We start from the raw sequence: 43,086 nt of genomic DNA on the forward strand, positions 1-43,086 counted from the left end.
CCGTACGGCCTTCCGGGTGGCGCTGGCCGCGGACACCCTGTCCATCGCCGTGATGGAACTGATGGACAACGGGGTCATCCTGGTCTGGCCGTCCGCGATGGACGCCACGCTGGGCGACGCGCTGTTCTGGATCTCGCTCGCGGTCTCGTTCGCGATCGCCTTCGCGGTGACCACCCCGGTCAACAAGTGGATGATCGGCCGGGGCAAGGGGCACGCGGTGGTGCACCAGTACCACCACTGAGCGGGCCGGGATCAGAGCTCGGGGCCGTCCCCGGGCTCTTCCTGGTAGGAGTAGCGCTGTTCCTTCCAGGGGTCGCCGACGTTGTGATAGCCGCGCTCCTCCCAGAAACCGCGGCGGTCGGCGGTCATGTACTCCACGCCCCGGACCCATTTGGGCCCCTTCCAGGCGTACAGGTGGGGCACGATCAGCCGGACCGGGAAGCCGTGCTCGGCGGTGAGCAGCTCGCCGTCCTTGTGGGTGGCGAAGATCGTGCGGTCGGAGACGAAGTCCGTGAGGCGCAGGTTCGAGCTGAAGCCGTACTCCGCCCAGACCATCACATGGGTGACGTCCGGCGCCGGCGGGGCCAGGTCCACGATCGCACGGGCCGGAATGCCGCCCCACTCCGCGCCGACCATGCTGAACTTCGTCACGCAGTGGAGATCGGCCACCACCGTGGTGTACGGAAGCGCCGTGAACTCCTCGTGGGTCCAGGTGCGCTTGTCGCCGTCGGCGGTGGCGCCGAAGACCCGGAACTCCCAGCGCTCGGGCCGGAACTTCGGGACCGGCCCGTAGTGCGTGACCGGCCACCCGCGCTGGAGCCGCTGACCCGGCGGAAGCTCGGACCCTGCCGCTGCCCCAGACTCTCGCTCCACCGGATGACCCATGTATCCATCCTGACAGACCTGGGGCAGTGCCCTTGACCACCCGCTCCCAAACCGGGCAATTACTATCAACTCAGGACGTACTTACTAAGTGCGTACTTACTGGACGATCTTCCTCGCCGGTGCAATCATGCGGCGCTATCGGCCGGGTCCACCTGGAAGGAGTCCACAGCAATGCAAGGCGACCCCGAGGTCATCGAACTGCTCAACGAACAGCTGACCGCCGAGCTGACCGCGATCAACCAGTACTTCCTGCACGCCAAGCTCCAGGACCACAAGGGGTGGACGAAGCTCGCCCGGTACACGCGGGCGGAGTCGTTCGACGAGATGCGGCACGCCGAGGTCCTCACCGACCGCATCCTGCTCCTCGACGGCCTGCCCAACTACCAGCGGCTCTTCCATGTGCGGGTCGGGCAGACGGTGACCGAGATGTTCCAGGCCGACCGGCAGATCGAGGTCGAGGCCATCGACCGGCTGCGCCGGGGCATCCAGGTGATGCGCGAGAAGGACGACATCACGTCGGCGAACGTCTTCGAGGCGATCCTGGCCGACGAGGAGCACCACATCGACTACCTGGACACCCAGCTGGAGCTGGTGGACAAGCTGGGCGAGGCGCTCTATCTGTCGACCGTCGTCGAGCAGAGCCAGCCCGACTCCTCGGGCCCGGGCACGGGCGGCTTCTCCACCCACTGAGCCGGCGAGACACGAACGCTACGCGGCGTCGTCCAGCGGTACGAGGGCCGGGGCGCGCTGGTCGATCAGTTCCCGGCGGGGGCAGGCGCCACGGCCGAGCAGCGCCTGGATGCGCCGGACACAGCCGCCGCAGTCGGTGCCCGCCTTGCAGGCAGAGGCTATCTGGCGCGGGGTGCAGGCGCCGTTCTCCGCGTGCTGCTTGACCTGGTCCTCGGTGACACCGAAGCAGCTGCACACGTACACGCGGATTCACCTCCCGACGGGGTCGCTGTTTCTGCCATCCCCATTTCCGGTGAGGCAAACCTAACCTAACCCATCCCCCAGCGCCCGCAAAAGTGGCAGGGGCGCGGATCGGATGTGATCCGCGCCCCAGGACGCCGCCGACTCCGCGCCACGACGCGGTGGCTACCGGTCCCCGGTCACTGGTCCCGGTACATCTCGGCCACCAGGAACGCCAGGTCCAGCGACTGGCTGCGGTTCAGCCGCGGGTCGCAGGCCGTCTCGTAGCGCTGGTGCAGGTCGTCAACGAAGATCTCGTCGCCGCCGCCCACGCACTCGGTGACGTCGTCGCCGGTCAGTTCCACGTGGATGCCGCCCGGGTGGGTGCCGAGCGCCTTGTGGACCTCGAAGAAGCCCTTGACCTCGTCGAGCACGTCGTCGAAGCGGCGGGTCTTGTGCCCGGAAGCCGCCTCGAAGGTGTTGCCGTGCATCGGGTCGGTCACCCAGGCCACCGTCGCGCCGGACGCCGTGACCTTCTCGACCAGCTCGGGGAGCTTGTCGCGGATCTTGCCGGCGCCCATGCGGACGATGAAGGTCAGCCGGCCCGGCTCCCGCTCGGGGTCGAGGCGGTCGATGTACCGCAGCGCCTCCTCGGCCGTGGTGGTCGGGCCGAGCTTGATGCCGATCGGGTTGCGGATCCGCGAGGCGAACTCGATGTGCGCGTGGTCCAGCTGCCGGGTGCGCTCACCGATCCACACCATGTGCGCCGAGACGTCGTACAGCTTGCCGGTGCGGGAGTCGACCCGGGTCAGGGCGGACTCGTAGTCCAGCAGCAGCGCCTCGTGCGAGGAGTAGAACTCGACGGTCTTGAACTCCTCCGGGTCGGTGCCGCAGGCCCGCATGAAGTTCAGCGCGCTGTCGATCTCCCGCGCGAGCTGCTCGTAGCGCTGGCCCGACGGCGAGGTCCGCACGAAGTCCTGGTTCCAGGCGTGCACCTGGCGCAGGTCGGCGTAGCCGCCGGTGGTGAAGGCGCGCACCAGGTTCAGCGTGGAGGCCGACGCGTGGTACATGCGCTTCAGCCGCTCGGGGTCCGGGATGCGGCTGGCCTCGGTGAAGTCGAAGCCGTTGACGGAGTCGCCCCGGTACACCGGGAGCGTCACGCCGTCGCGGGTCTCGGTCGGCTTGGAGCGGGGCTTGGAGTACTGGCCCGCGATCCGGCCGACCTTCACCACGGGCACGGAGGCCGCGTAGGTGAGGACGGCGCCCATCTGGAGCAGCGTCTTGAGCTTGTTGCGGATGTGATCGGCGGACACCGCGTCGAAGGCCTCGGCGCAGTCGCCACCCTGGAGGAGGAACGCCTCTCCCTTGGCGACGGCCGCCATCCGGGCGCGCAGCTGGTCGCACTCGCCCGCGAAGACGAGCGGCGGATACGCCTCGAGGTCCGCGATCACTGCGCGCAGAGCCTCGGGGTCGGGGTACTCGGGCTGCTGCGCCGCGGGCAGGTGTCGCCAGGTGTTGCCAGCGCTCGGGCTGGTCTTAGCGTTCACGGTCACGACCCCAACATTACGGGGTGATGTCGTGGGGTCCTGCCGGTGCTCAGCTGATGAGACACCGCTTGCACCATGCGGACATGCGATAAGGTGCATCGCATGTTCGCGCTTTCGACCCAGAACTGGTGGTGGACCGCTCATCCGGCGGCCCACTGACTGCGCGTACGCAAGACTTCGCGAAGGCCGCCCGAGGGGCGGCCTTCGGTGTGTCCGGGGTCGTTCCTCACCGATATCGATCGCATCGAGACCGATCACATCGACGGAAGAGGACCCATGGACCTGGCACAGCTCCTGCACGACCCCCGCCCCTTCGCCCTGCTCCGCCGTCGCACCCCGGGCCACGACGAGCAGCTGGTGGAGGTGCTGCTCGGCCCGGTGACCAGCCGGGACCGGCTCGCCGACCTGCCCGACGAAGGCCTCGCCCTGGTCCCGTTCCGGCAGATCCGCGAACGCGGCTTCGACGTCCGCGACGACGGCACCCCGCTGCTGGTGCTGACCCCCGAGGAGACCCACACGCTGGCCCTGGACGAGGCCCTCGCCCAGCTCCCCGCGCACGACGTGCGGGTCGAGGGCGGCGGTTTCGACGTGGGCGACGCGGAGTACGCGGAGATCGTCGGGCGGGTGCTGCGCGAGGAGATCGGCCGGGGCGAGGGCGCGAACTTCGTGATCCGGCGCACCTACGAGGGCGAGATCCCCGGCTTCGGACGCGCGGACGCGCTCGCGCTGTTCCGGCGGCTGCTGGAGGGCGAGCGCGGCGCGTACTGGACGTTCGTGGTGCACACCGGGGACCGGACGCTGGTGGGGGCGAGTCCGGAGGTGCACATCCGGATGAGCGGCGGGACCGTCGTGATGAACCCGATCAGCGGGACGTACCGCTATCCCGCCGACGGGCCGACCCCCGAGCACCTGCTCGGCTTCCTCGCCGACGGCAAGGAGATCGAGGAGCTGTCGATGGTCGTCGACGAGGAGCTGAAGATGATGTGCACCGTCGGCGACATGGGCGGGGTCGTCGTCGGCCCGCGGCTGAAGGAGATGGCGCACCTCGCGCACACCGAGTACGAGCTGCGCGGGAAGTCCTCCCTGGACGTGCGGGAGGTGCTGAAGGAGACCATGTTCGCGGCGACGGTGACCGGGTCGCCGGTGCAGAACGCGTGCCGGGTGATCGAGCGGTACGAGCCCCTCGGGCGGGACGGTGCGGGGCGCGGATACTACGCCGGGGCGCTCGCCCTGCTCGGGCGGGACTCCGGGGGCGCGCAGACCCTCGACTCCCCCATCCTGATCCGCACCGCCGACATCTCCGCCGACGGCCGGCTGCGCGTCCCGGTGGGGGCGACGCTGGTGCGCGGTTCCGACCCGGCCGGCGAGGTCGCGGAGACCCACGCGAAGGCGGCGGGCGTGCTGGCCGCCCTCGGGGTACGGCCGTCCCGTCCGCGCGCGGAGCGGGAGCGGCCCCGGCTGGCCGAGGACCCGCGGGTGCGGGCCGCGCTGGACGGGCGCCGGGCCGGCCTCGCGCCGTTCTGGCTGCGGATGCAGGAACGCGCGCCGAAGCCGGCCGGCCACGCCCTCGTGGTCGACGGCGAGGACACCTTCACGGCGATGCTGGCGCACGTGCTGCGCTCGGGCGGCCTGGAGGTGACGGTACGGCGGTACGACGAGCCGGGGCTGCGGGCGGCCGTGCTCGCGCACGAGGGGCCGGTGGTGCTGGGCCCCGGTCCGGGTGACCCGCGCGACGGGGCCGACCCGAAGATGCGGTTCCTGCGGCGGCTCGCGGCCACCGTGGTCCGGGAGCACCGGCACGGGGTGCTGGGCGTCTGCCTGGGGCATGAGCTGATCGCGGCCGAGCTGGGTCTGGACCTCGTCCGCAAGGAGGTGCCGTACCAGGGGGCGCAGACGGAGATCGACCTGTTCGGGCGGCCGGAGACGGTCGGCTTCTACAACAGCTTCGTCGCGCGCTGCGACGAGGAGGCGGCCCGCGAGCTGGCGGCGCACGGCGTCGAGGTGAGCCGTGCGGCGAACGGAGAGGTGCACGCCCTGCGGGGTCCCGGCTTCGCGGGCGTGCAGTTCCACCCGGAGTCGGTGCTGACCCTGAACGGCGCGACGGTCGTACGGGAGCTGATCGGTCAGCTGCGCCGCACGACCGTGTAGCCGCCGGGGGCCGTGGCCGGCCGGAGCCGTGGTCAGCCGAAGAACACCCCGATCTCCTGGTACAGCTTCGGGTCCACCGTCTTCAGCCTGGCCGTCGCCTCGGCGAGGGGGACGCGGACGATGTCGGTGGCGCGCAGGGCGACCATCGTGCCGAAGTCGCCGTCGTGGACGCAGTCGATGGCGTGCAGGCCGAAGCGGGTGGCGAGCCAGCGGTCGAAGGCGCTCGGGGTGCCGCCGCGCTGGACGTGCCCGAGGACCGTCGTACGCGCCTCCTTCCCGGTGCGCTTCTCGATCTCCTTGGCCAGCCACTCGCCCACCCCGGACAGCCGGACGTGCCCGAAGGAGTCCAGCGACCGGTCCTTGAGCACCATGTCGCCGTCCTTCGGCACGGCGCCCTCGGCGACGACCACGATCGGCGCGTACGACGCCCGGAACCGGGAGGTCACCCAGTCGCAGACCTGCTCGATGTCGAAGCGCTGCTCCGGGACGAGGATGACGTTGGCACCGCCGGCCAGGCCCGAGTGGAGGGCGATCCAGCCGGCGTGCCGGCCCATCACCTCCACCACCAGGACCCGCATATGGGACTCGGCGGTGGTGTGCAGCCGGTCGATGGCCTCGGTGGCGATGTTGACGGCGGTGTCGAAGCCGAAGGTGTAGTCGGTGGCCGCCAGGTCGTTGTCTATCGTCTTCGGCACCCCGACGCAGGGCACCCCGTACTCGCCGGACAGCCGCGCGGCGACGCCCAGGGTGTCCTCGCCGCCGATCACGATGAGGGCCTGGACGTCCAGCTTGGCCAGGTTGTCCTTGATCCGGCGGATGCCGTCGTCGACCTTGAGGGGGTTGGTCCGCGAGGAGCCGAGGATGGTGCCGCCGCGGGGCAGGATGCCGCGCACCGCGGGGATGTCGAGGCGGACGGTGTCGCCTTCGAGAGGACCCCGCCAGCCGTCCCGGAAGCCGACGAAGTCATAGCCGTACTCCTGCACGCCCTTGCGGACGATGCCCCGGATGACGGCGTTGAGCCCGGGGCAGTCGCCGCCTCCGGTCAGTACTCCGACCCGCATGGAAATGTCCCTTCGCAGCGGTTCCCTGACACCCGGTCACGCTAATGGTGATTCAGGTCACATCGGGAGAGGCGGGAAGGGTGATTCCGGTGCATGGCCGGAAGCGGGCGGCGCCGGTCCTACTCCTCGTCGAGGCCGCGCTCTATCGCGTACCGCACCAGCTCCACCCTGTTGTGCAGCTGGAGCTTGCCGAGGGTGTTCTGCACGTGGTTCTGCACCGTGCGGTGGGAGATGACGAGGCGTTCGGCGATCTGCTTGTAGCTCAGGCCCTTCGCCACCAGCCGCAGCACCTCCGTCTCCCGGTCCGTCAGCCGGGGCGCGCCCGGCTCGTCGGCGTCCGGCGCGGGCGCGGGCTCGGCGGCCAGCCGCCGGTACTCGCCGAGGACCAGCCCGGCGAGGCCCGGCGTGAACACCGGGTCGCCGACGGCGGTACGGCGCACCGCGTCCAGCAGTTCCTCGGTGGACGCCGACTTCAGCAGATAGCCGGTCGCGCCGGACTTCACGGCCTCCAGCACGTCCGCGTGCTCACCGCTCGCCGAGAGGACGAGGACGCGCAACGCCGGGTTGTGGCCGACGAGTTCCTTGCACACCTGGACGCCGGGCTTGGCGGGCAGGTTGAGGTCCAGCACGAGGACGTCGGGGGCGGCGGCCTTGGCGCGGCGGACCGCCTGCTCGCCGTCGCCGGCGGTGGCGACCACCTCGAAGCCGGACTCGGCCAGGTCACGGGCGACCGCGTCACGCCACATCGGGTGGTCGTCCACCACCATGACCTTGATCGGGACCTGCTGTGTCATCGCCGCTCCGCCTTCTTCCCCCGCGCCCCCACGGCGCCCTTCGGTACCTTCAGTTCCACTTCCGTGCCCTGTCCGGGCACGGAGACGATCTCGGCGCTGCCGCCGAGGTCGCGCAGCCGGCCCCGGATCGACAGGGCCACCCCGAGCCGGCCCTCGCCCTCGGCCTGCGCCAGCCGGCCCTCGGGGATGCCGGGGCCGTCGTCCCGGACGGTGACGACGATCTCGTCCGGCTCGTCCTCCACCAGAATCCAGGCCCGCGCCTCGGCCCCCGCGTGCAGGCGCACGTTGTCCAGCGCGGCCCCGACCGCGGCGGCCACCTCGCGGGCCGCGGCCGACGGCAGCAGCACCGGGGCGCCGGGCTCGGCGAGGCTGACCCGGGCGCACGCGTACCGCGCGAGCAGGGCGCGCAGGTCGACCGGGCCGGCCGTGTCGTCCTCGTCGGGCTCCTCCACCGCGCGGACGACGGCGCCGGCCGCCAGGTCCTCCGAGACCCGGGACACCGGGACCAGACCGCCCGACACCAGCGTGCGCAGGGCCACCTCCTGCTCCCCGGCCAGCCGACCCAGCTCGGCCGCCTCGCCGCCGAGGGCCGCGCCCCGGCGCTTCACCATCGCCAGCACCTGGAGCACGCTGTCGTGGATGTCCCGGGCCAGCCGCTCCCGCTCCCGGGTGGCGGCCTCGATCTCCAGCGCGCGGGCGAGGGTGCGCTCGGAGGCGCGGGCCACCTCCACGACGTAGCCGATGGCGATGGAGGCGACCCAGACGAGGATCACGTTGTGCACGGTGTCCCGGGCGGGGTGGCCGCGCTCGACCAGGTTGACGGCGGCGACGGCCGTGGAGGCGACGGCCGCCCAGCGCCAGCCGCCCTTGACGGCGAAGGCCAGCACCGCGCCTGCCGTCCATATCGACGGCAGGGTGGGGCCGCCGCCCGCGATCCGCTCATGGCTGTCGGCGACCGGGGTGAGCAGGATGCCGACGAGGGCGACGGTCAGGTCGGCGGCCAGGAAGCGCCGGGTGCAGCTCGCCGCGTTGGCCACCTTGGGCAGGGTCGCGAGGGTCCACACGGCCAGGACGGCGTAGTAGGCGACGGCGACCCAGGGCCGCACGAAGTGGTCGTACGCGGTGGCGCACAGACCGATGGCGTACAGCATGGTCAGGACGCGGTAGCCGGCGAGCGCGCGCCACAGCGGCAGCTCGACCGACATCCGCATGACGCGCTCACGCTTGGGCATCTCCCCCGGTCCCCCCCGGCTCCCCCTTGTGCCCCTGTCTAGGACTGGTCCTGCTTCTTCCCGGCCCTCTCCGCCTTCTCGGCTTCCTTGGCCGCCTTCGCCGCCTCCGCGATCTGCCGCTTGGCGGCCGTGGCGTAGATGTCGACGTACTCCTGGCCGGAGAGCTTCATGATCTCGTACATGACCTCGTCGGTCAGGGCGCGCAGCACGAACCGGTCGTGCTCCATGCCCTGGTACCGGCTGAAGTCCATGGGCTTGCCGATGCGGATACCTGGCCGCATCAGCTTCGGCACGACCTTGCCCGGCGGCTGGATCTTCTCCGTGTCGATCATGGCCACGGGGATGACCGGCGCGCCGGTGGCGAGTGCCACGCGCGCGAGGCCGCCGGGCTTGCCCCGGTACAGCCGCCCGTCGGGCGAACGGGTGCCCTCCGGGTAGATACCGAACAGCTCGCCGCGCTCCAGCACTTCGATGCCGCTCTTGATCGCCGCCTCGCCGGCGCCGCGCGCCCCCGAGCGGTCCACCGGGAGCTGGCCGACGCCCTTGAAGAAGGCCGCGGTGAGCCGGCCCTTCACGCCCGGGGTGGTGAAGTACTCGGCCTTGGCGATGAAGGTGACCTTGCGGTCCAGCACCACCGGCAGGAAGAACGAGTCCGAGAAGGACAGGTGATTGCTGGCCAGGATGGCCGGGCCGGTGGCCGGAACGTTCTCCAGGCCCTCCACCCAAGGCCTGAAGGCGACCTTCAGCGGCCCCCCGATGGCGACCTTCATCGTGCCGTACAACACCCGTGTGCCTCCTGTTTCCGTCGGAAAGACCTTAACCCGGCGCACGGACAATGGACCCGACGACCCTGGTCGGTGTCAGTGCGGTCGCGTACGGTGAAGCACATGCCAGTTCTCCCCGGAGCCGAGCCGTACCGCCACGAGGGCGGGGAGGTGGGGGTTCTCCTCTGCCACGGCTTCACCGGCTCGCCCCAGTCGCTGCGCCCCTGGGCGGAGCACCACGCGGCCCACGGCCTGACCGTGTCCCTGCCGCTGCTGCCCGGCCACGGCACCCGCTGGGAGGACATGCAGCTCACGACCTGGCAGGACTGGTACGCGCAGGTGGACCGCGAACTGCGGCTGCTCGCCGAGCGCTGTTCCCGGGTGTTCGTCGCGGGCCTGTCGATGGGCGGGGCGCTGGCCCTCCGGCTGGCGGCCCGGCACGGCGGGCGGGTCGCGGGCGCGGTGGTCGTCAACCCGGCCAACAAGGTGCACGGCCTGTCGGCGTACGCCCTTCCGGTGGCCCGGCACCTGGTGCGGACGACGAAGGGCATCGCCAGCGACATCGCGAAGGAGGGCGCGGCGGAGCTGGGCTACGACCGGGTGCCGCTGCACGCGGCGCACTCGCTGCGGAGGTTCCTGCGCCGGCTGGACGGCGAGCTGCCCCAGGTCACCCAGCCGTTGCTGCTGCTGCGCAGCGCCCAGGACCATGTCGTCCCGGCGGCCGACTCGGCGCGGGTGCTGAGCCGCGTGTCGGCCGTGGACGTCACGGAGATCGTGCTGGAACAGAGCTACCACGTGGCGACGTTGGACAAGGACGCGGACCGGGTCTTCGAGGAGAGCCTCGCCTTCATCGGCCGGCTCGCACCCGGTGTCGGCAAGGAAGGGACGGCCGCAGTTGGCTGAGCACGACTCCGACCGTGAGGACCGCGAGGGCCGTGAGGAGCAGGGCGGCCAGGGCGGCCAGGAAGCCCGCGAGCCGGACGGGCAGAAGGTGCCGTTCGACGAGGACGCCGCCTGGCGGGCCATCGTCGCCGGGTACGGCGAGGAGCCGCCGGACCCGCCGGGCGCCCGGCCCTTCAAGCCGGTCGAGGATCTCGCGCTGCTGGAGAAGAACGCGGTGAAGGACCAGGAGAGCGAGCCCCGCAACGACCCGGAGGACTCGGCGGAGCGGCAGCCCGCCCGGCCGCTCGGCGGCTCGGTCTCCTTCGCGCCCGGAATCGGCCCGCGCGACCACACGGCGCCCGAGCCGTCCGACGACGACTTCGACGAGGACGACGAGGGCCACTTCGTACCGCCGGAGCCGCCCCCGCTGCCGGCCTCGGACACGACCGCCAGGTTCGCCTGGCTCGGCGTGGTCGGCGGTCCGGTGCTGATCCTGCTGGCGGTGCTGCTCGGCTGGGACATGACCTGGTGGCTGGCGACCCTCGGCATCGGCGGGTTCCTCGGCGGCTTCGCGACGCTGGTGACGCGGATGCGGACCGACGACGAGGAGGACGACGACCCGGGGCGCGGAGCGGTGGTCTGAACCGGCTCGGGCCGGGATTCCGAGGGCTCAGGCCGGGATTCTGAGGGCGGCGAGGACCGGGAGGTGGTCCGTGGCCGCCCTCAGGTCCGCCTCGCGCACGCCCGGCTGGTCCAGGGGCACCCCGCAGCCCAGCACCTCGATGCCCTTCGTCGCGAAGATCGCGTCGATGCGCTGGCGGGGATCGGTGGGCGTGGAGGTGAACTCGCCGCCCCAGGGCGCGGTCGTACGGCAGTCCTGGAGGGTCTCGGCGAGCCGGCGGAAGGTGCGGCCGCCGGGGCCCTCGTTGAGGTCGCCGCCGGCGACGGCGTGCTCGACGCCGAGTCCGGCGAGCCGGTCGAGGAGCAGGCCGCCCTGGTCGTGGCGCTCGTCCCGCTGGAGCGACAGATGGCAGCTGAGCACGCCGAGGCGGGCGGCGCCGAAGCGGACCACTGCCGTGGCGAAGCCGCGTCGGTGGAGGCCGGGGGTGAGGGGGAGGAGGACGTCCTCCGTGCGTTCGACGGTGGCACGGAGGCCGCACAGGATCGCCGGTCCCGCGGCCGTGGCGCCGCCGGTGAGGACGACCTGGCCGGAGGCCGCGGCGAGGCGCGCCAGCTTCTTGCGCCAGCGGAAGAAGCGGGGGGCCTCCTGGACGAGGACCAGGTCGGGGGCGCAGGCGGTGATCACTCTGGCGAGGGCGGCGGTGTCGTCCCGCATCGAGCGGATGTTGTAGCTCAGGACGCGGATGACCGCGGAACCGTCGGGCTGTGTCGCGGAGTTGGGGAGCAGCGCCATGTGGATCAATGTACGCCCGATGGGTCGGGGCGCGAGGTGCGGCGCATGTTGACACAGCCCCGCGCCCCTTCGGGCGCTACATGATCGGGTCGGGTTCCCGGGCCAGGTCCGCCGCGCCCACCATGCCCGCCTTGTTGCCCAGCTGGGCCGCGATCACGTCGGCCACCGGGCGCCAGTTGCCGCCGACCAGCCAGCGCTTGTAGGACTTGCGGATGGGGTCGAGGACCAGCTCGCCCTCGTCGGACAGGCCGCCGCCGACGATGAAGGCGGACGGGTCGAAGAGGGAGGCCAGGTCGGCCAGGCCGGCGCCGGCCCAGCGGGCCAGCTCGCGGTAGGAGTCGACGGCGACGGGGTCGCCCTGGCGGGCGGCCATGGAGATGTGCTTGCCCTCGATGCCCTCCGGGGTGCCGTCGCCCAGCGAGAGCAGCAGCTCGGCGTTCTCCGGGGTGGCGTTGGCGCGCTGCTTGGCGTAGCGGACGAGGGCGCGGCCGGAGGCGTACTGCTCCCAGCAGCCCTGCGAGCCGCAGCCGCACAGCAGGCCGTCCGGCACCATCCGGATGTGGCCGAACTCGGCGGCCACGCCGAAGTGGCCGCGGCGCAGCTTGTTGCCGATGATGATGCCGCCGCCGAGGCCGGTGCCGAGCGTGATGCAGATGACGTTGCGGTGGCCCTTGCCGGCGCCGAACTTGTACTCGCCCCAGGCGGCGGCGTTGGCGTCGTTCTCGACCACGACCGGGAGGCCGGTGCGCGCCTCGACCTTCTCCTTGAGCGGCTCGTTGCGCCAGTCGATGTTCGGCGCGAAGTACACCGTGGAGCGCTGCCGGTTGACGTAACCGGCCGCGCCGATACCCACGCCGACGATCTCGTGCCCGGCCCGTGCGCCCTCCACCGCCGAGGCGATGGCGTCCACGATGGCCTCGGGCGTGGTGGGGGTCGGCACCTTGAAGGTCGAGAGGATGTTGCCTTCCTCGTCGACCACGCCGGCCGCGATCTTCGTGCCGCCGATGTCGACGCCGATGGTGAGTCCCATGAATCCCTCAGTTTCGGTCGAGCCCCGCTACGGCCAACCGTACCCGAGGCCCTGCCGTGCGAGGGCTTCAGTCCAGGTCGATGCGTTCTCCCGGGCCGGTGCCCTCGCCCGGGTCGCGCGGGTCCCGCCGGTCCCGCGCCGGGTCGGGACCGGCGGTCCAGCGGTGCTCCTGGGCCTGGACGGCGGAGCGGTAGGCGGCGAGCAGCTCGCTGCCGGCCGCGGCCAGATGGTCGAAGACGTCCGGGTTGCGGTCTATGACGGGCTCGACGGCGGCCTTCGCCTGCTGGACGACCTGCCGCACCACCTGCTGGGCGGCGGGTCCGGCGAGGCCGCCGAGGAGCGGTGACTGGAGGCCGGCCAGCTTGTCGGCCACCGTGTCCACGAGCTTCTTCAGTTCCTCGGCCGCCGAGCCCGGCGGCGGGCCGTGCTCGGCGCGGCGGCGGGCCTGCTCGGCGGCGAGGTCCTCGGCGGCGGCCGTGGCCCAGGCGTCGGCGTCGGTAGCCTTCGCCGGCTCCTCCGGGGAAGGGTCGGGTGCGGGACGCTCTTCGCTCATGGCGGCTCCTGACTACGGTTCGCCTTTACGACGTTACCCGAACGGGCGTACCCGTTCACCGTCCGGCGGCGGGCCACAGATCCGGGTCGGGGGCGAACCGGACGCTCAGCTCGCCGTCGCGCAGTCCGGCGCCCGCGACGGTGCAGCGGCGCAGGGCGGAGGGCAGCGGAACGATCCGGCGGAACGGGCCCGCGCTGATCAGGAGTTCGTCGCCGCGCCGGACGAGGTCCAGCTCGTCCCGTATCGCGCCGGGCAGCGGGAGGTGCCAGACCAGCACGCCGTCCTCGGCGAGCCGGTCGGTGACGGTCCACCCGACCGGGGTGGTCGCCGGGTTGACGGCGGGCACGGCGAGGGCGGTGAGGTCGTCGGGGCCGTGCGGGTCGTGGCCGAGGTGCGGAACGGGGTGGACGTCGTACGACTCCTGCCAGTCGGCGAGCGTCTTGCGCTGCTGGGCCAGCAGCGAGGAGAGCCAGCTGTCGGGGACGGTCTCGGGCAGGGTCCGGTTGGCGATCAGGGACTCGGTGCGCAGGGCGCGCAGGGCGAGGCCGAGGGTCGCGGTGCGGACGGCGTCGGCGCCGGCCGGGCCGGGCTCGGCGACCAGGCGTACGACGGTGTTCCGGTCGGTGAGGACGGCCTCGACGGCGGCCAGTTCGACGTCCCAGCGGGCCGCCGTCTCGTACAGCCAGTCGGCGGGCATGGGCACGCCGGCGAGCCGGCCGAGGACCGGGCGCAGGGCGCGGGCGGCCTGCCGTTCGGGCGGCAGGAGGCGGCGCAGGTAGCGGCGCAGTTCCTCGGGCAGGGCGAGCAGGGCGAGGGCCTGCGGGAGGGGCGGGAGGTCGACGACGAGGAGGTCGTAGCGCTCGGACAGGGCCGCGTCCCGCAGCGCGCGCAGGAAGGACAGTTCCTCCGCGCCGGGCAGCGGGGTGACCTCCTCGGCGTCCAGGCGGGCGGCGCCGAGGATGTCGAGGACGTTGGCGGCGCGGGTCTGGAAGGCGGTGAGGTCCTGGCGGAAGCGTTCGGTGGCGTCGGGCCGCCAGGCGGTGAGGTGCGGGGTGACCTCGGTGGGGACCGGTCCTGTCGCGGTGCCCAGGGCCGTGCCGGGGGTGTCCGTGCGGTCGGCGCTCAGCAGCAGGGTGCGGTGGCCCTCGCGGGCGGCTTCGAGCGCGGTGGCGGCGGCCACGGTCGTACGACCGCTGCCGCCGGGGCCCGTGATCAGGATGGTGCGCATGACGGTGAACGGTACCGTCGTGCGCGGCAGGCAAACGGAGGTGTCTACTTCTCCCCCGACTCGACCCTCTTCTTCAGACCCGCCAGCGCCCGGTCGATGATGACCTTCTCCGCCTTGCGCTTGATCATGCCCAGCATGGGGATCTTGACGTCGACCGTGAGCTGGTAGGTGACCTCGGTGGCGCCCGCGCCGGCCGGCTTCAGGAGGTAGGAGCCGTCGAGGGAGCGGAGCATCTGGGACTTGACGAGGGTCCAGGAGACCTCGTGGCCGCCGCTCCAGGTGTAGGCGAGGGTCTGGTCGTCCTTGATGGCGCCGGCGTCCATGACGAGGCGGACCTGCTCGGCGCGGCCCTGCTCGTCGGTGGCGAGGACCTCCGCCTCCTTCACCTCACCGGTCCAGTCCGGGTAACGCGCGAAGTCGGCGATCACCGCCATGACGTCGGCCGGGGCCGCCTCGATCATGATGCTCGAACTGGTGTGTTCCGCCATCGCCGTGGCTCCTCCAGATGCGGGCCGGGTGGGAGAGGTTCGTGTGCGCCGGGCTGCGCACGTGTGTGCAGCGTGAAGGCTACCGCGCCGCCGACCTGCCGCCTTCACCGCGCCTGCCGGGCCTCACCATTCGAGTGCCCAGGGCGTGCCGGTCCCGGCGAAGTGCCCCACGTTCACGCACTCGGTGGCACCGATCCGCATCCGGCGTGCCAGCGGCTGGTGCACGTGCCCGAACAGCGCGTACCGGGGCCGGGTGCGTCGGATGGCGTCCAGCAGGGCCCGGCTGCCCCGCTCGAAGCGGCGGGCCACGGTGTCGTAGACCAGTTCGGGCACCTCCGGCGGGATGTGGGTGCACAGGACGTCGACCTCGCCGACGGCCTCGATCTTCGCCGCGTACTCCTCGTCACCGATCTCGTACGGCGTCCGCATCGGGGTGCGCAGGCCGCCGCCGACGAAGCCGAAGGTCCGTCCGCCGATCTCCACCCGCTGGCCGTCGAGGACGGTGGTGCCGGGCCGGGCGTACTCCGGCCAGAGCGCCGGCATGTCGACATTGCCGTAGGTGGCGTACGTCGGGGTGGGGAAGGCGGCGAACAGCTCGGCGTACTGCTTGCGTACGGCCTTCTCGATGGCCGTGGCCCGGTCGGTGCCGATCCCGGCCCACAGCCGGGCGCCGAACGCGCGGGCCTCCTCGAAGCGGCGGGCGGTGCGCAGCTCGACGATGCGGTCGGCGTTCTCCTCGCCGAACAGGTCCGGGAAGATCCCGCGCGAGTGATCGGCGTAGTCGAGGAAGAGGACGAGGTCGCCCAGGCAGATCAAGGCGTCGGCGCCGTCGCCGGCCCGGGCCAGGTCACGGGCGTTGCCGTGCACGTCGCTGACCACATGGACGCGGGTCCGCCGGGTGCCGGAGCGTGTGGATGCCATGGTGATCAAGCGTAGGCGTGTGCGGTGTGGGTGAACAGTGCCGGTCCGGCCTGCGGTTACTCGCCGGTCGGTTCGGCTGTGGACTACTGTGCGCGAAGGAACGCCCACGTGTGTGACGCAGCGAACATCTCGCCGGGACCCCCTGTCGTAGACGCCATACCGGCGGGTAACGTCCGGGCAGTCCAGTCGTGCTCAGGGTTTCAACATGTGAATCCTCATGTTGTTCCGGAGCACTTGCCCGAGCCTTGGACCGCACCGTCGCATCGCACAACGTCGTGGCGCCGGCGCCCTATGAGGAGCAGCAGTCTTGCGCGAGTTCAGCCTTCCGGCTCTGTACGAGGTCCCCGCGGACGGGAATCTGACCGACATCGTCCGCAGAAACGCCGCGCAGCATCCGGACGTCGCCGTCATCGCCCGCAAGGTGGGAGGTGCCTGGCAGGACGTGACCGCCCGGGAGTTCCTGGCCGAGGTGCGCACCGCGGCCAAGGGTCTCATCGCCTCCGGGGTGCAGCCGGGCGACCGGGTGGGCCTGATGTCCCGGACACGGTACGAGTGGACGCTCCTGGACTTCGCGATCTGGAGCGCGGGCGCTATCACCGTGCCGGTGTACGAGACCAGCTCGCCGGAGCAGGTGCAGTGGATCCTGTCCGACTCGGGCGCGACCGCCTGCGTCGTGGAGCTGGACCATCACGCGGCGGCCGTGGAGTCGGTGCGCGAGTCCCTGCCCGCGCTGAAACACGTCTGGCAGATCGAGGCCGGGGGCGTCGCGGAGCTGGGCCGGCTCGGGCAGGACGTGTCGGACGCGACGGTGGAGGAGCGCAGCTCGCTCGCCAGGGCCGACGACCCGGCGACCATCGTCTACACCAGCGGCACCACCGGGCGCCCCAAGGGCTGTGTCCTCACCCACCGCAGCTTCTTCGCCGAGTGCGGGAACGTCGTGGAGCGGCTGCGCCCGCTGTTCCGCACCGGCGAGTGCTCCGTCCTGCTCTTCCTGCCGCTGGCGCACGTCTTCGGCCGGCTGGTGCAGGTGGCGCCGATGATGGCGCCGATCAAGCTGGGCTGCGTCCCGGACATCAAGAACCTCACCGACGAGCTGGCCGCGTTCCGGCCGACGCTGATCCTCGGCGTGCCGCGGGTCTTCGAGAAGGTCTACAACTCGGCACGGGCCAAGGCGCAGGCGGACGGCAAGGGCGCGATCTTCGACAAGGCGGCGGACACCGCGATCGCCTACAGCAAGGCGCTGGAAAGCCCGTCGGGACCGTCGTTCGGTCTGAAGGTCAAGCACAAGGTCTTCGACAAGCTGGTCTACAGCAAGCTGCGCGCGGTGCTCGGCGGCCGGGGCGAGTACGCCATCTCCGGCGGTGCCCCGCTGGGCGAACGGCTTGGGCACTTCTTCCGGGGCATCGGCTTCACGGTGCTGGAGGGCTACGGCCTGACCGAGTCCTGCGCGGCGACCGCGTTCAACCCGTGGGACCGGCAGAAGATCGGCACGGTCGGGCAGCCGCTGCCCGGCTCGGTGGTGCGGATCGCGGACGACGGCGAGGTGCTGCTGCACGGCGAGCACCTGTTCAAGGAGTACTGGAACAACCCCGGCGCGACGGCGGAGGCGCTGGCCGACGGCTGGTTCCACACCGGTGACATCGGCACCCTCGACGAGGACGGCTATCTGAGGATCACCGGCCGGAAGAAGGAGATCATCGTCACGGCCGGCGGCAAGAACGTGGCCCCGGCGGTGATCGAGGACCGTATCCGGGCGCACGCGCTGGTCGCGGAGTGCATGGTGGTGGGCGACGGGCGGCCGTTCGTGGGCGCGCTGGTCACCGTCGACGAGGAGTTCCTGGGCCGCTGGTGTGCCGAGCACGGCAAGCCGGCGGGCTCCACCGCGGCGTCGCTGAAGGACGACCCGGATCTGCTCGCGGCGATCCAGGCGGCCGTGGACGACGGCAACGCCGCGGTGTCGAAGGCGGAATCGGTGCGGAAGTTCCGCATTCTGTCCTCCCAGTTCACGGAGGAGTCGGGCCACCTCACCCCGTCGCTGAAGCTCAAGCGGAACGTGGTGGCGAAGGACTACTCGGACGAGATCGAGGCGATCTACGCCAAGTGAACGGCGGCGATCCCCGCCACGTGATCCCAGCGGTGCCTCATGGCGCGGTGTCCTCGGCGAGGACCCGCGCCATGGTGCGTTCGGCGAGGGCCGTGATGGTGACGAAGGGGTTCACGCCGATCGACCCGGGGACGAGCGAGCCGTCGGTGACGTACAGCCGTGGGCATCCCTTCACCCGCCCGTAGGCGTCGGTGGCCCTGCCCAGCACGCAGCCGCCGAGCGGGTGGTAGGTGAAGTCGTCGGCGAAGACCTTGTTGCCCGAGCCGAACAGGTCGTACCGGTAGATCGTGGCGTTGGCCGCGTTGATCCGGTCGAACAGCTTCTTGGCCATGCCGACGGAGACGGCGCTCTGGGCGGCGGTCCAGCCGAGCCGCACCGCGCCGGAGGCGGCGTCGTACGAGAACGTCGCCCGCTCGGGGTTCCTGGTGATCGCGAGGTACAGGCTGATCCAGTGCTCGAAGCCCATGGGCAGCGGGGCGATCTCCGCGAAGACCGGGTTGTCGGGATTGGCCCAGTCGTCGATGCCCAGGACGGGCATGGTGGCCTGGTCGGCGCCGACGGTGTCCCACATGTGGTTGGCGCGGCCGAGCATGGTGTTGCCGTTGGTGCCCCAGCCGGCGCCCACGGCCGGGTCGAGGTCGGGCAGGGTACCGGTGTCCCGGGCGCGGACGAGGAGTTCGGTGGTGCCGAGGCTGCCGCCGCCGAGGAACAGGTACGCGCAGCCGTACTGTCTCGTCTCCAGGACCGCGCCGGTGCCGTCGATCCGGTCGGCGGTCACGACGTACGATCCGTCGCTCGCCCTGGTGACCGACGTGACCTTCTCCAGGGTGTGGATCGTGACGTTGCCGGTGCCGAGGGCGGCGGCCAGGTAGGTCTGGTCGAGGCTGCGCTTGCCGTGGTTGTTGCCGTAGACGACCTCGCCGGCGAGCGCGGACTTCACGGCCGTACCGGCGGCCTCGCGCTGCATGTAGCCGAAGTCGTAGACGTTCGGCACGAACGTGGTCTTCAGCCCGGCGTTGGCGGCGGCCTTCCGGGAGGTCCGGGCGAACCGGTACCACTCGGTCGACTCGAACCAGGCCGGGTCGACGGAGTTGACGCCGAGCATGGCGCGGGCGCGCGGGAACCAGGTGCCGTACATCTCGTCGGCGTCCACGGCCGGGAACTGCTCGGCGAAGTAGGACCGGGGCGGGGTGACCGCCATGCCGCCGTTGACCAGGGAGCCGCCACCGACGCCCCGGCCGACGTAGACGGACATGTGGTCGTAGTGCACGCGGTCCAGGACGCCCGGGTAGGGGGTGATGGCCCGGTTGACCACGTCCAGCCACAGGAAGGTGGCGAGCGGGGCCTCGGTGCGGGTGCGGAACCACATGGAGCGCTGGTCGGGGGCGGTGGTGGAGCAGAACACCTTGCCGTCGGCGCCGGCGGTGTTCCACAACCGGCCCATCTCCAGGACGAGGGTGCGGATGCCGGCCTGGCCGAGGCGGAGGGCGGCGACCGCGCCGCCGTATCCGGAACCGACCACGATCGCCGGGGAGTTGTCGACGGCGGCGGGTTCCGCCGCGCGGGCGGACTGGAGGGCGATGCGGGTGAAACCGAGGCCGGCCGCGGTTTGCAGTGCGGCCATGCCGAGGATTTGACGTCTCGTCAGATTTGCTGTCATGTGCGCAGCATCGGCGGACTTTCGGGTTCCGCCTAGTGGTGTGGCGCGCTGGACTACAGCAGTGTCTTCAAGCGCTCCGCCAGCAGGTCCCAGCGCCACCTCTCCTCGACCCACTGCCGGCCCCGCTCGCCCATCCTCCGGCGCAGTTCGGGGTCCTTGAGCAGAGCCACGATCCGTTCGGCGGTCTGCTCCGCCGAGCCGCCCCGGACCACCCAGCCCGTCTCGCCCTCCAGGACCGCGTCCGGGGCGCCGCCCGAGTCGCCTGCCACGACCGGCAGGCCGGTCGCCGACGCCTCCAGGTAGACGATGCCGAGGCCCTCCACGTCCAGGCCGCCGCGCCGGGTGCGGCAGGGCATGGCGAAGACGTCCCCGGCGCCGTAGTGCGCGGGCAGCTCGGACCAGGGCACGGCGCCCGTGAAGCGCACCGAGCCGGCGACCCCCGTCTCGTGCGCGAGGCGGCGCAGGTCCTTCTCGTACGGTCCGCCGCCGACGATCAGCAGGACGGTGTCCGGCTCGGCGGCGAGGACGCGGGGCATGGCCTGGATCAGGGTGTCCTGGCCCTTGCGCCGGACCAGCCGGGAGACGCAGACGACCACCGGGCGGTCGGTCAGGCCGAGCCGGGCGCGCACCTCGTCGCCGCCGGACGCCGGGTGGAAGGTCTTCTCGTCGACCCCCGGCGGCAGCTGCACCATCCGCGAGGCCGCCTCCGGGGTGAGCGCGGTCGCTATCCGGGAGCGGGTGTACTCGCCGAGGTAGGTGATCGTGTCCGTGGACTCACCGATCCGGCGCAGCAGCTGCCGGGCGGCGGGCAGCTGGGCCCAGCCGGCCTCGTGGCCGTGGGTGGTGGCCACCAGCCGCTCGGCGCCGGCCTTCCGGAGCGCCGGCGCCATCAGTCCGAGCGGTGCCGCCGCGCCGAACCACACGGACGCGCACCCGTGCTCCCGGAGCAGCCCGACCGCCCGCCGGGTGGCCTGCGGGGTGGGCAGCAGCATGGTCGTGCGGTCGCGTACGACGGTGAAGGGCTGCTCGGCGTCGAAGGCGGCGGTGGCCTCGGCGCCCTCCCGGCCGCGCTTCCAGGTGGAGGCGTAGACGACCAGCCGGCCGGGGTCCAGGCGCAGGGCCATGTTGTGCAGGAAGGCCTGGATGCCGCCCGGCCGGGGCGGGAAGTCGTTGGTGACGATCAGGGTCTTGTGCATCGCCGCCGACCCTACCGAATGGGGCGTTCCCGGTCGGGCGCGGCCGAGTCTGTGGCAAGCGCACAGGGACACACGACATCATGGTCGCTCGAAGCGGATTCGAACGGCACGGCAATCGACGCGGGAATCGGACGGCAGGGGATCACGTGGAGACGAAGGGTGCCGGGCGGTCCCTGGCGTGGCTGCTCGCGACCTGGGTCGTCACCCGTGCGGTGCTGCTGCTGTTCGTGTTCCGGGTGTTCGCCTTCCCCGGCCCGGACGTCACCTCGGACGTGTCGGTGATCTACCGCGGCTGGTACGAGGTCCTGCGGCAGGGAACGTTTCCGCTGGACGACGTGACCTGGCAGTACCCGCCCGCCGCGGCCCTCCCGGTCCTCTCCCCCGGCGTCCTGCCCTTCCTGTCGTACGCGCACGCCTTCTTCGTGCTGGCCTGCCTCGCCGACGCCGTCGTGCTGGCCCTGCTGCGGTACGCGGGCGGTCGGCCGGACCGGTCGCCGCGCGGGGCCTGGGTGTGGGTGGCGGGCGTGCCGCTGCTCGGGCCGACGGTGTACGCCCGCTACGACGTGATGGTGACCGCGGTGGCCGTGGCGGCCCTGCTGGCCGGGGCCCGGCACCCGCGGGTGATGGGCGCCCTGGCGGCCTTCGGGGCGCTGCTGAAGGTGTGGCCGGCGCTGCTGCTGGTCGGTGCCGTGCGGCGGCGGGCGTGGGCGTCGGCGGTGGTGACCGCGGCGGGGCTCGCGCTGCTGTTCGCGGTGTCCATGCCGGGCGCCTTCGCGTTCCTGACCTTCCAGCGCGACCGGGGCACCGAGGTCGAGTCACTGGGCGCCCTGGTCTTCCATGTGGCCCGGCACTTCGGCTGGCGGGGCGAGGTGCTGCTGAACTACGGCTCGATCGAGTTCCTGGGCCCGCACGTGGACCGGGTCAGCACGGCCGCGCTGGCGCTGACCGGGGCCGCGTTCGGCTGGCTGCTGCTGTGGCGGCTGCGCGCGGCCCGGTTCGCGCCGCACGCCCTCGCCGACGCCGCCCTGACGGCGGTGCTGCTGTTCACGGTGACCAGCCGGGTGATCAGCCCCCAGTACCTGGTGTGGCTGATCGGCCTGGCCGCCGTCTGCCTGTCGTACCGGGCGAGCCGCATGGGACCGCCCGCGCTGCTGGTCGTCCTCGCGTCCTTCGGGACGGTCCTGGAGTTCCCGCTGGGCTTCTCGCACGTGGTGGCGAGCGACTGGTACGGCGTGACGCTGCTGGTGGTGCGCAACGGCCTGCTGGTCGCGGCCACGGTGACGGCGGCCCGCCGACTGTGGGGCGCGACCGTCCCGCCGGCCCCGTCCACCCCCTTCCCGCCTCAGGCCACCCGCGCGAAGGAGACACCGGTCTCCTCCTGACGCCGGGCCCGCCGCAACAGCACCGCCACGGCCGCGCACTGCACGGCCGTCGCGACCGCCGACGCCAGGCAGACGCCGGGCAGGCCGAGGCCGGCCAGGGCGTACGCCAGGGGCAGCTGGACGGCGGTGCCGACGAGGGTGACCCGGAGCAGCGCGGGCGCTCCCCCGCTGCCCTCGAAGACCCCGCCGAGCGCGATGAAGCCGGCCATGAGCAGCAGACAGGGGCCGATACACCGGAGGAACAGCACGCCCTGGTGGGCGACCGAGGGTCCGGCGCCGAACGCGGCCATGATCCAGGGGGCCGAGGCGGCGAACAGCGCGGCGGCCGTGAGGCCCACGGCCCCGGCGACGAACACGGCCTGCCGGCCGATGTCCCGGCGGGCGTCCACGCCGGTGCCCCGGGTGTGCGCGGTGTGGATGGCGGCGGCCTGGCGTACGGAGTAGAAGGCCATGGTGGCGAGGTAGAGGACCTTGTAGGCGATGGAGTAGGCGGCCACGGCGGTGACGCCGAGCCGGGCCACGATCGCCACCAGGACCAGGGCGCCACCCTGCCGCACGGTGAAGTCGGCGGACATGGGCAGCCCGGTGGTGAGGGTGCGGCGCAGGGCCGCCGGGAGGGATGCGGCGGACCGGGTCCTGGCGGCCGTCCGCAACAGGGCGGTGCGGCGCAGGGCACGCAGACCGAGGGCGAGGGCGGCGCAGCGGGCCGGCACGGTGGAGGCGGCGGCGCCCGGGCCAGCGGCAAGGCTGAGCGGGAGTGGTTGCGGGAGGCCATCGACGTACTCAGCCGAGCCGGGTCGTGACGTAGTCGTGCCAGCGCGCGGTGAACTCCGCCGGTGTCGTCCCGAGCACCTTCTCCAGCGCCTCCTCCACCGCGCCCGCCCGCTTCCCGTGGGCGCCGACGGCCCGGTAGAAGGCGCCGAGCCGGGCCGCGCCCCACCGCTCGGCGATCATCCGGCAGGCCAGCCAGCCGCCCTCGTAGGCCCGCGCCAGCTGGGTCGCCTCGCGGGTGAAGGCGAAGTCCTCGTCACTGGGGAGCGCGTCGGGCATCTCGCCGTCGCTGACGGCCCGGGCGAGTTCCGGCGCGATCTCGGCCGGGGTGCGGCCGGTGCCCAGATAGCCGGTCCAGTCGGCATAGCCCTCGGAGAGCCACAGCGGGGTGGCGGCGGTGGTGTCCGCCCGGGTGGCGACATGGGTCGTCTCGTGGGTGAGGACGACCTGCTTGCCGGCGTCCCCGAGCACGGCGTACGCCTCCGGGTTGACCAGCACCCGGTCCGCCGGCGACCGGCCGGAGCCGCCGGTCTCACCCGTGGTGACGGCCGCGATGCCCCGGTAGCTCGTGGCGGGCGAGCCGAGCAGCGCCGCCATGCCCTCCAGGGACCGGGGGACGAGGACGACGATCCGGCGGCTCCAGTCCCGGCCCCACACCCCGGAGACGGCCGGGACCGCCCGGTCGGCCAGCCGCGCGTACGACCTCAGGTCGGCGGCGGACCCCCCGGTGCCCAGCACCAGGCTGTGTGCGCCCTTCACGGCGGTCACCGTGCCCTGGTCCCACAGCTGCTGCCCGGCCTTCCGGGCTGGCTTGTCGGCGGTGACGTACCAGTGGCCGTCGGCGGCGCGGCCGAGGGTGAGGGTGCGGCGGGCGTCGACGGGGGCCTTGTCGTAGCCGGCGACGCGGTAGCGCAGGTCGGCGTCGGCGGTGGCGCCGGAGGCGGTGCGGCGCAGGGCCGTGACCCGGTAGCTCCAGGAGGCCAGCGGGAGGGCGCGCAGCCGGGTGTACTCGGTGCGGGTGCCGGTCACGCCGTACGCCGTCTCGTCGTGACCGAGCAGGGCCGCCGCGCGCCGGTCGAGCACCCGCTGCACCTCGGCCCGCGCGGAGTCGGTCACCGTGGGCCCGCCGCACCCGGTCAGCGGCAGCAGCAGACCGAGCCCCACGGCCCCGATCTCCCACGCCCGCCTGCGACCAGCCATTTCCCGATCGTACGGCGAGGAGGGCGGTCAGGGCCGGGTGACCGAGGAGACCGGCATCATCCCGACCGGGTCGTAGCGCACCGGAGCGCCGGGATAGGGGGCGTGGATGACCTGGCCGTTGCCGGCGTACATCGCCACATGGCTGGCGTCGGAGCGGTAGACGACCAGGTCACCGGGGCGGGCCTGGGAGAGCGGCACCTGCCGGCCGGCGAACCGCTGCTCCTGCGAGGTGCGCGGCAGATGGACGCCGGCGTGCGCGTACGCCCACTGCATCAGGCCCGAACAGTCGAAGCCCGAGGGCCCGTTGGCGCCCCACACATAGGGGCGGCCGAGGGCGGAGCGGGCGGCGGCCAGGGCCGCGGCGGCGCGGCCGTCGGGGGCCGGGACACCGGTCAGGTCGGGCAGGTCCGTGCGGCCGTCGCGGGAGGCCCGGGCGTAGGCGGCGCGCTCGGCGTCGGGCAGGGCGTTGATCAGCCGCCGGGCCCGGGCCAGCTTCTGCTCCACCGTCCGCTTGTGCGCGGCCACGGCCTTGCGGCTCTTCTCCAGCTCGGAGAGCTTCCCGGCCGCCTCCGCGCGTTCCTGGGCGAGGTCGCGCAGCGCCGACCGCAACTCCCCCAGCCGGCCGGCCTGCCGGGCGCCGATGCGGTCGAGCGTGGCCGCCTTGTCCAGGTAGTCGGCGGGGTCGGCGGTAAAGAGCAGGGCGACCGTCGGGTCGATGCCGCCGGAGCGGTACTGGGCGCCGGCCAGCGAACCCAGCTGCTCCCGCAGGTCGTTGACGCGCTGCTGCTGACGGGCGATGTGGTCCTGGGCGTCCCGGACCTCCCGGCGCAGCGCACCGGCGCGCTCGTCGGCCTTGTCGAAGGCCTGGGTCGCCTTCTCGGCCTCCTCGTACAGGCGGTCCACCTCGGCCCGGGTGTCGGCGTCCGGTGCCGCCTGCGCCGGTACGGCGCCGAGCGCGGCGGCGGCCGACAGCACGCACAGGGCGGTGGCGCCCCGGTCGAATCCGGACGGGGCAAGGCGGCGATGGGACCCCACGGCAGTCCTAACTGCTGGCGGACACAGACCGTTTCCCCGGCGCCTGGGGACGGGGAGGCCCCTGCGCCGGGGAAACGCGGCAGACAGTAGCCGCGCGGACGGGCCCGGACCAAAGACCTCGGAGTCAACGCAGACTGACGCCCCGCCGCTGACGCAGGTCAACGGCGGGGCGTGGAGTCAGTTCCGGTCCCGGGGATTCGCTCGTTCGGGCGCCACCGTGTCCGCGTGTCGCCGGGTGTCGGACGCCGGTGTCAGACCCGGACGCCGAACATGAACGGACCACCGATGGTCGTCATGGACTCGTACCGGACGACCGTGCCGGTGCGCGGGGCGTGCAGGATCTGGCCGTTGCCCGCGTAGAGGCCGACGTGGTGCAGGTCGTTGAAGAAGAAGACCAGGTCGCCGACCTTGAGGTCGCTCTGGTTGTAGATCCTCGTGCCGATCTGCGCCTGCGCCTCGGAGGTGCGCGGTATGGAGACGCCGGCCTGGGCGTAGGCCCAGGAGGTCAGGCCCGAGCAGTCGAAGGAGGAGGGGCCGGTGGCGCCGTAGACGTAGGGCGAGCCGAGCCGGGTCTGGGCGGCGGAGAAGGCCGCCTGGGCGCGACCGGAGGCGGGCGGGGCGTCGCCGAGGTCCACGCGCTCGGTGGAGGAGCGGTTGGCGCGCTGCTGCTCCTCGGCGAGCTGCGCCTTCTCCTTGGCGGTCAGGGAGTTCAGGAGCTTCTGCGCCTCGGCGAGCTTGCTCTGGACTTCCTTCTTCTTGTTGCCCAGCTCGGTGCGGGTGGCGGAGAGGTCCTTGAGCTTCTCGGTGGCCTCCGCCCGCTCCTGGGCGAGTTCGCGCTGTTTGTCCTGGATCTTCTTCAGCGCGTCGACCTGCTGGCTGCTCAACTGGTCGAGCGTGGACGCCTTGTCGAGGTAGTCGTCCGGGTTGGACGACAGGAAGAGCTGGACCGAGGCGTCGATGCCGCCGGAGCGGTACTGGGCGGTGGCCAGCGAGCCCAGGCCGTCGCGCAGCTTGTTCAGCTCCTCCTGACCACGGGCGACGTTGTCCTGGATCGTGGAGATTTCCTTCTGGAGCTTCTGCTGCTTCTCCTTGGCGCCGTTGTACTTCTCGGTCGCCTGCTCGGCCTGCTCGTAGAGCTTGTCGACCTTCGCCTTCACCTCGTCCTTGCTCAGCTTCTCGCTGGGGGCGGCGTTGGCGGCGTTCGCGCTCAGCGCGACGGCAGCGGCGGCTGCGGTGGTCAGCACGGTCACACGGGTGCGACTCGGCTGCTTGGGTCGACGGTGGGACGCCACGGAGGACGAACTCCTTCTTGTGAGTGATCACCCGTTCGGAGGTTCGAGCCCAGACCCTAGTGACCCAGTTGTGATCAGTTCAAATCCCACAGCAAAAAATCTCGTCACACCGCGCATTCTTTGCACGCAACTCACATGCAGTGAGAGTCGATTGACACTACGTTGCGCGACGATACGGCCAATTCGGGCATTGCCTACGCCCGTTGGACCTTCAGGACAGTCGCTTCAGAAGCACCGCAGAAGCCACCGGTCGGGCACCCGCCTTCGCGACCCCGTCGGCCACCTCGCGGTCGGTGGAGGCGACGATGACCGGACGCCCCGGCGGCTCCGCGCGCACCAGTTGGCGGATCAGCTCGTCGGCGGTGACGCCCGGCTTGGAGAACAGCACCCGTACCCCGCGCGGCGGCGCGAGCAGCACCGGCGCGGCCAGTTCGGCGCCGTCGAAGACACACGTCACCTCGGCCCCGGTCTGCGCGGCGAGCGCGGAGAGCTGGCCCAGCAGCCGCAGCCGCTGCTTCTCCAGCGGCATCTGCGGATAGCCGGTCTTGGTCACGTTGTAACCGTCGACGACCAGATGAGCCTGCGGCAGGGCGAGCAGTTGGTCGAGAATGGCCGGATCGTTCTCCGACAGGGCGCGCGCCGCGATGTCCTTCGGTGTCATCCGGCCCGGTTCCACCGCGTCCACGGTCTCGGCCGGGCGCACGGACACCGGGGGCAGGGCGAGTTCGCGCCGCAGCCCCTGGGTCGCGTCCAGCAGGGTGTCGAGCAGCAGCCGCACCCGCATGTCCTCCACGCTGCGGCCCTCCCGGGCCGCCCGGCGGGTCGCCTCCAGCGCGGCCTCGGCCTCGCCCAGGCGGGCCTTGAGCCGCCGGGACTCGCTCTCCGCGGCCGACACCTGCGCCTGCGCCTCGGCGCGTGCGGCGTCCATCTCTCTCTGCGCCTTGCGCAGCGCGGCCTCGCCCCGCTTGACGTCACTGAGCGCGGCACGCAGCTTGCGGTGGAGCGATTCCGCTTCCTTCTTCGCCGATTCGAGTTCCGTGCGCAGCCGTTCGGTCTCGGCGCGGGTGTGGTCGCGGGCCTGCGCCAGCTCGGCGCGCAGCCGCTCCAGCTCGGCCCGGTTCTCCTCGTCGGCGCGCTCGGCGTCCGCGCGCTGGGCCTCCTCGCCGGCCGCGGTGACCAGCTTCACCCAGCCCGCCGGGCGCAGCACATAGGCCGCGGCCGCCACGTCGAGCGGGTCCGCGGCCGGGGGCGGGGCGCCGGCGTCGAGGGCGCCGGCGAGTTCCGGTTGCCCCTCTCTGAACCGCTCCCCGATCCGCTGCCGGAACAGGGGATCGGTCTCCAGCGCCGCCGCCATCGCGTTCCCGGCGAACTTCGCCCGACGATTGGGGGCGAACCGGGCGTACTGCCTGAGCTGGGCGGGCAGTTCCGCCACGGTCAGCCCGCCGAAGCCGTCCGACACGATCTGCACGACCCGCCGGCGCACGCCGTCGGGCAGCGGACGGTCAAGCACCTCAGCGGTGCCGTCGCCCGGCCCCCCGCCTGCGGTCTCCACCATCCGTCACACCCCAATACCGGAATAAGCCTCTCCGGGGCCGCTCCGCTCAGGAGCCGGCGCCCGGCCTGTCCACGAGTTCCACCTGGTCCACCGCGTTGCACCAGCGGCAGCGCACTGATTCGATGGTCTCACTGACCACCTCGCGCTCCTCCACCGTCGGCTCGCCCGCCAGGTCGAGGTGGACGTACTCGACGACCTTGGACGAGCGGGTCACGTCGAAGCGCGTGAGGTTGCCGCACAGCGCGCAGCGCCATCGTGTCGTGGCCGTCGGCAGGGGAACCGTCATGGTGACTGTTCTCTTCCTTCTCGTGTCGGTCCGCGCCGTCCCCCGACGCGTGTGGCTCGTAACCCTACGGCCTGGCGGGTGCCCGCCGCCCGTCCGTCCGCGGCGGCGAGGCGGTCTGTCAGCAAGCGTCCCGTTACGTCATGCTCTGTAGTCATGATCAGCACCTGGAGCACGGCGGCCGGCAGGACACTCAGAGCGGTCCGGGGCACCTCGGCACCGATGACATACGGCCTCATCGTCCTGTGCGGTCTGATCTTCGCCCTCGGCCCGGCCTCCGGGCTGGTCCCCGGGTACGGCTCCGGGGACGCGCTGCTCACCGCGCAGCGGGCGTACTTCCGGCACTGGGGCGTGGTCCCGGCCGAGCTGTTCGACGGCCCGGCCGGGGCCGCGCTCACCCCGGCCACCGCGCTGTTCGTGCACGGCAGCTGGGTGCATCTGCTCGGCAACATGCTCTTCCTCTTCGTCTTCGGGGCGATGACCGAGGAACGGATGGGCCGGGTGGAGTTCACCCTGTTCTACGTCGGCTGCGGCTATCTCGCCCTGCTGGGATACGCGGCGGCCAACGCCGCCTCCGAGCAGTCGCTGGTCGGCGCCTCCGGGGCGATCTCGGCGGTTCTCGGAGCGTTCCTCTACCTTTTCCCCCGCGCGCGTGTGACCAGTCTCCTGCCGTTCCTGTTCTTCCTGCCGCTGCGCTTCCCGGCCTGGGTGGTGCTGCCGTGCTGGGCGGCCCTTCAGTGGCTGGCGGCGGGACGCGCGTCCGACGGGCCGGGGGTGGCGTATCTGGCGCACCTGGTGGGGTTCGGGCTCGGGTTCGGCTACGCGTGGGTGCGTTATGGCCGTACGACTAAAGTGAAACCCTCCGCAGTTCCGGTCACCGAGGGAGAGAAACAGCCGTGATCACCGCGATCGTTCTGATCAAGACCAGCGTGGACCGGATCCCCGAGATCGCGGAGCAGATCGCTTCGCTGGATTCGGTGAGCGAGGTGTTCTCCGTCACCGGTACGTACGACCTGATCGCGATGGTCCGGGTGCGGGAGCACGAGGATCTCGCCGAGATCATTCCGGGGCGGATCAGCAAGATTCCCGGGGTGGAGGCCACGGACACGCACGTCGCCTTCCGCACCTACTCCCAGCACGACCTGGAGGCCGCGTTCGCGATCGGCCTCGACAACTAGGGACGACCGCGGACGACGCCTAGGCGCTGACGTCCACCGCGGCGATGCCGGTGCCCGAGGGGACGTAGAGCCGGCCGCCGCGCGCGACCGGGGCGTGCTGGTCGTCGCCCGCCTCCCGGCCGAGGGCCGCGCTCCAGCGCTTCTTCCCGTTCAGGTCCAGTGCCCACACCGTCTCCCCCGCACGCGCGTACACGGTGCCGTCGGCCACCACCACGCGGGGATCGGACGAGCCGCTTTCGACGCGGTACGTCCAGGCCCGGGAGCCGTCGGCCGCCCGGACGGCGTACACGGCGCCCGGTTCCATGCCGACGGCCAGCGTACGGCTGCCCGCGGTCAGCGCCCCGGCGCCGTCCTCCCTGCGCCACAGCCGCCGGCCGTCCGTGACGCGGAAGCCCTGGTTCTCGGCGGCGGAGTCCGTGAACAGGGTGGTGCCCGCGAGGGCGAGGGCCGTGACGTCGGCGCCCGCGGCCACCTGCCACTTCGGCGAACCGTTCCGCGCGTCCAGCGCGAGCAGGGTGTCGCCGTAGCTGCCCGTACAGACCGTCCCGGCCGAGACGAGCGGGGTGCCGGTGGGGCCGGCCGGGGTCTTGGCGGTCCAGTTCTCGCTGCCGTCGGAGGCGTAGCAGCGCAGCCCGCCCTCGTCCGTGCCGCCGACGGAGACGAGCACGTCCTGGCCGAGCAGGACCGGGACGGCGTGGCGCTGGCCACCGAGGGTGCGGGTCCACAGGGGGCTGCCGGACGGGCTCACCGCGGTCAGCCGGCGCGTGTCCTCGGAGTGCAGGCCCACCACGCAGTACACGGCGTCCCGGGTGACCACGGGGGTGGAGACGTCGTCGCCGAGCCTGACCTTCCAGCGCTTGGAGCCGTCCTGGGAGATCGCGTGCAGGACGCCGCCGGAGGTGCCCGCGTAGACGACGGAGCCGTCCGGGGAGGGCGCGCAGCAGGCCCCGTCCAGACCGCCGATGCCGCCGAGGTCGTACTGCCAGCGCAGCACCGCCGGCCGGGCCGTGTGGGCCGACGGGGTCGGTGAGCGGTCGCTTCCGCCACTGCTCTCGGTACGGAACCCGTACTCCCACAGCCAGCCACCGGCCCCGACCCCGGCCACGGCCACGGCACCCCCGGCGAGGGCCTTGAGCAGCCGACGACGACCGGGGGCGACGGGGCCCAGGCGACGGCTTGGGGCGTCGGCACCGGCCGAGCCGGCGAGGGTGGCAGGGCTGACCGAGTCGTCGGGTACGGCAGGGGCCGCCGAACCGCTCGGGACCGCCCGGGTCTCCGAACCGATCGTGGCGGCAGGGGTGGCCGAGTCGCCCGGGATGGCGTGCTCGTCCGAGCCGGTCGGGACCGCAGGGGCCGGGCCGGTCAGGATCGAAGGGACCGCCGAACCGCTCTCGGCCGCCCCGGTCTCCGGACCGCTCGGGGCCGCAGCAGTCGCTGAGTCGCCCGGGGTGGCCTGGTCCGCCGAGCCGGTCGGGACCGCAGAGGCCGGGTCGGTCAGGATCGAGGGGACAGCCGAACCACTCGGAGTCACCCGCGTCTCCGAACCCATCGGGGCAGCAGGAGTCGCTGAGTCGCCCGGGGTGGCCTGGTCCGCCGAGCCGGTCGGGACCGCAGGGACCGGGCCGGTCAGGATCGAGGGGACCGCCGAACCACTCGGAGTCACCCGGGTCTCCGAACCCATCGGGGCAGCAGGAGTCGCTGAGTCGCCCGGGGTGGCCTGGTCGGTCGAGCCGATCAGGGCCGCAGGGACCGGGCCGGCCGCCGAACCACTCGGCGTCGCCCGGGTCTCCGAACCCATCGGGGCAGCAGCAGTCGCCGAGTCGCCCGGGGCGGCCTGGTCCGCCGAGCCGGCCGGGGTCGCAGGGGCCGGGTCGGTCGGGATCGAAGGGACCGCCGAACCACTCTCGGCCGCCCCGGTCTCCGAGCCCGTAGGGCCAGCAGCAGTCGCCGAGTCGCTCGGGGTGGCCTGGTCGGTCGAGCCGGCCGGGGCCGCAGGGTTGGCCGGGGAAGTGGGTGTGGTGGGGGCCGGGGGCAGGTATTCCACGCCGCTGGGGCGGTCGTCGGGGGTCGGGTGGGGGCGGGTCGCGGGGCCGTACCAGCCCGGGCGGGCGGCGGCGCGCAGGGTGTCCGGGGTGAACCCGGCGCCCGCCACCACCTCCGCCGGCTCCGGACGCTCCAGCGGGTCCTCGCGCAGACAGGCCGTCACCAGCGGGCGGATGTCCTCCGGCACGCCGGACAGGTCGAAGTCGCGGGTCAGGATGCGCAGCAGCACCACCGAGTCCTGGCCCTCGCCGAACGGCTCCCGGCCGGCCGCCGCGTAGGCGAGGACCGCGCCGAGGGAGAAGACGTCGCTGGGCGGGCCGACCTGGCCGCCGTTGCGGATCTGCTCCGGCGAGACATAGCCGACCGAGCCGACGACCGCGCCGGTGCGGGTCAGCGCGGTGGCCTCCAGCGCCCGGACGATCCCGAAGTCGATGACCCGGGGCCCGTCCGGGCCCAGCAGGATGTTCGACGGCTTCAGATCTCGGTGGACCAGCCCCTTGGCGTGGATGGCGGCCAGCGCCTCGCCGAGCGCGGCGGCGAGGACACGGACCGCGGGCCCGGGCAGCGCGCCGTGGTCCAGGACGGCGTCCCGCACATTCGGCCCGGACACGAACTCCGTTGCCATCCAAGGTCGTTCGGCCTCGGTGTCGGCGTCCACGACCCGTGCGGTGTAGGTGTCCGCGCCGCCGACGGTCTGGGCGGCGCGGACCTCGTGGCGGAAGCGGGCGCGGAAGGTGCGGTCCTCGGCGTGCTCGGCCCGTACGACCTTCACCGCGAGCCTGAGGCCGGTACGGGACTCGGCGAGGTAGACCTCGCCCATGCCGCCCGCGCCCAGTCTGTGCGTGGTGGTGTACGGGCCGATGTGGCGCGGGTCTGTTGCGCGCAGCGGCTGCACTCCGGGCTCCCCCTGTCCAACGTGTCGTCAGGGGGAGGTTATACGGCGCTCCTCACACCGCCGGCACGCAGCGGCCGTCCTCCGTGCGGTACTGCCACTTCGCGCCCTCCGCCACCAGTTCCCTGACGGCGTTCACGAAGCGCTCCACGTGCTCGTCCGGCGTGCCCGCGCCGAAGCTGACGCGGATGGCGTTGAGGGACTTCTCGCCCGGGGCCGCCTCGGGGGCACCGCACTCGCCCTGGGCCTGCGGGTCGCTGCCGAGCAGGGTGCGGACCAGGGGGTGGGCGCAGAAGAGGCCGTCGCGGACGCCGATGCCGTACTCGGCGGAGAGCGCGGCGGCGAAGTGGGAGCTGTTCCAGCCGTCGACGACGAAGGAGATCACGCCGACGCGCGGGGCGTCGTCGCCGAAGAGGGACAGCACGCGCACCTCGGGCACCTCGGCCAGGCCCTCGCGGACCTTGGCGATCAGGTGCCGCTCACGGGCGACGAGGGTGTCCCAGCCGGCCTCGGTGAGGGCCTTGCAGGCGGAGGCGACGGCGTAGGCGCCGATGACGTTCGGGGAGCCGGCCTCATGGCGGGCCGCGGTCTCGTGCCACTCGACGGCGACGCCGCCGTCCTCGCGCCGGGTGACCTTGCGGCTGGCGCCGCCGCCCGCGAGGTACGGCTCGGCCGCCTGGAGCCAGTCGGCGCGGCCGGCCAGGACTCCGGAGCCGAAGGGGGCGTACAGCTTGTGGCCGGAGAAGGCGACCCAGTCGACGTCCAGGTCACGGATGTCCACCGGGTGGTGCGGGGCCAGCTGGGCGGCGTCCAGGACGATGCGGGCTCCGTGGGCGTGCGCGACGGCGGCCAGTTCGCGCACCGGCCACAGCTCGCCGGTGACGTTGGAGGCGCCGGTGACGCAGACCAGGGCCGGGCCCTGGCCCCCTTCGATGGACGCGGTGCGGTCGGCGAGGGCCCGCTCCAGGGTCTCGACGGCCTGCCGCGGGGTGCGCGGGGCGTTGAGGCAGGTGACCCGCGCGTCCCGCCAGGGCAGCAGGGAGGCGTGGTGCTCGGTCTCGAAGACGAAGACCTGGCAGTCGGCCGGGAGCGCCCGGGCCAGCAGGTTGAGGGAGTCGGTGGTGGAGCGGGTGAAGATCACCTGGTCGTCCGGACGGCAGCCGAGGAAGTCGGCGACCGTCGTGCGGGCGTTCTCGAACAGGTCGGTGGAGAGCTGGGAGAGGTAGCCGGCGCCCCGGTGGACGCTGCCGTAGTACGGGGCGTACGCGGCGACGTCGTCCCAGACGCGCTGGAGGGCGGGGGCGCTGGCCGCGTAGTCCAGGGCGGCGTAGGTGACTTCGCCGCCGGTGACCAGGGGGACGGTGACATCTCGCCCAAGGACGGACAGAGGGGCGCAAACGGACTGGTCGGCGGCAGCGGTGGAGACAGACATGGCGGAACTCCCGTGACAGGAATGCGGAGAAGAGAGAAAAGGGGTGTGCGGAGGCGGGGCTCTGCGGCCCTAACGCATTCGCTTGCTCACGGAAGGCTCCCTCGAACGACCAGGACCCCTGGTGTGTGAGGGGTCCGCGCTTGCCGTAGGCCTTGCTGCCGTACGGCCTGGTCTTCACCCGGGGCACCCCGCCACGGACGGAGGGTTGCCGGACAGTCGGCCGGGGCCTCATGACTGTCACTCATGACCTGGTACAGGAACGTACTGAAGTGATCGTCGTCCCGCAACCCGTGTCCGGATCGCGGGACGACTCCCGGGGCGCTAGGCGTTGCTGACGGCCACCCAGCGGTCCAGGGTGCGCTTGGCCGCGCCCGAGTCGATCGACTCCGCGGCCCGCGCCATGCCCGCGCGGATCTGCTCGGTGAGCGGCGCGTCCGTCGGCTCGAGGGCCACCAGCGCCGCCGCCGAGTTCAGCAGGACGGCGTCCCGTACGGCCCCTGTCTCACCGTCGAGCAGGCGGCGGGCGACCTCGGCGTTGTAGGAGGCGTCGGCACCGCGCAGGGCGTCCACGGGGACGAGGTCGATGCCGACCTCGCGCGGGTCGAAGGTCTCCTCGGTGACCTTGCCGTCCCGGACCACCCACACCCGGGAGGTAGCGGTCACGGTCAGCTCGTCGAGGCCGTCGTCGCCCCGGAAGACCAGCGCCGAGTTGCCGCGCTCGGCGAGGACGCCGGCGACGATCGGCGCCATGCGGGGATCCGCGACACCGACGGCCTGCGACCGCACCTGCGCGGGGTTGGTCAGCGGGCCCAGCACGTTGAAGGTGGTCCGGATGCCCAACTGGCCGCGCGCGGGGGCGACATGGCGCAGGGACGGATGGAACCGCACCGCGAAGCAGATGGTGATGCCGGCTTCCTCGGCCACCTCGGCCACCCGCTGCGGGGTCAGGTTCAGGTTGATGCCGAGCTTCTCCAGGACGTCGGAGGAGCCGGAGGCGGAGGACGCGGCGCGGTTGCCGTGCTTGACGACCTTGGCACCCGCGCCCGCGACGACGATCGAGGACATGGTGGAGATGTTCACCGTCTTGGCGCCGTCCCCGCCGGTGCCGACGATGTCGACGGCCGGGCCGGGCACCTCGATGACGTTCGCGTGCGCGTACATCGTCCGGACCAGTCCGGTGATCTCCTGGACCGTCTCGCCCTTGGCCCGCAGCGCCACCATGAACCCGGCGATCTGCGCGTCGGTCGCCTCCCCGCGCATGATCAGGTCCATGGCCCAGGCGGTGTCGTCGGCGGACAGGTCCCGGCCGTCCAGCAGACCGTTCAGCAGGGCGGGCCAGGAGCGGCCCGCCGCGGTGTCGCCTCCAGCGGGGGTCACAGCGCTCATCAGCCGCTCCTTGAACAGATTCCTGCTACGTCGTACACCACCCTATCCAGCCGGAGGCACGGCGAAGGGCCCCGTCCGGGTTACGGACGGGGCCCTTCGGAGTGGCGTGGCGACGCGGGGATCAGTGGTGGCCGTGGCCGCTCGTGATCTCCTTGTACTCCTCGACGGTCGGCTTCGGGATCTGGTTGTCCTCGCCGTAGTAGGCGTTGGACAGCTTCACCCGCAGCTTCTCCGAGGCCGGGACCTTGCGCTCGACCCCGTTCTCGTCGACCGTCGGACCGATCTCGGCCGGCGTGTACTGCTCGTGCGAGGTGAGCGTGTGCAGCTGCTCCTGGCTGAGCGGCTCGTGCACCTCGATGAACTCACCGTGCGGCAGCCGCTTGATGATGCCGGTCTCGCGGCCGTGCAGCACCTTGTCGCGGTCGCGGCGCTGGAGGCCCAGGCAGATCCGCTTGGTGACGATGAACGCGATGACCGGGGCCACGAAGTAGGCGATCCGGACGAACCAGGTGACCGCGTTGATCGACAGGTGGAAGTGCGTGGCGAAGATGTCGTTGCCGCCACCGATCAGCATCACGAAGTACACGGTCAGCCAGGCGACACCGAACGCCGTACGGGTCGGAGCGTTGCGCGGGCGGTCCAGGATGTGGTGCTCGCGCTTGTCGCCGGTGACCCAGGCCTCGATGAACGGGTACGCCGCGATCGCGCCGAGGATCACGCCGAACAGCACCAGCGGGATGAACACGCCCAGGACGAGCGTGTGGCCCCAGAAGTCGATCTCCCAGCCCGGCATGGCACGGATCAGACCCTCGGCCATGCCCATGTACCAGTCCGGCTGGGCGCCGGTGGACACCTGGTCCGGACGGTAGGGGCCGATGGCCCAGATCGGGTTGATCTGCGCGATCGCCGCGAGGGCCGCGAGCACACCGAAGACCAGGAAGAAGAAGCCGCCGGCCTTCGCCATGTACACCGGCAGCAGCGGCATGCCGACGACGTTCTTGTTCGTCTTGCCGGGACCCGTGAACTGCGTGTGCTTGTGGTAGAAGACCAGGATCAGGTGGCCCACCACCAGGCCCAGCATGATGCCCGGGAGCAGCAGGATGTGGATCGAGTAGAAGCGGGCCACGAAGTCGCCGCCCGGGAACTCGCCGCCGAAGAGGAAGAACGAGATGTACGTGCCGACGATCGGCACGGACAGGATCGCGCCCTCCATGAAGCGGACACCGGTGCCGGAGAGCAGGTCGTCCGGGAGCGAGTAACCGGTGAAACCGGTGAACATGCCCAGGACGAGCAGCAGGAAGCCGAACAGCCAGTTGACCTCACGCGGCTTGCGGAACGCGCCGGTGAAGAACACGCGCATCATGTGCACGAACATGCCGGCGATGAAGACGACCGCGCCCCAGTGGTGGATCTGCCGCATGAGCAGACCACCGCGCACGTCGAAGGAGATGTGCAGGGTCGAGCTGAACGCCTCGGACATCATCTGCCCCTGGAGCGGGACGTACGAGCCGTGGTACTCCACCTCGTTCATCGACGGGTGGAAGAACAGCGTCAGATAGACACCCGTCAGGATGATGATGATGAAGCTGTAGAGGCAGACCTCACCCAACATGAACGACCAGTGGTCGGGGAAGATCTTGCGCATGTTGGCCTTGGCGAGGGAGTAGATCCCGAGCCGGCCGTCGGCCCAGTCGGCGAGACGCTCGCCGGCCGGTGCCTTCCCGCGAGAGCGGGGGGTCTCGTTCGCTGAAGTACTCATCCGCGCTCCCAGAATGCAGGACCGACGGGCTCCTCGAAGTCGCCGAGCGCCTGGAGGTAACCCTCACTGTCCACACCGATGCGCAGCTGCGGCAGGGCGTGGCCGGCGGGGCCGAAGATCACTCGGGCACCGTCGGAGAGGTCGAAGGTGGACTGGTGGCACGGGCACAGCACGTGGTGCGTCTGCTGCTCGTACAGGGAGATCGGACAGCCGACGTGGGTGCAGATCTTCGAGTAGGCGACGATGCCCTCGTGCGACCACTCCAGCTCGCGCTTGTCCTTGATGTTGCCCGGCTGGAGCCGGACGATCATCAGGGCGGCCTTGGCGATCTCCGTCTGGAACTCCTCGGAGTGCTCCTCCAGGCCGTCCGGCTTGGCGAAGGTGAGCGAGCCGACGGAGACGTCCTCGGGACGCAGCGGCTGGTTCGTGTTCACGTTGACCAGGCGCTTGCCCTTGGCCCACATGGTGTGGCGGAGCTTGGTCCCCGGCGCCGGGCCGAGACCGCCGAGCAGCATGACACCGGAGAGCGGCACCAGGGCCAGCGCGCCGAACATCGTGTTGCGGATCAGCTTGCGGCGGCCGAGCGCCGACTCCTTCGCGCCCTGGCGGAAGTCCGCGTGCACCTTCGCCCGGACGTCGGCGGGAGCCTCGATCGGGTGACGGTCGTCGGCGACCTCCACGTCGGACATCAGGGTGCGGGCCCAGTGGACCGCGCCCGCGCCGATGCAGAACAGCGCCACACCGAGGGTCAGACCGAGCGCGAAGTTCAGCGCGTTGATGTGCCCGATCGGGAAGACGAAGATCTGCTTGTCGTGCGGGACCGCCAGGTACGCGACGATGAAGCCGATGGTGGCCAGCATCGACACCGTGAACAGCAGGGCGACGTTGCGCTCGGACCGCTTGGCGGCCCGCTCGTCGACGTCCTGGATCCGGTGCTCGTGCGGCGGCAGCCCCGGGTCCGCGAACGGGTTCTCCTCGTCCGCGATCCCTACCGCGCCGTGCGCGTGGTCCTGCTCAGCGGGCAGGTTCTCTTCTGGAATGTCTTGGCTACTCATGACTTCTTGGCCTTTGCGGTCCGAGCGGCGACCCAGACGGCGACCACGATGAGCGTGCCGAGGCCGAAGATCCAGCCGAACAGACCCTCACTGACCGGCCCGAGGCCGCCCAGCTCCAGACCACCCGGGTTCTCGGTCTTGTCGCCGTTGACCGCGTTGAGGTACGCGATGATGTCCTTCTTGTTCTTCTCCGACAGCGTGGTGTCGGGGAAGGACGGCATGTTCTGCGGGCCCGTCTGCATGGCCTCGTAGATGTGCTTCGGAGCGACACCCTCCAGGTCCGGCGCGAACTTGCCCTTGGTCAGGGCGCCGCCCTTGCCGGTGAAGTTGTGGCACTGCGCGCAGTTGGTGCGGAACAGCTCGCCGCCCTTGGCGATGTCCGCGCCCGCGGGGCCGTACTGCTGCTTCGTGGGCACGTTCGGGCCGGCGCCCAGCGAGGCGATGTACGCGGCCAGCTGGTCGATCTGGGCCTGCGTGTAGATGTTCTTCTTGCGCGGGACCTGGGCGCCCTGCGAGGTGGCGGCGGGCATACGGCCGGTGCCGACCTGGAAGTCGACGGCCGCGGCGCCCACGCCGACGAGGCTCGGGCCGTCGGAGGAGCCCTGGCCACCGGTGCCGTGGCAGCTGGCGCAGCCGACCTCGTAGAGCTTCTTGCCCTCCTTGATGGTCAGGGACTGGGAGGTTTCATCGGCCTGCGCCTTGCCCGCGGGCGCGAACGCGGCGTACAGCCCCCCAGTGGCCGCCAGCGCGAGGAGTAGGACGACGACCGCCGCCAGCGGATGGCGTCGTCGTGCGGAGAGCTTTTTCACGGATTACCCCGGTGTCAGGATCTTCTGCGTCGGTGCTTCTGGATGTGCGGGAGCGGTCCCGGCTACTTGATCAGGTAGATCGTGGCGAAGAGGCCGATCCAGACGACATCGACGAAGTGCCAGTAGTAGGACACGACGATGGCGGCGGTCGCCTGCTCGTGAGTGAACCTCTTGGCCATGTAGGTGCGGCCGAGGACCAGCAGGAAGGCGATGAGACCGCCCGTCACGTGCAGGCCGTGGAAGCCGGTGGTCAGGTAGAACACCGAGCCGTACGGGTCGGAGGACAGCGAGATGCCGTCCTTCTTCACCAGCTCCGTGTACTCGTAGATCTGACCGCCGATGAAGATCGCACCCATGATGAAGGTGAGGATGAACCAGCCACGGAGCTTCTTCACATCGCCGCGCTCGGCCGCGAACACGCCGAGCTGGCAGGTGAGGGAGGAGAGCACCAGGATGGTGGTGTTCGTGGCGGAGAAGGGCACGTTGAGTGCCTCCGCCATCTCCTTCCAGTGAGCCGGTCCGGTCACCGACCGGAGGGTGAAGTACATCGCGAAGAGGGCCGCGAAGAACATCAGCTCGGAACTCAGCCAGATGATGGTTCCGACGCTGGTGAGGTTCGGCCGGTTGACCGACGGGTGCGCGTGCCCGGTTTCTACTGTCGTTGCTGTCGCCACGACCGACATTATGTCGGTCGCTTATCTCGCGCTCACTCCGGGGGGTGCCGTTCGGAGTGTTGCCACCCAGGAGACCGGTGTTGACGTGGTGTTCATGGGGACGATGGCGGGAGTAACATCCGCCCGAACGGGCCCGCCCGTCCTGTCCGTACGACGCTGACGTCTCGGAGGAACAATGCAGCCGACCGCCACGGTGCTGGTCTACAGCGACGACTCCAACACCCGCGAGCAAGTACGGCTGGCCGCCGGGCGTCGGCCGGCGCCCGACGTCCCCCTGGTCGAGTTCGTGGAGTGCGCGACTCCCGAGGCGGTGCTGCGGGAACTGGACAAGGGCGGCATCGACGTCTGCGTGCTCGACGGCGAGGCCGTGCCGATGGGCGGCATGGGGATGTGCCGGCAGATCAAGGACGAGGTCTTCAACTGTCCGCCGGTGCTGCTGCTCATGGGGCGGCCGCAGGACGCCTGGCTGGCCACGTGGAGCCGGGCCGACGCGGCGGTCACCCTGCCGGTGGATCCGGTGGAGTTCGCCTCGGCCCTGGCCTCCCTGCTCCGTCAGCAGCGGTTGGTGGGCGCCTAGCGGGGAGGGGCGCGAGGTGCGTGCGCGAGTGCGGTCCGGTGGGGCCTTCTCGCGCCGTTCCCCGCGCCCCTTCATCACGCGGCTGCCGGCTGGACGCGTAGCGCGTCTCCCGGGGCCGGGCCCTCCGGTTTGCCGTTGAAGAGGGCACTGCCCTGGCGCCACTTCTGCCAGTCGACGTTCCAGTCGCCGAAGCCGTTGCCGAAGGGCTCCATGTCGTCGCCGTTGGAGTTGACGACCTTGACGATGTCGCCCTCGCGGACGGTGTCGAAGAACCACTCGGCGTTGGACGTGCTCATACCGGTGCAGCCGTGGCTGACGTTGGCGTACCCCTGGGAGCCCACGGACCAGGGGGCGGCGTGGACGTACTCGCCGGACCAGGTGACCCGGGTGGCGTAGTAGACCGGCAGGTCGTAGGAGTCGGCGCTGCCCTCGGCGATGCCGACCGTGGTGCCGCGCATGCGTACGAAGTACTGCTTGGCCAGGACGACCTTGACGCCGTTGCGGGTCTCGAAGCCGGGCTTGCCCGTCGTGACGGGGATCTGGTTGATCTCCTCGCCGTTCTTGTAGACCGTCATCTGGTGCGTGGCGGCGTCCGTGACGGCCTCGATCCTGTCGCCCGTGGTGATCTTCAGCGGCTTGGACGGGCCGCCCCACAGCCGGTCGCCGATCTTGACGCCCTCCAGGTTGCTGTGCACCTGGATGGTGGCGTGAACGGGCCAGTAGTCCTTGGGCCGGTAGTGGAGTTCCTTGTTGTCGACCCAGTGCCAGGCGCCCTGCACGGCCGGCGTGGACTCCACCCTCAGGGCCCGCTCCACGACGGCGCGCTGCGCCTTGTCCTTGATCTCGTGGTCGAGTTGGGCCGTGATCGGCTGTCCGACGCCGTAGGTGCCCTTCTCCGGCCCGAACGTGACGTTCAGGCGCTGCTTGGTCGTCGGCCCGCTGGTGTCGAACGTGAGGACCTTGCGGCCGGGCGCGCCGTCCTCGTCCTCGGTGCTCACCGTGACCGTGTAGTGGGCGTTGGCGGCCAGCGGGGAGGTGCTGTGCCAGCGGCTGCCGTCGGCGGCGAGTTCGCCCGCCACGTGGCGCCCTGTGGAGTCCTGGGCGGTGACGTCCGTGATACGGCCGTCGTCGCTGTTGGCGGTGACCTCCAGGGGCTTGTCCGGATCGGCCCGCTTCCCCGCTTCGGTGGGGCCGTTGAAGGAGATCAGGCCCGCTGCGTCGTACGGCCTGGCCGACAGGGGGTTGCCGTCCGAACCGCAAGCGGTGACGCCCGCGCCGAGGGCGGTCACCAGCAGCGCGCAGCTGACGACGGTGCGGGTCCGCGGAGTGTGGTTCATATGATCACGCTATGAGGTGGAGAGCTTACCGGCACGGCGGGTAACTCGTACGAGTGAACGACACTGCGGCAAAGGAAGGACACGCCGAAGCGGCCGGAAAAGCCCGGAGCCCGGACCCCCCTGATGGAGGGTCCGGGCTCCCGGTGTGTTCCGTGAGTGCTACTGGGTGCGGTTCTCACCGTGGTAGTACTCGAACACCCAGCCGAAGATGCCGACCACGATGAACGGGGCGGCGAAGTAGATCAGCCACCAGCCGACCGCGATGCTGAGGAAGGCGACGGCACCGCCGAAGCCCAGCATGAGCGGCTGCCAGCTGTGCGGGCTGAAGAAGCCCAGCTCGCCCGCGTCGTCCGCGACGTCGGCCTCCTTGTCGTCCTGGGCGCCCGCGTCGACCCGCCGGGCGGTGAAGCCCAGGTAGAAGCCGATCATGACGCTCAGGCCGAAGGCCAGGAAGAGAGCGGTGGTACCGGCCGGCTCCTTCGACCACACGCCATACACGATGGCCATGATCAGGATGAAGACGCTCAGCCAGATGAACATCCGACCCTGGATCTTCACTTGCCGGCCTCCTTGCTGCCCGCGACGGCGGTGCCGTGACCGGCGTGCTCGAGCTGTTCGAGCGCGGCGATCTCAGGGTGGTGCAGGTCGAACGCCGGGGATTCGCTGCGGATCCGCGGCAGGGTGAGGAAGTTGTGCCGGGGCGGCGGGCAGGAGGTCGCCCACTCCAGCGAACGGCCGTAGCCCCACGGGTCGTCCACGCCGACCGGCTTGCCGTACTTGGCCGTCTTCCAGACGTTGTAGAGGAACGGCAGGATCGACAGGCCGAGCAGGAAGGAGCTGATGGTCGACACCGTGTTCAGCGCGGTGAAGCCGTCGGCGGCCAGGTAGTCGGCGTAGCGGCGCGGCATGCCCTCGGCGCCCAGCCAGTGCTGGACGAGGAAGGTGCCGTGGAAGCCGATGAACAGCGTCCAGAAGGTGATCTTGCCGAGCCGCTCGTCGAGCATCTTGCCGGTCCACTTCGGCCACCAGAAGTGGAAGCCGGAGAACATGGCGAAGACGACCGTGCCGAAGACCACGTAGTGGAAGTGGGCCACCACGAAGTACGAGTCGGAGACGTGGAAGTCCATGGGCGGCGAGGCCAGGATGACACCGGTCAGACCACCGAACGTGAAGGTGATCAGGAAGCCGGTCGCCCAGAGCATCGGCGTCTCGAAGGACAACGAGCCCTTCCACATGGTGCCGATCCAGTTGAAGAACTTCACACCGGTCGGGACGGCGATCAGGAAGGTCATGAAGGAGAAGAACGGCAGCAGCACACCACCGGTGACGTACATGTGGTGGGCCCACACCGTCACGGACAGACCGGCGATCGCGATGGTCGCGGCGATCAGACCCATGTAGCCGAACATCGGCTTACGGGAGAACACCGGGATCACTTCGCTGATGATGCCGAAGAACGGCAGCGCGATGATGTACACCTCTGGGTGGCCGAAGAACCAGAAGAGGTGTTGCCAGAGCAGGGCTCCGCCGTTGGCCGCGTCGAAGACATGGGCACCGAACTTGCGGTCCGCCTCCAGGGCGAACAGCGCGGCGGCCAGCACCGGGAAGGC

General features: G+C 71.5%; 41 protein-coding genes, 1 pseudogene and 1 riboswitch (1 of these 43 only partly in view). Of the genes and pseudogenes, 11 read left to right on the forward strand and 31 right to left on the reverse strand.

All coding sequences use genetic code 11. The features are described from left to right. A protein-coding gene (locus ACZ4WH_RS06825) for a DUF4396 domain-containing protein (protein ID WP_468177424.1) crosses the window boundary here: on the forward strand, nucleotides 1-241 show its 3' end. It extends 266 nt beyond the left edge of the window; the window shows 241 of its 507 coding nt (coding positions 267-507); its start codon lies beyond the left edge, outside the window; it ends in the stop codon at nucleotides 239-241. Nucleotides 242-252: 11 nt separating this feature from the next. On the opposite strand, the gene ACZ4WH_RS06830 is transcribed toward ACZ4WH_RS06825, so the two are convergent. Beyond that, a complete protein-coding gene (locus tag ACZ4WH_RS06830) occupies nucleotides 253-885 on the reverse strand; it encodes a sulfite oxidase-like oxidoreductase (protein ID WP_468177341.1) in 633 nt (210 codons plus the stop codon). A gap of 171 nt (nucleotides 886-1,056) precedes the next feature. Here ACZ4WH_RS06830 and bfr point away from each other — a divergent pair, with 171 nt between their 5' ends. Beyond that, nucleotides 1,057-1,575, forward strand: coding sequence for a bacterioferritin (gene bfr / locus ACZ4WH_RS06835; RefSeq protein WP_468177343.1), 519 nt, complete (start codon nucleotides 1,057-1,059; stop codon nucleotides 1,573-1,575). A gap of 18 nt (nucleotides 1,576-1,593) precedes the next feature. Here the strand turns inward: bfr and ACZ4WH_RS06840 are convergent, their stop codons facing one another. Further along, the gene (locus tag ACZ4WH_RS06840; RefSeq protein WP_030641969.1) at nucleotides 1,594-1,818 is read right to left on the reverse strand and encodes a (2Fe-2S)-binding protein; all 225 of its coding nucleotides are present in this window, start codon (nucleotides 1,816-1,818) and stop codon (nucleotides 1,594-1,596) included. Between the two features lie 176 nt (nucleotides 1,819-1,994). Beyond that, nucleotides 1,995-3,347: a class II 3-deoxy-7-phosphoheptulonate synthase gene (locus tag ACZ4WH_RS06845; protein WP_468177345.1), complete on the reverse strand. Its 1,353-nt coding sequence runs from the start codon at nucleotides 3,345-3,347 to the stop codon at nucleotides 1,995-1,997. 96 nt (nucleotides 3,348-3,443) lie between these two features. Here ACZ4WH_RS06845 and ACZ4WH_RS06850 point away from each other — a divergent pair, with 96 nt between their 5' ends. Together ACZ4WH_RS06850 and ACZ4WH_RS06855 are read left to right on the forward strand one after the other, a co-directional pair. Next, nucleotides 3,444-3,500 carry a trp operon leader peptide gene (locus tag ACZ4WH_RS06850; RefSeq protein ID WP_078912442.1) on the forward strand — a complete coding sequence of 19 codons (57 nt, stop codon included), beginning with the start codon at nucleotides 3,444-3,446 and terminating at the stop codon, nucleotides 3,498-3,500. A gap of 117 nt (nucleotides 3,501-3,617) precedes the next feature. Then, nucleotides 3,618-5,489, forward strand: a complete 1,872-nt coding sequence (locus ACZ4WH_RS06855) for an anthranilate synthase family protein (RefSeq protein WP_468177347.1) — start codon at nucleotides 3,618-3,620, stop codon at nucleotides 5,487-5,489. A 32-nt stretch (nucleotides 5,490-5,521) separates the two neighbouring features. Here ACZ4WH_RS06855 and ACZ4WH_RS06860 read toward each other — a convergent pair whose 3' ends face one another. The 4 genes from ACZ4WH_RS06860 to ACZ4WH_RS06875 all read right to left on the reverse strand — a co-directional run bounded on the left by ACZ4WH_RS06860 (nucleotide 5,522) and on the right by ACZ4WH_RS06875 (nucleotide 9,358). Beyond that, nucleotides 5,522-6,550 carry a 6-phosphofructokinase gene (locus tag ACZ4WH_RS06860; protein WP_468177349.1) on the reverse strand — a complete coding sequence of 343 codons (1,029 nt, stop codon included), beginning with the start codon at nucleotides 6,548-6,550 and terminating at the stop codon, nucleotides 5,522-5,524. A 119-nt stretch (nucleotides 6,551-6,669) separates the two neighbouring features. Beyond that, a complete protein-coding gene (locus ACZ4WH_RS06865) occupies nucleotides 6,670-7,344 on the reverse strand; it encodes a response regulator (protein WP_468177351.1) in 675 nt (224 codons plus the stop codon). After that, the gene (gene macS, locus ACZ4WH_RS06870) at nucleotides 7,341-8,576 is read right to left on the reverse strand and encodes a MacS family sensor histidine kinase (protein ID WP_468177353.1); all 1,236 of its coding nucleotides are present in this window, start codon (nucleotides 8,574-8,576) and stop codon (nucleotides 7,341-7,343) included. Before macS ends, ACZ4WH_RS06865 begins: the two co-directional genes overlap by 4 nt. A 38-nt stretch (nucleotides 8,577-8,614) precedes the next feature. Next, complete coding sequence (locus tag ACZ4WH_RS06875; protein WP_468177426.1) at nucleotides 8,615-9,358, reverse strand: lysophospholipid acyltransferase family protein; 744 nt, start codon at nucleotides 9,356-9,358, stop codon at nucleotides 8,615-8,617. 105 nt (nucleotides 9,359-9,463) lie between these two features. Here ACZ4WH_RS06875 and ACZ4WH_RS06880 point away from each other — a divergent pair, with 105 nt between their 5' ends. Further along, complete coding sequence (locus ACZ4WH_RS06880) at nucleotides 9,464-10,243, forward strand: alpha/beta hydrolase (protein WP_468177355.1); 780 nt, start codon at nucleotides 9,464-9,466, stop codon at nucleotides 10,241-10,243. Continuing rightward, entirely contained in the window at nucleotides 10,236-10,865 is a 630-nt protein-coding gene (locus ACZ4WH_RS06885; RefSeq protein ID WP_468177357.1) for a hypothetical protein, read from the forward strand. The genes ACZ4WH_RS06880 and ACZ4WH_RS06885 overlap by 8 nt, the downstream gene beginning before the upstream one ends. A gap of 27 nt (nucleotides 10,866-10,892) precedes the next feature. Here the strand turns inward: ACZ4WH_RS06885 and ACZ4WH_RS06890 are convergent, their stop codons facing one another. From ACZ4WH_RS06890 to ACZ4WH_RS06915, 6 genes are all read right to left on the reverse strand, one after another. Continuing rightward, complete coding sequence (locus ACZ4WH_RS06890) at nucleotides 10,893-11,636, reverse strand: endonuclease/exonuclease/phosphatase family protein (protein ID WP_468177359.1); 744 nt, start codon at nucleotides 11,634-11,636, stop codon at nucleotides 10,893-10,895. Nucleotides 11,637-11,712: 76 nt separating this feature from the next. Beyond that, nucleotides 11,713-12,666 carry an ROK family glucokinase gene (locus ACZ4WH_RS06895; RefSeq protein ID WP_014672213.1) on the reverse strand — a complete coding sequence of 318 codons (954 nt, stop codon included), beginning with the start codon at nucleotides 12,664-12,666 and terminating at the stop codon, nucleotides 11,713-11,715. A gap of 67 nt (nucleotides 12,667-12,733) precedes the next feature. Continuing rightward, entirely contained in the window at nucleotides 12,734-13,219 is a 486-nt protein-coding gene (locus tag ACZ4WH_RS06900) for a DUF5304 domain-containing protein (protein WP_468177361.1), read from the reverse strand. Nucleotides 13,220-13,274: 55 nt separating this feature from the next. Next, nucleotides 13,275-14,447, reverse strand: a complete 1,173-nt coding sequence (locus ACZ4WH_RS06905) for an ArsA family ATPase (protein WP_468177363.1) — start codon at nucleotides 14,445-14,447, stop codon at nucleotides 13,275-13,277. 44 nt (nucleotides 14,448-14,491) lie between these two features. Then, a complete protein-coding gene (locus tag ACZ4WH_RS06910) occupies nucleotides 14,492-14,935 on the reverse strand; it encodes an SRPBCC family protein (RefSeq protein ID WP_468177365.1) in 444 nt (147 codons plus the stop codon). A 123-nt stretch (nucleotides 14,936-15,058) separates the two neighbouring features. Then, nucleotides 15,059-15,856, reverse strand: a complete 798-nt coding sequence (locus ACZ4WH_RS06915; protein ID WP_468177367.1) for a metallophosphoesterase family protein — start codon at nucleotides 15,854-15,856, stop codon at nucleotides 15,059-15,061. A 307-nt stretch (nucleotides 15,857-16,163) separates the two neighbouring features. Between ACZ4WH_RS06915 and ACZ4WH_RS06920 the strand changes: the two genes are divergently transcribed. After that, nucleotides 16,164-17,960: an AMP-dependent synthetase/ligase gene (locus tag ACZ4WH_RS06920; protein WP_468177369.1), complete on the forward strand. Its 1,797-nt coding sequence runs from the start codon at nucleotides 16,164-16,166 to the stop codon at nucleotides 17,958-17,960. 37 nt (nucleotides 17,961-17,997) lie between these two features. Here ACZ4WH_RS06920 and ACZ4WH_RS06925 read toward each other — a convergent pair whose 3' ends face one another. Continuing rightward, nucleotides 17,998-19,620: a GMC oxidoreductase gene (locus tag ACZ4WH_RS06925; protein ID WP_468177371.1), complete on the reverse strand. Its 1,623-nt coding sequence runs from the start codon at nucleotides 19,618-19,620 to the stop codon at nucleotides 17,998-18,000. A 53-nt stretch (nucleotides 19,621-19,673) separates the two neighbouring features. Then, a complete protein-coding gene (locus ACZ4WH_RS06930) occupies nucleotides 19,674-20,816 on the reverse strand; it encodes a glycosyltransferase family 4 protein (RefSeq protein WP_468177373.1) in 1,143 nt (380 codons plus the stop codon). A 146-nt stretch (nucleotides 20,817-20,962) separates the two neighbouring features. Here ACZ4WH_RS06930 and ACZ4WH_RS06935 point away from each other — a divergent pair, with 146 nt between their 5' ends. Next, complete coding sequence (locus tag ACZ4WH_RS06935) at nucleotides 20,963-22,198, forward strand: glycosyltransferase 87 family protein (protein ID WP_468177375.1); 1,236 nt, start codon at nucleotides 20,963-20,965, stop codon at nucleotides 22,196-22,198. Here the strand turns inward: ACZ4WH_RS06935 and ACZ4WH_RS06940 are convergent. The 6 genes and pseudogenes from ACZ4WH_RS06940 to ACZ4WH_RS06965 form a co-directional block, all read right to left on the reverse strand. After that, a pseudogene (locus ACZ4WH_RS06940) lies at nucleotides 22,159-22,929 on the reverse strand (MATE family efflux transporter); the annotation flags it as partial. The gene ACZ4WH_RS06935 and the pseudogene ACZ4WH_RS06940 overlap by 40 nt on opposite strands. 52 nt (nucleotides 22,930-22,981) lie before the next feature. Then, on the reverse strand, nucleotides 22,982-24,169 hold the full coding sequence (locus ACZ4WH_RS06945) for a hypothetical protein (RefSeq protein ID WP_468177377.1): 1,188 nt from the start codon (nucleotides 24,167-24,169) through the stop codon (nucleotides 22,982-22,984). Between the two features lie 27 nt (nucleotides 24,170-24,196). Next, entirely contained in the window at nucleotides 24,197-25,204 is a 1,008-nt protein-coding gene (locus ACZ4WH_RS06950) for a C40 family peptidase (RefSeq protein WP_468177379.1), read from the reverse strand. Between the two features lie 251 nt (nucleotides 25,205-25,455). After that, on the reverse strand, nucleotides 25,456-26,496 hold the full coding sequence (locus ACZ4WH_RS06955) for a C40 family peptidase (RefSeq protein WP_103815336.1): 1,041 nt from the start codon (nucleotides 26,494-26,496) through the stop codon (nucleotides 25,456-25,458). 211 nt (nucleotides 26,497-26,707) lie between these two features. Further along, nucleotides 26,708-28,051: an NYN domain-containing protein gene (locus ACZ4WH_RS06960; RefSeq protein ID WP_468177382.1), complete on the reverse strand. Its 1,344-nt coding sequence runs from the start codon at nucleotides 28,049-28,051 to the stop codon at nucleotides 26,708-26,710. 46 nt (nucleotides 28,052-28,097) lie between these two features. After that, nucleotides 28,098-28,337, reverse strand: coding sequence for a hypothetical protein (locus ACZ4WH_RS06965; RefSeq protein WP_029382693.1), 240 nt, complete (start codon nucleotides 28,335-28,337; stop codon nucleotides 28,098-28,100). 153 nt (nucleotides 28,338-28,490) lie between these two features. Between ACZ4WH_RS06965 and ACZ4WH_RS06970 the strand changes: the two genes are divergently transcribed. Together ACZ4WH_RS06970 and ACZ4WH_RS06975 are read left to right on the forward strand one after the other, a co-directional pair. Further along, entirely contained in the window at nucleotides 28,491-29,234 is a 744-nt protein-coding gene (locus ACZ4WH_RS06970; RefSeq protein WP_468177384.1) for a rhomboid family intramembrane serine protease, read from the forward strand. Continuing rightward, nucleotides 29,231-29,512 carry an Lrp/AsnC family transcriptional regulator gene (locus ACZ4WH_RS06975; RefSeq protein WP_356341607.1) on the forward strand — a complete coding sequence of 94 codons (282 nt, stop codon included), beginning with the start codon at nucleotides 29,231-29,233 and terminating at the stop codon, nucleotides 29,510-29,512. Before ACZ4WH_RS06970 ends, ACZ4WH_RS06975 begins: the two co-directional genes overlap by 4 nt. A gap of 19 nt (nucleotides 29,513-29,531) precedes the next feature. Here ACZ4WH_RS06975 and ACZ4WH_RS06980 read toward each other — a convergent pair whose 3' ends face one another. The 7 genes from ACZ4WH_RS06980 to ctaE form a co-directional block, all read right to left on the reverse strand. Next, the gene (locus ACZ4WH_RS06980; RefSeq protein ID WP_468177386.1) at nucleotides 29,532-32,450 is read right to left on the reverse strand and encodes a protein kinase domain-containing protein; all 2,919 of its coding nucleotides are present in this window, start codon (nucleotides 32,448-32,450) and stop codon (nucleotides 29,532-29,534) included. A 52-nt stretch (nucleotides 32,451-32,502) separates the two neighbouring features. Beyond that, nucleotides 32,503-33,879 carry an aminotransferase class V-fold PLP-dependent enzyme gene (locus tag ACZ4WH_RS06985; protein ID WP_468177389.1) on the reverse strand — a complete coding sequence of 459 codons (1,377 nt, stop codon included), beginning with the start codon at nucleotides 33,877-33,879 and terminating at the stop codon, nucleotides 32,503-32,505. Between the two features lie 131 nt (nucleotides 33,880-34,010). Then, nucleotides 34,011-34,128, reverse strand: a riboswitch (SAM riboswitch). Between the two features lie 72 nt (nucleotides 34,129-34,200). Continuing rightward, the gene (trpD, locus tag ACZ4WH_RS06990) at nucleotides 34,201-35,265 is read right to left on the reverse strand and encodes an anthranilate phosphoribosyltransferase (RefSeq protein ID WP_468177391.1); all 1,065 of its coding nucleotides are present in this window, start codon (nucleotides 35,263-35,265) and stop codon (nucleotides 34,201-34,203) included. 121 nt (nucleotides 35,266-35,386) lie between these two features. After that, a complete protein-coding gene (gene qcrB / locus ACZ4WH_RS06995) occupies nucleotides 35,387-37,024 on the reverse strand; it encodes a cytochrome bc1 complex cytochrome b subunit (RefSeq protein WP_468177393.1) in 1,638 nt (545 codons plus the stop codon). Further along, nucleotides 37,021-38,079 (reverse strand): cytochrome bc1 complex Rieske iron-sulfur subunit, encoded by a 1,059-nt coding sequence (gene qcrA / locus ACZ4WH_RS07000; protein WP_468177395.1) that lies wholly within the window; start codon nucleotides 38,077-38,079, stop codon nucleotides 37,021-37,023. Before qcrA ends, qcrB begins: the two co-directional genes overlap by 4 nt. Beyond that, nucleotides 38,076-38,888 carry a cytochrome bc1 complex diheme cytochrome c subunit gene (gene qcrC / locus ACZ4WH_RS07005; RefSeq protein WP_468177398.1) on the reverse strand — a complete coding sequence of 271 codons (813 nt, stop codon included), beginning with the start codon at nucleotides 38,886-38,888 and terminating at the stop codon, nucleotides 38,076-38,078. Before qcrC ends, qcrA begins: the two co-directional genes overlap by 4 nt. A gap of 62 nt (nucleotides 38,889-38,950) precedes the next feature. Further along, a complete protein-coding gene (ctaE, locus tag ACZ4WH_RS07010; protein ID WP_014672235.1) occupies nucleotides 38,951-39,571 on the reverse strand; it encodes an aa3-type cytochrome oxidase subunit III in 621 nt (206 codons plus the stop codon). Nucleotides 39,572-39,737: 166 nt separating this feature from the next. Between ctaE and ACZ4WH_RS07015 the strand changes: the two genes are divergently transcribed. After that, nucleotides 39,738-40,139: a response regulator gene (locus tag ACZ4WH_RS07015; protein ID WP_468177401.1), complete on the forward strand. Its 402-nt coding sequence runs from the start codon at nucleotides 39,738-39,740 to the stop codon at nucleotides 40,137-40,139. A gap of 74 nt (nucleotides 40,140-40,213) precedes the next feature. On the opposite strand, the gene ACZ4WH_RS07020 is transcribed toward ACZ4WH_RS07015, so the two are convergent. From ACZ4WH_RS07020 to ACZ4WH_RS07030, 3 genes are all read right to left on the reverse strand, one after another. Then, nucleotides 40,214-41,476: a L,D-transpeptidase gene (locus ACZ4WH_RS07020; RefSeq protein ID WP_468177403.1), complete on the reverse strand. Its 1,263-nt coding sequence runs from the start codon at nucleotides 41,474-41,476 to the stop codon at nucleotides 40,214-40,216. Between the two features lie 159 nt (nucleotides 41,477-41,635). Further along, complete coding sequence (locus ACZ4WH_RS07025) at nucleotides 41,636-42,034, reverse strand: cytochrome c oxidase subunit 4 (protein ID WP_030641899.1); 399 nt, start codon at nucleotides 42,032-42,034, stop codon at nucleotides 41,636-41,638. Further along, nucleotides 42,031-43,086 (reverse strand): cytochrome c oxidase subunit I (locus ACZ4WH_RS07030; RefSeq protein WP_468177406.1); only part of this gene is annotated, 1,056 nt, incomplete at its 5' end. The genes ACZ4WH_RS07030 and ACZ4WH_RS07025, both read right to left, overlap by 4 nt.

Source organism: Streptomyces sp. NPDC029138, assembly GCF_055564375.1.

What these genes read in the sequence shown, in the direction of transcription:
- ACZ4WH_RS06830 (WP_468177341.1), bottom strand. Translation starts at nt 885, where the DNA reads ATGGGTCATCCGGTGGAGCGAGAGTCTGGGGCAGCGGCAGGGTCCGAG.
- bfr (WP_468177343.1), top strand. Translation starts at nt 1,057, where the DNA reads ATGCAAGGCGACCCCGAGGTCATCGAACTGCTCAACGAACAGCTGACC.
- ACZ4WH_RS06855 (WP_468177347.1), top strand. Translation starts at nt 3,618, where the DNA reads ATGGACCTGGCACAGCTCCTGCACGACCCCCGCCCCTTCGCCCTGCTC.
- ACZ4WH_RS06860 (WP_468177349.1), bottom strand. Translation starts at nt 6,550, where the DNA reads ATGCGGGTCGGAGTACTGACCGGAGGCGGCGACTGCCCCGGGCTCAAC.
- ACZ4WH_RS06865 (WP_468177351.1), bottom strand. Translation starts at nt 7,344, where the DNA reads ATGACACAGCAGGTCCCGATCAAGGTCATGGTGGTGGACGACCACCCG.
- macS (WP_468177353.1), bottom strand. Translation starts at nt 8,576, where the DNA reads ATGCCCAAGCGTGAGCGCGTCATGCGGATGTCGGTCGAGCTGCCGCTG.
- ACZ4WH_RS06880 (WP_468177355.1), top strand. Translation starts at nt 9,464, where the DNA reads ATGCCAGTTCTCCCCGGAGCCGAGCCGTACCGCCACGAGGGCGGGGAG.
- ACZ4WH_RS06890 (WP_468177359.1), bottom strand. Translation starts at nt 11,636, where the DNA reads ATGGCGCTGCTCCCCAACTCCGCGACACAGCCCGACGGTTCCGCGGTC.
- ACZ4WH_RS06895 (WP_014672213.1), bottom strand. Translation starts at nt 12,666, where the DNA reads ATGGGACTCACCATCGGCGTCGACATCGGCGGCACGAAGATCGCGGCC.
- ACZ4WH_RS06900 (WP_468177361.1), bottom strand. Translation starts at nt 13,219, where the DNA reads ATGAGCGAAGAGCGTCCCGCACCCGACCCTTCCCCGGAGGAGCCGGCG.
- ACZ4WH_RS06905 (WP_468177363.1), bottom strand. Translation starts at nt 14,447, where the DNA reads ATGCGCACCATCCTGATCACGGGCCCCGGCGGCAGCGGTCGTACGACC.
- ACZ4WH_RS06910 (WP_468177365.1), bottom strand. Translation starts at nt 14,935, where the DNA reads ATGGCGGAACACACCAGTTCGAGCATCATGATCGAGGCGGCCCCGGCC.
- ACZ4WH_RS06915 (WP_468177367.1), bottom strand. Translation starts at nt 15,856, where the DNA reads ATGGCATCCACACGCTCCGGCACCCGGCGGACCCGCGTCCATGTGGTC.
- ACZ4WH_RS06925 (WP_468177371.1), bottom strand. Translation starts at nt 19,620, where the DNA reads ATGACAGCAAATCTGACGAGACGTCAAATCCTCGGCATGGCCGCACTG.
- ACZ4WH_RS06930 (WP_468177373.1), bottom strand. Translation starts at nt 20,816, where the DNA reads ATGCACAAGACCCTGATCGTCACCAACGACTTCCCGCCCCGGCCGGGC.
- ACZ4WH_RS06945 (WP_468177377.1), bottom strand. Translation starts at nt 24,169, where the DNA reads ATGGCTGGTCGCAGGCGGGCGTGGGAGATCGGGGCCGTGGGGCTCGGT.
- ACZ4WH_RS06960 (WP_468177382.1), bottom strand. Translation starts at nt 28,051, where the DNA reads ATGGTGGAGACCGCAGGCGGGGGGCCGGGCGACGGCACCGCTGAGGTG.
- ACZ4WH_RS06965 (WP_029382693.1), bottom strand. Translation starts at nt 28,337, where the DNA reads ATGACGGTTCCCCTGCCGACGGCCACGACACGATGGCGCTGCGCGCTG.
- ACZ4WH_RS06970 (WP_468177384.1), top strand. Translation starts at nt 28,491, where the DNA reads ATGATCAGCACCTGGAGCACGGCGGCCGGCAGGACACTCAGAGCGGTC.
- ACZ4WH_RS06985 (WP_468177389.1), bottom strand. Translation starts at nt 33,879, where the DNA reads ATGTCTGTCTCCACCGCTGCCGCCGACCAGTCCGTTTGCGCCCCTCTG.
- trpD (WP_468177391.1), bottom strand. Translation starts at nt 35,265, where the DNA reads ATGAGCGCTGTGACCCCCGCTGGAGGCGACACCGCGGCGGGCCGCTCC.
- qcrB (WP_468177393.1), bottom strand. Translation starts at nt 37,024, where the DNA reads ATGAGTACTTCAGCGAACGAGACCCCCCGCTCTCGCGGGAAGGCACCG.
- qcrA (WP_468177395.1), bottom strand. Translation starts at nt 38,079, where the DNA reads ATGAGTAGCCAAGACATTCCAGAAGAGAACCTGCCCGCTGAGCAGGAC.
- ctaE (WP_014672235.1), bottom strand. Translation starts at nt 39,571, where the DNA reads ATGTCGGTCGTGGCGACAGCAACGACAGTAGAAACCGGGCACGCGCAC.
- ACZ4WH_RS07015 (WP_468177401.1), top strand. Translation starts at nt 39,738, where the DNA reads ATGCAGCCGACCGCCACGGTGCTGGTCTACAGCGACGACTCCAACACC.
- ACZ4WH_RS07020 (WP_468177403.1), bottom strand. Translation starts at nt 41,476, where the DNA reads ATGAACCACACTCCGCGGACCCGCACCGTCGTCAGCTGCGCGCTGCTG.